Raw genomic sequence first — 56,435 nt, forward strand, 5'->3', positions numbered from 1 at the left:
TCACCGGACGGCGGCGCCGCTGCCGGTGGTGCGCCCCAACCCTCCGAGGGGGGCGGCGCCGGCGACGCGGCGGGGACGCCCCAGCCGCTGGCGGGTGCCGAGTCCCAGCCGCTGCCGGGCACGGGCGGCGATGCCCAGCCCGACGGCGTCGCCTCGGGCGGTGGCGGGGGCGGCGGGGCGACGCCGGCGCTCGCTTCCCACCCGCCCCAATCGCCGTCCCGCCTGGCAGCGCTCGCCGCGTCGCCGCGCTCGATCGAGGCGGTGGCCTCGTCGCTTAGGCTGACGACGACCTCGTATTGGCCGATCTGGATGACGTCGCCGGGGCGGAGCACGCGCTGCGCGACCATCCGCTCCTGCGCGCCGTTGAGGTAGGTGCCGTTGGTCGACACGTCGGTCAGCGTGTAGCTGCCATTGTCGAAGTTGATCTCGCAGTGCCGCGACGAGATATAGTTGCGCGCGTCGGGCAGGCTCCAGTCGCAGGTCGGCGACCGGCCGATCACCGCGCCGCGCCGGTGCAGCACGAACTCGGTCGGCATGCCGTTGTCTAGTCGCGCCTGATTGCGGATCAACAGCGTCAGCGTCATTCGGTGGCAAGCCCCGCCAACCCGCGATCGGCGACCCGCTCAGCAAGTTCGAGCGCGCGCGCAATCACGCGCTCGGGCCCGCCGCTTCGATGCGCGGCCAGCCGCACGGCGGTGCCCGCCAGGCGTCCGGTGGTCTCCGGCGGCGCCAGCACGGCCGGCAATTCGGGTTGGGAGATGCTGCCACCCGAGAAGAAGGCGGCGAGCGCGATCAGGCGTTCGGGCGCGCGCTCGCCCGCTGCTTCTGCCGCCGCCTGACAGCCACGGCGCGCGGCATCGCTGGGATCGCCGAGGAAGCGCAGGACGTGATCGAGCGCCTGACGATCACGGACCGGGATCGACTCCCGCCGTGTTTCCTCGTCGAGGACGCGCGCGCCCCAGGCAAGCGCCTCCAGCCGCGGTAGCGCATGGGCGATGAAGTCGACGGCGTCGCCATGCTCGCCCGCCTCGCGCAGCGCGGCATAGGCGTCGGCAGTCGAGACCGCCTCGTCCGCCCAGGCATCGGTGGCGGACGGGTCCATCAGCGCCTGCACCTGGCGCGCCTGTGTCAGCTTTACGCTCGTCCAGCCGGTCATGGCCGCATCCTTCGCTCGCGATCCGTCAATTAATCATGATGATGCCGCCCTTGACGGTCACCATCGCACTGCCGCTGACATTGGTGATCGCGCCCTTGGCATCGAGGATCGCGGTCGCCTCGATCTTGATGATCGGGCCCTTGATCGTGATGCCCGAAGGATCGATCTTGATCGAGGAAGGGCCGGACGTCAGCGTGATCGATTGCGGCGCCTGTTCGGCGATCGTCGTGCCCGCATCGACCTTGAGCGACGTGCCGACCGTCAACTGGTCGGAGCTGCCGACCTTCGTCGATCGCTTGGCACCAACGGTCTCGGTCTGATTGCTGCCGACGTCCAGCGTCTCGTCGACACCGACGGACTGCTTGCGGTTCTTGGCGATCGTGTCGGTCTGGTGACGTCCGATCTGGACCACCTCGTCCCGCCCGACATATTCGGTGCGATCGAAGCCGATCATCACTTCCTGATTGTGGCCGACATGGATCGATTCGTCGAAGCGGATACGCGAGTTCATGTCGCGCTCGGCATGGACGAAGATCTCTTCGTGTCCGCCCTTGTCCTCGAACCGGATCTCGTTGGCGCCGGGTTCGCCAGTGTCGAGCGCCTTGGTATCGGGATAGCGGCCGGTGTCGCCATAGCGCTTCGTTCGCCAAAGCGCGCGCGTCTTGTGCTCGGGCAGCTTGTAGAGCGGCATGTGCTGGCGGTTGAACACGCGGCCGACGACGATCGGCCGATCGGGGTCGCCGTCGAGGAAGTCGACCAACACCTCGTGCCCCACGCGCGGCAGGATGACGTTGCCCAGGCCGCCCGTCTGCGACACGCGGATCCAGCAGCTGGTCTTCTCGTGCTGCGCCTCGCCCCGATCCCAGTGGAAGCGGACCTTCACGCGCCCGAACTCGTCGGTGTAGATTTCCTCGCCCTGCGGCCCAGTGACGAACGCGGATTCGAGGCCGTGCGTGCGCGGGCGCGGCATGACGCGCGGCGACTGGAAGCGGGTGTCGGCGGGGATCGCCTCGAACCGGACATTGTACGGCTGCTCCTGGCCACGCTGGCCCGAGCGATAGCTTTCGGCGGCGATGCTGTGTTCGGCGCGGGTGACGAGATAGCTCGCGTTGAAGCGACCGACAGGATGGCGCGCGATCTTGACGATGTCGCCGACCGAGACGCCCGTCGCCTGCGACGTCCCGGTGAACACGCGGCGATCGGCGCGCAGCGCCTCCAGCGCCGCCTGGGCCTTGTCGCGGCCGAACCCCTTAGCCTTGGCGTGATCGAGGTAGTCGTGCTGGTAGCGGCCGGGATAGTCGAACCGCTCGCTTTCGTCGGAGGGATGCTTCCCCTCGGCCACGAACTCGGCATCGAGCGGCCGGCCGGGCTCGGTGAAGTCGAAATCGCGCAGGATCACGCTGCTCGTCGCGACCGTCGACACTCGTTCCGACCAGCTTTGCAGGAAGTGACCGCCATCCTCGTCGAAACGCACGCCCGAATCGACGTTGAAGACGGACACCGAGTTCGGATTATAGGTCAGCGCTTCCGGATTGCCCGGCCGATGGGCCTGCGGACTTTCGCACAGCACCAGCCGGTGACCACTCGCGTGGTGCCGATAGAAGAAGTAGATGCCCTCTTCTTCCATCAGCCGGCGGACAAAGGCGAAGTCGCTCTCGCGATACTGGACGGTGTAGATGCGTTTGTCCCGCGGACGGGAAAGCGCCGTGTAGTCGACCCGTTCCTCATAAGGGAGCAGCACCTCCCGGATGATCTCGATCGCGGTCTTGTCCTGAAAGATCGCCATCTGTCGGTTCTGGTCGATGAAATAGGTCCATGGCATCAACGTCAGGCGGTAATGATGACCGTCCGTTTCTTCGCGCTCGTGAGTCGCCGCGACGAGTAGCCCGTCGAAATGGCGGACGAGCTCGTCATCCTCGCGAACCCGCAGATGACATGGCTTGCCGAGGTGCGGTCCCAAGTCGATCTCGAGCGGCGAGATGATGTCGGCGGCGATGAGGAAGTCTTCGCTCAAGGCCTCGACCGACTCGATACGTTCGAGCACCACCTGCTCGTCGCCAAGGTCGATCGCCATGTCGGTCTGCCTGGCCTGTGGCATCGATCCGCATCCCCCCAAAACCGGCGCCATCACCAACACCGGCGACCCGATCATAGCGACGAGCCGTTGCATGCTTGCGACCATCGGCCACCTGCACTATACCGTCTTTATTACGGGGGGAGGCGTGGCATGCGCCAGTCATTTTATCATATTCCGCTACTTGGCCTGATCGCGGCGACTTCGACGCCTGTGCTTGCGCAGCAGAGCGAGCCATCGGTCGAAAGCTATCTTTGCACCTTCGCCGGCAAGTGCGGCGACCAGGCAGCGGAGCCGGAGGCCGAGACGCGCGCCGCGCCGGAAACGCGCGGGTTCCGCATCGCCCGTCCGGGCGCGCGGCAGGAGACGACGGCGGCACCCGAGACGCGCGGCTTCCGCGTCGCACGCCCGGGTGTGCGCCAGACGACCCCGGCGCCGGAGACCAAGGGCTTCCGCGTCGCCAATCCGGTTGCGGCCCGGCCCGTGGCGGCGCCGGTCGGTACGCGCCGATCGGTCGCAGTCGCACGGCCCGCGTCGCGGCCGATGGCACCACGCGCCGTTGCCGCGCCCGCGGCGAACAGCGGCCGCGCCGACCTGTCGATCGGGTTCGAGCTCGGCTCGGATCGGATGACTTCGGCGGGTGTCGCCAAGGCACGCATTTTCGCCCAGTCGCTGATGCTGCCCGAGCTTTCGAGCAAGCGCTTCGCGATCGAGGGGCATACCGACAGCTCGGGCGACCAAGCGGCGAACGTCGCGTTGTCGTCGCGGCGTGCGCAGGCGGTCGCCGACTATCTTGTCGGGCAGGGCGTCGATCGCGGCCGGCTTGAGGTGAAGGGCGTCGGACCGGCCTCGCCGCTGCCCGGCCACCGCGCCAGCGATCCGGCCAATCGCCGGGTAGAGGCGGCGCTGATTTCCTGACCCGTTCGGGTTCCGGCCGGGGAGGGGCGGGTGGACGTCGAGCAGCTATTGGCACCCGTCTCGGCCGACGACCGCGTCGGCCCCGACCTTGCCTATGACAATGATCGCCAGCTGATCGAGGCGGCGTTCGACCAGGCCGCCGAAGGGGGCGACGCGGCCGAGGGCGTCGACTGGCGCGATACGCTGCGCCGGTCGGAGGCGCAGCTTGCGCGGACCAAGGACCTCTGGCTCGCCAGCTATATCGTTCGCGCGGGCGCTCGGCTGGGCGATCTGAACGCGGTGCGTGACGGCACCCGCGTGATGGCAGGACTGTTCGAGGGCTATTGGGACGACGTCCATCCGCAACTCGACGAGTACGGCTTCCCGGGTCGCAAGGCGCCCTGCGAGTCGCTGACGCGGATCGGCGAGTTCCTGGGCCCGCTTCGCCGCACGGTGCTGATCGAGCATCCGCGCCTCGGCCGCTATACCGGCGAGGATATCGAGCGCTTCGCGGTCGAGGGGGACGCGGCGGAAGGCTATGGCATGTTCCGCCGCGCCGTCGAGGAACTCGATACCGCGGTGATTGCCGAGGCAGTCGACGCGCTCGATCAGATCCGCGAGTCGATCCGCGCCGCCGATCGCGTGCTGACCGAGCATGCGGGCAGCGACGACACCGGCACCAACTTCCAGCCGACCTACGACGCGATCGAGGCGCTGCGGCGCGCGATCCTGCCCTATGCGGGCGTGCTCGCCGATCCTGTCGCGGCGAGCGAGGAAAGCGCCGACTGGTATGCGGACATCGGCGACGACTGGAGCACGCCGACGCCGAGCGCCGCCGAGCCATCGGGGGGCGGCAAGGCGGGCGGGCGGGTCGACAATCGCGACGACGTGATCCGATCGATCGACGCGATCATCGACTATTACAGCCGCCGCGAGTCCAGCAGCCCGATCCCCGTCGCGCTTCGCCGCATCCGCGCCTGGGTGCCGATGGATTTCCTGGAGTTGATGAAGGACATCGCGCCGTCCGGCGAAAGTGAGGCTTCGATTGTCCTGAAACAGCGCGAAGATAGCGGCTGGGGCTAAACAGGTTGCGTCGCTGAATAACTAGCGTAAGGTCGACGCGGCGGGAGTAGAGGGGCAGTCGAACGATTCGTTCGACCTGTCGACGAGGGGGTGACATGGCGAGCAAGAGCGGACAGCGGTTCATTCGTGAGAACCGGGCGCCTCGCGTCCACATTGAGTATGAGGTCGAGACCTATGGCGCGCGCCAGAAGGTCGAGTTGCCGTTCGTCATGGGCGTGCTGTCCGACTTGTCGGGCAAGAGCCATGTCGAGAAGAAGGAAGTCGGCAAGCGAGACTTCGTCGAGTTCGACATGGACAATTTCGACCAGCGCATGGCCGCGATTGCACCGCGCGCCGCCTTCAACGTCGACAACTCGTTGTCTGACGACGGCGGCAAGATGTCGGTCGATCTGACCTTCAAGTCGATGAACGACTTTTCGCCGGGCGAGATTGCCAAGAACGTGCCCGCGCTGGCCAAGCTGCTCGAGGCGCGGCAGCAGCTCAATGACCTGCTCCTCTACATGGACGGCAAGGACGGCGCGCAGGAGCTGCTCGACAAGGTGCTCAAGGATCCGGCGCTCTTGTCGGCCCTGTCGGCGGCCAAGCCGCAGGACGACAAGGTCGAGGTGACGATCCCCGACCAGTCCCAGGGTTGAGCCGCGCGACCGGCGCTTCGCCGGCGCGAGCTTTGAACGACAGCGCGTAAGGCCCCGTCGGGGCGGAGACAGACCAATGGCGCAGGAAGCCTTTCAGACGACGCAGCCGCAGACCGAGACGGTCGCGCTCGACGATTTCGCCTCGCTCCTCCAGAAGGAGTTCAAGCCTGCCGACGAGAGCAAGAAGGGTCGCATCGAAGTCGCGGTCGCCACGCTCGCGCAGCAGGCGCTCGCCGATGCCGCGACGATCGGCCATGACGTATTCTCGACCATCGACGCGATGCGGGCGGCGATCGACCGCAAGCTTTCCGAGCAGGTCAACCTCATCATCCACCATCCCGAGTATCAGCAGCTCGAAAGTGCGTGGCGCGGCCTGTCCTATCTCGTCTTCAACACGTCGACGGGTAAGGACATGAAGATCCGGGTGATGAACATCGGCAAGGACGAGTGCCGTAAGATGTTCCGCCAGTTCCGCGACGCGGCCTGGGACCAGAGCCCGCTGTTCAAGAAGATTTATGAAAGCGAGTTCGGGCAGTTGGGAGGGCAGCCCTATGGCGCGTTCACCTGCGATTATTTCTTCGATCATTCGGGCCCCGACCTGGAGGTCATGAAGGGCTTGGCCAAGATCGGCGCGGCGGCGCACGCGCCGTTCATCGCGGGTGCCGCGCCCAGCCTGTTCGGGATGCAGAGCTGGACCGAGCTGTCCAACCCGCGCGACCTGGGCAAGCTGTTCGACGCGACCGACTATGCCGCGTGGCGGACGTTCCGCGCGAGCGACGATGCGCGCTATCTCGCGCTCACCATGCCCCGCTTCCTTGGCCGTCCTGTCTATGGCGCCAAGTCCGATCCGGTCGACGAGTTCGACTTCGAGGAGGATGTCGCCGGCGATCACGACAAGCATCTGTGGGTCAATGCCAGCTATGCGATGGCGACCCGCATCACCGATGCGTTCAGCTCCTATGGCTGGTGCACGCGCATCCGCGGCGTGGAATCGGGTGGTACGGTCGAGGGGCTGCCGACGGCGATGTTTCCGACCGACGATGGCGGCGTCGATCTGAAGTGCCCGACCGAGATCGCGATCAGCGACCGCCGCGAGGCAGAGCTGTCGTCGTCGGGTCTGCTGGCGCTCATCCATCGCAAGAACACCGATCAGGCGACCTTCATCGGTGCGCAGACGGTTCACAAGCCCAAGGTGTTCGACAATCCCGATGCGACCGCGAACGCGAACCTGTCGGCCCGGCTGCCCTACATCTTCGCCAGCTGCCGCTTTGCGCATTACCTGAAGTGCATGGTGCGTGACTGGGTCGGCGGCAATCGCGAGGCGGATCAGCTTCAGCGCGACCTGCAGAACTGGGTCCTCCAATATGTCGACGGTTCGCCCAGCACGTCGAGTGAGGAGACGAAGGCGTCGATGCCGCTCAAGGACGCCAAGATCGAGGTGATCCCCGACGAGGAGAACCCCGGTTACTACAAGGGCAAGTTCATGTTCGTGCCGCATTACCAGCTTGAGGGCATGGACATCGCGCTGAGCATGGTGTCGCGCCTGCCGAAGGCGGCAGGCTAAAAAAGAGCCGCGCGTTCCGAAATGTTCGACTGCCCCGTCGTGTCCGGCGGGCCGGTCCCTGTGTCTGCGTACCTAGCGATCAACACATTCAAACGGTTCGAGGAGACGGAACATGGCAGTCGATCTTTTCCTGAAAATTGACGGTATCGATGGCGAGTCGCAGAAGGACGGCCACAAGGGCGAGATCGACATCGACTCGTTCTCGTTCGGCGCGGTGCAGCACGGCTCGTTCCACACCGGGGGCGGCGGCGGCGGTTCGGGCAAGGCCGAAATCACCGACATCTCGATCAGCAAGCAGGTCGATAAGGCGTCGGCGACGCTCTACAAGTTCTGCGCCTCGGGCAAGCACATCCCCAAGGTCGTGCTTTACTCGCAGAAGGCCGGCGACGGCGAAAAGCCGCTGACCTATTACACGATCACGCTCGACGACGTCATCGTGTCGAACATCCAGAATTCGGGTTCGAACCACGGCGACTCGATCCTGGAGTCGGTGAGCTTCAACACCGCCAAGCTGACGTTCGAATATCAGGCGCAGGGCAAGGACGGCGCCAAGGACGGCGGCGTGGTCAAGGCGTCGTACGATATTCGCGAGAACAAGGTCGCGTAAGCGGACCGGTCGGCGGGAGGGCCGGACATCATGTCGCTGGAAACCGCCGACCAACTCGTCCGATCGGGAGACCTCGACGGCGCGCGTGCCGCGCTGGTCGAGGTCGTCCGCGCGCAGCCGTCCGACCAGGGCGCGCGCATGTTCCTGTTCCAACTGCTGGCGATCGCCGGCGAATGGGACAAGGCGAGGAAGCAGCTCGACCTGCTCGCGCAATTGTCGGGTGAGGCGCAGATGCTCGCGGTCGCCTACAACCAGGCAATCGCTGCCGAGGCCGAGCGCGCAGCGGTGTTCGCCGGGACCGCGCGGACGCGGCAGCATGTCGCGTCGGACTGGGCCGAGGGCGTCGTCGAGGCGATCGAGCGTTCGGCCAACGGCGACGCCGAGGGTGCGGATGCCGCACGCGATGCTGCGTTCGATGCAGCACCGGACACGCCCGGCCGCCTCAACGACGCGCGCTTCGAGTGGATCGCCGACGCCGATGCGCGCTTCGGCCCCTGTTTCGAGGCGATCATCGCCGGCAAGTACGGCATCCAGCCCTTCGATCAGGTTGAGCGGATCGAGAGCGAGGGTCCGCGCGATCTTCGCGACCTGATCTGGTATCCCGTCCAGATCGCCTTCAAGAACGGCCAGTCGGTCGCGGCGATGCTGCCCGCGCGCTATCCGGGTAGCGAGGGCGCGGGCGATGCGGCGCTGCGCATGGCGCGGTCGACCGAATGGACGGTCACACCGGGCGGCGAGGCGGGGGTCGGCCAGCACTTGATCGGCCTGTCGGATGGCAGCGAGCACGGGCTGCTGAGCCTTCGAACGCTCGTCTTCGATTGAGCCGGGCATGAGCGTCCAGCAGCGCCTGACCCCGACGCTCTTCGACAAGCTGGTGGGCGACCTGGAGATTTCAGGGCTTCGCGACACGGAGGCCGAGACGCCGGAAATCGCACGCGAGGATTTCCGCCACTATGCTGTTCCGAAGCTCGACCGCTTCAACGAAGCGGCGCTGCGCGCGACAATCCGCCGCGAGCTGGCCTGGCTGCTGAACACCACGAACCTGGAGGCGCTGGTCGACCTGGAACCCTATCCGCACGTCCAGTCGAGCGTCCTCAACTATGGGCTGTCCGACCTGTCGGGGAAGTCGATGGGGCGGCGCAGCGTGCTCCAGCGCGCCCGGGAGATCCGCAAGGCGATCCGCGCGTTCGAACCCCGGCTCGATCGCGACAGCCTGACCGTCGAGCCCGCCGAGGATGCGTCGAACGTCACCGGCGTCACCTACATGATCCAGGGCGACATCACCGCCGCCACGCGGGCGATGCCGGTCAAGTTCCGCACCGAGGTGGAGGCAGAGACCGCCGCGGTCAGCGTGCGCGAGTAGCCGCGCCGTGGACCCCCGCCTCCTGCGCTTCTACAATGACGAGCTCGCCTATCTGCGCGAGAGCGCGCGCGAGTTCGGCGAGGAGCATGAGACCGTTGCCGCGCGACTGGGGCTCAAGACTCCGACCGATCCCGACCCCTATGTCGAGCGGCTGCTAGAAGGCGTCGCGTTCCTGGGCGCGCGGGTTCAGCTCAAGCTGGCGGACCAGTATCCCGAGTTCACCCAGCATCTGCTCCACGCGATCCAGCCGCATTACCTGGCGCCGACGCCGTCGATGTGCGTGCTGGGTTTCGAGCCGCGCGACGGCGACCAGGTGCTCGCCAAGGGGCACCCGGTCCCCGCCGGGACGGAGCTGACCGCCACCGCGACCGAGCAGAACAACGCCGCCGTCACCTTGCGCACCGCGCACGAAGTGACGCTGTGGCCGCTCCAGATCACCGAGGTCGAGTATCTGGCGAGCCGCGCCGCAGTCGCCCCCTATGCCAGCGGGGCGATAGGGCGCCCCGAGGCGGGGTTGCGGCTGCGGTTCGAGGCGACGGCGGGCGCCACCCTGGCGGAGCTGCCGGTCGATCGACTGCCGATGTATCTCGCCGGATCGGAAGCGGTGCCGGGCGAACTCTATCGCCAGCTGATCGGCGAGTGTGTCGGCGTGCTGGCACGATCGGCGGACGGCGCGGCGGGTGCGGGCGGGTGGATCAAGCTGCCGCCGCCGGAGCAGGTGGGCTTCGAGCATGACGAGGCGCTGCTGCCGCCGGATCTCCGCTCGTTCCGCGGCTATCGCCTGCTCGCCGAGTATTTCGCCTGTCCGGAGCGGTTCCTGTTCGCGGCGCTGAAGGGGTTGGGCAAGGCGTTTGCCGAGAGCCCGCGCGCCTGCGACGTCGTGCTCCTGTTCTCGCGATCGTCGCCGGCGCTGCACGGCGCGCTGGAACCCGCCAATTTCAAGCTGTTCGCGACGCCTGCGATCAACCTGTTCGAAAAGCAGCTCGGCCGCGTGCAGGTTACGCCGTACGGCCATGAATTCCATGTCGTGCCCGATCGCACGCGGCCGATCGATTACGAGATCTTTCGGCTAACGCAGGTCCAGGCCTACGCCCGCGACAATGTCGATCCGCGGACAGTGGCGCCGCTCTATTCGTTCGGGGCGCTGCTCTACGACTGGCGAGAGGCGCTGTTCTATACGACGCAGCTTCGGCCGCGCCGGTTGTCGACGCGCGAGCAAAGGCTAAGGCGGCGCGGTGAATATGTCGGGACGGAGACGTGGATCAGCCTGACCGCGCCGGGCAACGCCGCGCGGCTCGACGACGTGCATGAGCTCGCCGTCAAGGCGCTGGTCACCAATCGCGAGCTGCCCGAGCTGCTGACGTTCCGCGGCGACCGCCATTTCCAGTTCACCGGCATCCCCGCGCGCGCCGCGGTGATCCTGCGCGCGCCCACGCGACCGCGGCCGCCGATGGGGATGGGTGATGCGGCCTGGCGCGTGATCGGTCACCTGACGCCTAATTATGTGAGCCTGGCGCCCGAGGATCATGACGATCCGCAGGTGCTGCGCGATCACTTGGCGCTTTATGGCCGACAGGACGATGCGGCGCTGCGGCGGCAGATCGATGGGACGCTGTCGATCCGTTCGAGTCGGGTGACGCGGCGGGTGCCGGGGCTCGACCGGATCGCGATGGCACGCGGGCATCGCATTCGCGTGCGGCTGGATGACGGCGCGTTCGACCGGTCGCACATGTTCCTGTTCTCGGCGGTGCTCGAGCGGTTCCTGGCCGAGTTTGCGACGATCAACAGCTTTACCGAGACGAGTTTCGACAGTCCGCTGGAAGGGGAGTTCGCGCGATGGCCGCCGCGGATGGGCCGCCAGCACAACATCTGAGCTTCCTCGCCCGCGCGGGCGCCGCCGCACGCCGCCACGGCCTGTTCGAGGTGCTGCGCGGGGCGGAGGCGCGCGCGCTGCGCCTGCCGCGGATCGGCCGCGCGCGGCGACCGGCGCAGAGCGTCGCCGACCTGGCACAGGCGCCGGATCTCCGCTTCCCCGCGCCGACGATCGAGGGGATCGAGATCCGCGGCGGCCGCGGAACGGTGACGGGGCACTGGCTGGGTCTGCTCGGGCCGATGGGTCCGCTGCCCACGCACCTGACCGAGTTCGCGCATTACGAGCGCCGCTATGCCAGGTCACGGCCGTTCGCGGGCTTTCTCGACCTCCTGTCCAACCGGATGCTCCAGCTCTTCTATCGGGCATGGGGCGACTCGCAGCCGGCGGTGCATGCCGACCGCCCCGACGACGACCGCTTCGCGCGCTATCTGGCGGCGCTGACCGGCGCGACCGAGGGCGCGCGGGCGGCGAGTGCGTTCCCGCCGGCGGCGCGGGTGCATTATGCCGCGCTGTTCGCCTCTCGCCGAAGCGCGGTGGCGATCGAGGATGCGCTGACCGACCTGCTCGGCACGCGCGTGCGGGTGAGCGAATTCGCGCAGCGCTGGCGCGAGGTCGAGGCGGACGACCGGACACGGCTGGGCCGCGACTTCGCGCTGCTCGGCCGCGACGCCATGGCGGGGCGGCGTGTGAAGAGCGCGAGCGATGCGTTCCGCGTGACCGTCCATGCACAGACGCTGGCGGAGGCCGAGGCGCTGCTGCCGAGCGGGCGGACCTTCGCGATCCTGGCCGACGCGATCACCGCCTTTGCGCCGGGGCATCTCGAATGGGATCTGGTGGTCGAGCTGCCCGAGGCACAGGCGCGCGCCGCGCGGCTCGACGGGCGCAGCCGCTTGGGCTGGACCGGCTGGCTGTCGCCCGACGCCGCCGCCACCGCCAACCGATCCGACATACGCCTGCGCCGGACCGCGATCCGGGCAGCGCGCCGATTTTCTGGGGGGAGATGACCATGACCGAGATCAGCCGCGGTGCCCTGTTCGGGCGCCTCAATCCGACGGCGCTCAAGGCGATCGAGACCGCGACCGGCTTCTGCAAGATGCGCGGCAACCCCTATGTCGAGATGGTCCACTGGCTGCACATCCTGATGCAGGATCCGCGCGGCGACGTGGCGGCGATCCGGCAGGCGTTCGGGCTGGATGACACGGCGCTGGCGCGCGACACGGTGGCGGCGCTCGATGCGCTGCCGCGCGGGGCAACGGCGATCAGCGACTTCTCGCCGCAGATCGAGGAGACAATCGAGAAGGGCTGGCTCTATGCCTCGCTCCAGTTCGGCGCGGGACGTGTGCGGACGGGGCACCTCGTCTATGGCATGCTCAAGACGCCGACGCTGCGCAACGCGCTGTTCGGCATCTCCGGCGAGTGGCGCAAGGTGCAGGCCGAGCGGCTGGGCGCCGACTTCGAGGGGGCGACCGCGTCCTCGGCGGAGAGCACGCAGGTCGAGGCGGCACCGGTCGCCGCGACCGATGCGGGCGGCGCACCGGTGGCGGCTGGTGAGGGCGAGGCGCTGGCCAAATACTCGATCGACCTGACCGCCAAGGCCAAGTCGGGCGAGATCGACCGCATCGTCGGCCGCGACGCGGAGATCCGCCAGTGCGTCGACATCCTGCTGCGTCGCCGCCAGAACAACCCGATCCTGGTCGGCGAGGCGGGTGTCGGCAAGACCGCGGTGGTCGAGGGCTTTGCCCGCCGCATCGCCGATGGCGACGTGCCGCCGGCGCTTCAGGGCGTCACGCTGCGCAGCCTCGACATCGGGCTGATGCAAGCGGGCGCGAGCATGAAGGGCGAGTTCGAGAAGCGCCTGCGCGCGGTGATCGACGAGGTGGAGGCGTCGCCGAAGCCGATCATCCTCTTCATCGACGAGGCGCACACGCTGATCGGTGCGGGCGGACAGGCGGGGACGGGCGATGCCGCCAATCTCCTCAAGCCCGCGCTCGCCCGCGGGCGGCTGCGCACGATCGCGGCCACAACGTATGCCGAGTATCGCCAGTATTTCGAGAAGGACCCCGCGCTCACCCGCCGCTTCCAGACGGTCGATGTGGGCGAGCCCGAGACGCCCAAGGCGATCGCGATGATTCGGTCGGTCGCGCCGATGATGGAGGCGCATCACAACGTCGTCGTGTTGGACGAGGCGGTGGCATCGTCGGTGGTGCTGTCGCAGCGTTATGTCCCCGCGCGGCAGTTGCCCGACAAGGCGGTGAGCCTGCTCGACACCGCGTGCGCGCGCGTCGCGGTGTCGCAGCACGCGACGCCCGCGCAGGTCGAGGACCGCCGCCGCCGCGTCGAGCTGCTCGAGGTCGAGCGCGAGATCGTCGAGCGCGAGAAGGCGGGCCATTATCGCCGCGACGACCGGCTCGAGAAGATCGACGAGGAACTGCTCGAGGCGCGCGCCGGGCTCGAGGCGATCGAGGGCAAGTGGGCGGCCGAGAAGGCGGCGTTCGAGGCGCTGAAGGCCGCGCGAGATGCTTTGCGCGCCGAGGAAGCTGGTCCAGACGCGTCGCTCGCACTGGATGCCGCGCTCGACGCGATGCGCGACGCGCAAGGCGATTCACCGATGGTGTTCGGCGTGGTCGATCAGGACGCGGTCGCCGCGGTCGTGGGCGACTGGACCGGCATCCCGATCGGGCGGATGGTCAAGGACGAGATCCAGTCGGTGCTGACCATCGCCGACAAGCTGAAGTCGCGCGTCGTCGGCCAGGATCACGCGATGGACGCGCTCGCCAAGCGCATCCAGACCAGCCGTGCCAAGCTCGACAACCCGAACAAGCCCGTCGGCGTTTTCATGCTGTGCGGTCCCTCCGGCGTCGGCAAGACGGAGACGGCGCACGCGCTTTCCGAGCTGCTGTTCAGCGGCGACGAGTCGATGATCGTCATCAACATGAGCGAGTTCCAGGAGGCGCACACCGTCTCGACGCTGAAGGGCGCGCCGGCGGGCTATGTCGGCTACGGCCAGGGCGGCGTGCTGACCGAGGCGGTGCGGCGGCGGCCCTATTCGGTGGTCCTGCTCGACGAGGTCGAGAAGGCGCACCCGGACGTCCACGAGATGTTCTTCCAGGTGTTCGACAAGGGGTTCATGAACGACAGCGAGGGCCGTCACATCGACTTCAAGAACACCGTCATCCTGCTCACCTCCAACGTCGGCACTGACCTCGTCATGTCGATGAGCGAGGACGAGGAGATGAAGCCGGAGCCCGAAGCGCTGGCGACGGCGCTGCGGCCCGAACTGCTCAAGGTCTTCCCGCCGGCGCTGCTCGGCCGCCTGCTCGTCCTCCCCTACTATCCGCTCAGCCCCACGATGCTGGGCGGTATCGTCCGGCTCCAGCTCGACCGCATCCGCAAGCGGATCGCGGAGAACCATAAGATTGCGTTCAGCTATGGCGACGACGTCGTCGACCTGATCGTTTCGCGCTGTAAAGAGGTGGCATCGGGCGGGCGCATGATCGACGCAATCCTGACCAACACGATGCTCCCCGAAATGTCGATCGCCCTGCTCGAACGGCAGATGGCGGGCGCCGAAGTCGCGGCGATCGACGTCTCGGTCGAGGGGCAGGGCTTCCGCTACGACTTCCGCGGGAAGGATGCGGCGCCGGAGGCGGTGGAGATGCTGATCGCCGAACCGGCGGCGGAGTAGGCGGTGCACGCCCCCACTTCCTACGACGAAGTCGCCTATGTCACGGCGATCTTTCAGCAGGCGACGGCCGAGCGGGCGGCGGTGATCGCGCGGGCGGCGGGGTTCGATGCGGCGCCGGTTGAGACCGCGCGGGTGCTGGAGGTGGGGTGCGGCGATGCGCTCAACCTGTTGGCGATGGCGGCGGCGGCGCCGGCGGGTGACTATGTCGGCTTCGATCTGGCGCCGACGGCGATCGCCAGGGGGCAGGCGTTAGCGGCGGCGGCGGGGCTGGGCCAGGTCCGGCTGGAGGTGCTCGACATCCTCGATGCCGCCGACGCGCTCGAGGGCGAGTTCGACTATATCGTCGCGCATGGCGTGCATGCGTGGGTGCCGCCGCACGTCCGCGCGGCGCTGGTGGCGCTGGTCGGGGCGAAGCTGTCGGCGCGAGGCGTCGCGTTCCTGAGCTACAATGCGCTTCCCGGCGGGCACTTTCGCCGGGCCGTCCGCGACCGCTTGCTCCACGCGCTCGAAGGCGTAGAGGGACGGCAGGCGCAAGCCGAGCGCGCGGCGGCGTTGCTGGACGCGATCGTCGCGGAGCAGTCGGCGAGCGACAACCCGTACCGCGCGGCGATGCGCGAGGCGGCGGCGGGCATGCGCGCGAAGCCGTGGAACGTCCTCGCGCATGACGAGCTTGGCGGCGAGTGGCACCCGCAGGCGCTGTCCGACGTGGTGGCGGAGGCAGCCGCGAACGGGCTCGCCTATCTGGGCGATGCGGGCGCAGGGCAGTTCGACGACGCGTTCCTGCCCGACGATGTCGCACCGGAGCCGGACACGGACGCGCAGCTCGTCCGCTTGCTTCAGGCGGGCGACGATGCGCGACCCTGCTTCTTTCGCAACTCGCTGTTCGTGCGCACCGGGGCGAAGCTATCTCGGCGCATCGACCATGAGGCGGTGCGCGGCCTCTATGCCTCGACCCGCGCCGAGCGGATCGGCGAGACGAGCTTTCGCAACGATCGCGATGCGTTCGAGATCAAGGATGCGGCGCTGGTCGCCATCCTGACGCGGCTGGTCGAGGCGCGGCCGGCGCGGATCGCGGTGCGCGAACTGGTCAGCGACGACCTTCGCACGCTGGCGCTGTTCGAGATGGCGAGCGCGGGGTTGATCTCGCTGCACACGCTGCCGGGTGAGGCGCCGTCCAGCCTGCCCGAGCGACCCCGCGCCGGCCCGCTGGTGGCCGCTTTGCTCGCGGAAGGCATGACGCGGCTGGTCACGCCCGACCACCAGATGATCGAAGTCGCCGAGGAGGCGCCGCGGCGGCTGCTGATGGCGCTCGACGGGCTGCGCGGGCCGGAGGCGCTGGCGCGCGACCTGGCGCTGGACGCGGCTGAGGTCGGCGAGATGCTCGCGGCGCTGCATCGCTTCGGCTTGGTCGTCTGAAGCGTTGAAGCGGGCAGGGGCGCTGTGGCAATCGAGCGTTCGATGATCGCCGCCACCGATGCCGCGCAGCTGCGCGACCGCCCGTTCCGCTATTTCGACTTCGTCATGGCGGCGTTCGTCGTCGTGCTGGTCCTGTCGAACGTCATTGGCGCGGCGAAGCTGTCGTCGGTCGGCGGCTTCGTATTCGGGGCGGGCATCCTGTTCTTTCCGATCAGCTATGTCATCGGCGACGTGCTGACCGAGGTCTACGGCTATGCCCGCGCGCGGCGCTGCATCTGGGCGGGCTTCGGAGCGCTCCTGTTCCTGGCGCTGATGAGCTGGGTGGTCGTCAGCCTGCCACCGGCGGACGGCTGGTCCGGGCAGTCGGCGTACGAGGCGGTGTTCGGCCAGGTGTGGCGCATCGTCATCGCCTCGATCGCGGCCTTTTGGGCGGGCGAGTTCGTCAACAGCTTCGTGCTGGCCCGGCTCAAGATCCTGACCGCGGGCAAGCATCTCTGGTCGCGGACGATCGGGTCGACGGTGGTGGGGCAGGCGGTCGACAGCCTGATCTTCTATCCCGTCGCGTTCCTGGGCGTGTGGACGACCGAGCAGGTGCTGACGGTGATGGTCACCAACTGGGCGATGAAGGTGGCGTGGGAAGTGATTCTGACGCCCGCGACCTATTGGATCGTCGGCACGCTGAAGCGCGCGGAGGGGGTGGACGTGTTCGACCGGGGGACCGCGTTCACGCCGTTCCGGACGCGGGTTTGACCCTCTCCAGCGTTCGTTTCGAGCGCAGTCGAGAAACAGAGGTCTCGCGCTGAGTCAGCGTTTCTCGACTTCGCTCGAAACGAACGCTGGTTGGGCTTAGGCGACCGCCTTCACCAGCCCCTCGAACAACCGCCGTCCATCCGTGCCGCCATGCGCGGTCTCGATCCGCCGCTCGGGGTGGGGCATCAGGCCGAGCACGTTTCCGCGATCGTTGAGCAGGCCGGCGATGCCGCGGGCGGAACCGTTGACGTCCTCGACGTAACGGAACGCCACGCGGCCTTCGCCTTCGAGCCGGTCGAGCGTCGCATCGTCGGCGAAGTAATTGCCGTCATGGTGCGCGACCGGGACGCGGATCGTCTCGCCGCTCTCATAGCCGCGAGTGAAGTCAGACTGGTCGTTGCCGACGATCAGGTCGACGTCGCGGCAGACGAAGTCGAGCCGCTTGTTGCGCATCAGCGCACCGGGCAGCAGGCCGATCTCGGTCAGGATCTGGAAGCCGTTGCAGATGCCGATCACCGGCACCCCGCGCTCGGCTGCGGTCACGACGCTGCGCACCACCGGCGATCGCGCGGCGATCGCGCCGCAGCGGAGATAATCGCCATAGGAGAAGCCGCCGGGCAGCGCGATCAGGTCGGTGCCCGCGGGCAGGTCGCTGTCGCCATGCCAGACCATCGCAGGCGCCTGGCCGGTCACCTGATCGAGCGCGACCGCGACGTCGCGGTCGCAGTTGGAGCCCGGAAAGACGATGACCGCCGACTTCATGCCGCGCGCTCGACCCGGTAATTCTCGATCACGGTGTTGGCGAGCAGCTTCTCGCACATCTCGCCGATCGCCGCGTCGCTGGTGCCCTCGGCCACGTCGAGCTCGAAGATCTTGCCCGCGCGCACGTCGGCGACGCCGTCGAAGCCAAGCGAGCCCAGCGCGTGCTGGATCGCCTTGCCCTGCGGATCGAGCACGCCGGGCTTGAGGGTCACGACGACGCGGAGTTTCATGTGCGGCATTCCATGGCAGCGGTCTGGGATGCCGTCGCTATGGCGCGTGGGGCGCTTGGCTGCAACCCGCGCGCGTCAGAAGTAGCGAGCGAGCGCGAAGGTGAAGCGGCTGCGCTTGTTGTCGTAGATGCTGACCGGCGTCGCAATCCGGGTATAGGCGTAGCTGACCTGCGGCGAGAAGCCGAGGAAGCGCAGCTTGCGATAGCCGAGCGTCGCGCGGCCGACGAGGCGCCAGTCGCGGCGCGGCTCGGCCGAGAAGAACTGGATCGGCGCATCGAACAATGCTCGCGAAACGGTGCCGGAGACGCCGAAGTTGATGCCGAGTGGCAACTCGCCGCCAAGGCCCAGCGTGCCGCCAAGCTCGCGGTTCGACCACGCGCGGTCCCCCAGCCAGTCGCGGCGCGCGAACAGACCGCCCGAGGCGACGAGCGTGCGCGAAATGCCGCGCTCGTAGGTCGCGTAGAGCCCGCCCTGCCAGCCGCTGAACGCGTCGTCGAAGCGCGCATCGGTGCGTCGCATGTCGAGCTGAAGGCCGAGGCGTGCGCGCGGTCCCGCCTGGGTCTGTGCGCCGACGCGAAGGCCGCCCTGGCGGGTCAGCAGGTCGCCGCCGAACCAGCGCTGGGCGCCGATCGCCTGGAGCGAGACGCTGGCGATCTGGCCGAGGCGAATTTCGGGGCCGACTGCCAGTTGCGCGGAATAATCGTCGTAATCACTGCCGGCATAGTTGGTGCCCGCGGTATCGACATCGACGAGCATCGACATCTGCCGCGCAATCGGCAGGCGGAGGCCGGCGGAGACGGTGGCAGTCTGGCCGGTGCCCGACTTGGCCTTGGCCTCTTCGTTCAGCTCCAGCGGGATCTCGACGTCGCCGAAGCGGGCGATGATCGTGTCGACGCTGGTCGCGTTGTTGATGTTGGTATCGGGCGCCAGGCCGAATGAGAAGTCGAACCGCCAAGCGCGCTGCTGGCGGATGACGTCGCGGACGGTGCGGATCGTGCGCGCGACATCGGGGGTGAGGTCGCCCGACTGTTCGGCCATGCGGAACTGGCGGTCGGCGGCCTGCCGCTCACCGAGCTGGAACATCGTCGAGGCGAGTTCGAGCCGCACGCGGGTCTGCGCCGGATCGTTGGCGAGGATCGCCTTGTACTGCTCCGCGGCACCGCGCAGGTCGCCGGTCTGCTGCGCGACATAGGCCGAGAGAAAGCGGGTCTGGAAGTCGTAGCCGGGCGCCTGGCGAAGCGCCTCGATCAGCGGGCGCGCTTCGTCGAACTTCTTGGCGGACACCAGCCGCTCGACATGACCGAGAAGCTGCGATGCGGTCAGCTTCACCTCGCAGCGGCCGGCCGCGCACTCCGGCGTTCCGCTGGGCGCCGCGACCGGCGGCGGAGCGATGTCGTCGCTCGCGGCGGCAGGCAGGCTGGTGCCCGCCGCGACGAGCGCGACGATCAGGGACAGGATGGCGCGCATCGGCCTGAAAGTCCGGTGGATCGGTAGATTACTTCTTCGCGCCGGTGAAGGCGCCGAGGATGTCGACGCGCTGGTCCGGAACGCCGCCGACGATGCGGAAGCTGCCGCCGACATTGACCGCGTTCGGGCCATAGAAGCCGCCGTCGATCGAGTTGGCACCGGCGGTCGAGTTGCCGGCGTTGACGGGGGCGAAGATCGGCACGGGCTGGCCCGACGTCGAGCGCGAGAAGGACGCGCTCGCAAAGGCGCCGGTGAAACCGCCGGTGCGCGTCAGATCGATCTTGCCCGAGCCCTCTGCCGTGAAAGTGGCGCCGGAGGGCACGCCGACGAAGCTGTCACCGATGATCTGGCCGCCGTAATTGGCTGCGGAAACGGTGCCGTTGAGCAGGATCGACATGGTCGACGCGGTGAAGTCGAACTTCAGCTCGCTCGTGCCCGTGATCCACTGGAAGTAGGTGGGAAAGCGCGCACTGTCGAGCGAGGTGTTCGACACCATCGTCGCAAGCATGCCGCCGGTGAAGGTCGCCTGACCCGACAGCGGGATCTGCGTGCGGCCCGTCGCCTCACCGAACACGAACGCGCCGCGCTCAAAAATCGATTCCGACTGGGCGGTGTTCGCGAGCGGGTTTGACGTGGGGCTGAACGCGTTCCGGACATAGCCGGCGAGCGATACGTACTTGGTCTGCGAACCCGGCCGCTGGTAGAAGAAGGTGACGGCGTCGACACGCTCGGTCGAAGAGGCGGGGCCGACGCCCTCCAGATAGTTGAAGTCGGTCAGGTTGGTCGGCGTGCCCCATTGCGGATTGGCGACGCCGCCATAGTCGGTGCGGTGCGCCGGATCCTGGAAACGATAATCAGTGAGGTTCACGTTGGCGGCGCTGTCCGCCAGCGTGATCGTGAAAATTCCGTCGCGGGGATTGTAGCTGACTTGGCCTGAAGGCGCGCGAACGGTCGCCGAGTTGCCGGCGTAGAGCACGGGACCCTCGACGCCTTCGACACCGCTTTCGGTGACGTTGAGCGCATGGAGGCCGCCGAGCGCCTGGAAGCTGGTGGTCGCGCCCACGTCGAGGAAGTTCGCTGCGGTGGGCGTCGGGGTGGGGGCGGTACTCGTGCCGCCGCCGACGCCGCCGCCATTGCCGCCCGTCCCGCCACCGGTCGAGCCGGTGCCGCCGGTCGAGCCGGTCGGCGGTGCGATGCTGCCGGCCGTTTGCGCATCGGTGCCGCCGCCGCCGCACGCGGCAAGCGCCAAGAGCGGCAGCGCCGCGAACCACTTACGCATCGAATTCTCCCCGGTCCCCTGAAGGTCGAGAAGCGCGATAAAGAGAGAAGGTTAAAACCCGCTAAAGACGAGGCCGCTTCGTCCGCGCCCGGCGACAGGTTACGATCCGGCCGAACTCATGATTCGCCGGAGAGATCAACGCCATGACCGACCTTCGCCGACGCGCCATCGATCTTTACGACGACTTCACGCACGAGCATCGCGACCGGCGGCGACTGCTTGCCGAGATGACCGCGTTGGCGGGGAGTGTCGCGGCGGCCGAAGCGCTGATCGCGGTGGTCGCGGCGTCGCCTGCGGCGGCGCAGCAGATCGATCCGGCCGACAAGCGGCTGAGCACCACACGAGCGCCCGTTCCGACCGGCACGGGGGCGCCGCTCAACGCCTATTTCGCGGCCCCTCGATCCATGAAGGGCGTGCGCGGGGCGGTGATGGTGATCCACGAGAATCGCGGGCTGAACGCGCATATCGAGGATGTCGCGCGGCGCGTGGCGCTCGCCGGCTACATCGCGGTGGCGCCCGACTTCCTGACCCCGGCTGGCGGCACGCCCGCCGATCCCGATCAGGCACGCGAACTGATCGGCAAGCTGGACCTCGCCCAGACCGTCGCCGCCGCCACCGGCGCAGTAAAGGCGATGCGCGAGCGTGACGGGCGGCGGATGAAGGTGGGGATCGTCGGCTTCTGCTGGGGCGGGGCGATGGTCAACCGCGTCGCGGTGGGGGCAGGATCGGCGCTCGACGCGGCGGTGAGCTACTACGGACCTGCGCCCGACCCGGCCGAAGCGCCGAAGGTCGGCGCGTCGATCATCCTCCAGCTTGCCGGCAATGACGCGCGGGTCAACGGGACTGCGAAGCCGTGGGGCGCGGCGCTGAAGGCGGCGGGCAAGGACGTGGCCGTGTACGAGTATCCGGGCGTCGAGCACGCGTTCAACAACGACACTTCGGTCGAGCGCTACAATGCCGAGGCCGCGAAGCTCGCCTGGTCTCGAACAATGGCGTTGTTCAAGCGGAAGCTGGCTTGACGCCGTTCTGAGTTCGTGTTTCGTTCTCACCGAAACGGGAGGAAGACATGGCTGCCGATCTGACGCTCTACACCAACCCGATGTCGCGCGGGCAGATCGGGCGGTGGATGGTCCATGAGACCGGTCTGTCGCACGACGTGGTCCTGCTCGACTATGGCACGACGATGAAGGCGTCCGACTATCTGGCGATCAACCCGATGGGGAAAGTGCCGGCGATCGTCCACAAGGGCCAGGTCGTGACCGAGGCCGCGGCGATCTGCGCCTATCTCGCCGAGGTGGTGCCGGAGCGTGAGCTCGCGCCGCATCTGGGCGAGCGCGGCGATTATTATCGCTGGATGTTCTTTGCCGCGGGGCCGCTGGAGCAGGCGGTGATCACGCGGTCGCTGGGCTTCGAGGTCGCCGCGGACAAGCAGGCGATGGTCGGTTTCGGCAGCTATGACCAGACGGTCGCGGCGCTGGAGGGATGGCTCAAGACCCACGACTATGTCGCCGCCAGACGCTTCACCGCGGCCGACGTCCATGTCGGATCGCACGTTATGTGGGGCCTCGGCTTCGGCACGCTGCCCAAGCTGCCGGCATTCGAGGCCTATGCCGCGCGGCTGGCGGGGCGGCCGGCGGCGCAGTCGGCCAAGGCCGCGGACGATGCCCTGATCGCCGAGATGCGCGGGGCCGCCGACGCCTCGTAAAGAAGCCGCAACGCACCGCTTGCGCCGGGCGAAGAGCCTGCTATACGGCGCGCCTCGCCAGCGGGGTTCGCCCCCGATGGCGCCGGTCGGGGAATAGCTCAGCCTGGTAGAGCACTGTCTTCGGGAGGCAGGGGCCGGAGGTTCGAATCCTCTTTCCCCGACCAATTTCTTCCCGCGCTTCGTCCCGTGAAGCGCGACTTTCCAAATCAGTTCGTAAGCGCCAGGCCGTCGGCGCCGCTGCCCGCCTTCAGCCGGCGCAGCACTTGGCCGCTGGAGAAGTCGACCTCGGCGACGTGGTCGTGCCCCGTCTCGGCGACATAGAGCCGCTTGCCGTCGGGCGCGAACAGGATCGCGCCGATCCGGCTGTCGACATCGCCGACCGTGAGCGTCCGCACCGTCCGGCGCAGGCGCGTGTCGATCACCGTCAGCGTGCCGTTGCCGGCATTGGCGACGACCGCATGGTCGCCATCCGGGCTGACCGCAACGCGGATCGGCGCGGGGCCGACCGGGACGGTGCCCATCGGGCGCATCGTCCGCGTATCGAACACCAGCACCTCCGCAGTCGCACGATCGGCGATCCAGAGCCTCGATCCATCGGGTGACAGTGCAACCCCCTCGGGCTCGCGCCCGACGGGGGTGTCGTCCAGCTTGGTGGAGCGGCGAAGGTCGACGCGTGTGACGCTGGCCGAGCCGCGATTGACCACATAAGCGGTCGCGCGATCGGCCGCGACGACGACCATGTGTGCGCCGCGCGTCCCGAGCGGCACGGATCGGACGCGCGGCCCGTCGCCGTCGGCCGAGACCCGAACGATCGCGAGTGAGCCAGACCCCTCCGCTGCGGCGACGAGCCGGTCGTCGTCGATCCAGGCGATGCCATGCGGCGCGCGATTGGGGAACAGTTCGACGCGCTCGATCAACCGACCGGAGGCGAGTTCGATCAAGTCGATCGCAGAGCCCCCATACGCCGCAACCGCCGCGATCCGGCCGTCGGGCGACACCGCGACCTCATGCGGACGAGGCCCGGTCGGCACGCGCGCGCGCGCCCGGCCGGTGCTGAGATCGATGATCTCGACGCTGTCCGCCTCCTTGTTGCCGACGACCAGCGTGTCGGCGGCGGCAGCCGTGGCAAGCGCAAGCGTCATGGCAGTCAGCATCCATCGAGCGATCCGCCGGCGATGGGCGCCGGCTGGATCGGCTTCAATGCAAAAATAACCGATCACCAAGCGGGCGCCAGATGCCGGAGGAAGATGTCCTCGACCGCGGTCAGGTTGCGCACCACTGCCGCCCGATAGGCGGTCGTATCGGGCGTCGCGGTGAAATTGTGACGCTGGTTGATCGCGGCGCTGCCGCCGCCCAGCGCCGCGCCCGCGAACATCGCACGGCTGGCGATGTTGCCGGCGGTCGTGCCGGCATTGTTGGACAGCGCAAGCCGATCCTTCAGCAGGTCCTCGGAAAAGACGAGGTCCTTGGGCACCATGATCTCGGCGCGACGATTGGCGGCCGGCGTCGCGATCGTCACCTCCGATGCGTCGCCCATGACGACCAGCCGAGGCTTGCCGTCATAAGAGCCGGCGCCGCGGAACAGCCCGAAGCCGCGCGATGCCATATCGATGTCGCGGAGCCCGACGACGAGCCGGACCGTCATCACCGCGGCGTTCGCCTGCTTGGCGAGCGCGTTCTCCGCCTCGGCGTAGTTCCAGGCGCCGCGGAAATTGCCGAGTCCCGACCCGATCTTGCCGAGCCCGCGAGCGAGCCCGAACATGCCGCCGATCCGGCCGCCGACCTTCTGCGCGACCGCCGCCCCGGTGTCTGCGGCACCCGCGGCGGCGTTGCTCTGCCTAGCCTCGCCAAGCGCAGTGCGCGGCATCAGATATCCCGCGCCGCCGGCCGAGTAGATCAGATTGTCGCCGGTGCTCCGCCGAATGGCCGCCGGAGACGGCTTGGCCGCAGCAGCAAGTTTCGACGCTGGCGCCATCGCCAGCGCCTCGGCCGGCCCGACGACGGTCAGGCCCTGTGCCCTCAGTCCGTCGGCCCACCGCGCATAGAGTTGGTCGGCGATCGCCTGCTGCTCGGCCGCTGGCATCGGCGCGATACGATAGTCGATATAGACATAATCCTGCCGCTTCTCCTCACGGCTGCTGAGCCCGTCGCTATGCTCGACGAACTCGACGGTGAACTGCGGGATGATGACGGTCTTGAGACCCTTCAGCGCGGCCAATCCCTTTGCTTCGACGGCGGTTGCGCTTTCGGTGGCGGCATCGCCGCGAAATTCGGTCCGCGCGGTCGACTGCGCCGCCGCGCCCTCCACGCACACGAGCCCCATCGCCGCCGCCAGCAGCGCCGCACGCAGTCCGGTCATGACATCCCCCCATCGAGTTATCGGCGGGCGATGCCCCCATCGCTCCGCCGGCTGAGCCGCTACGCAGACGCCACGATACTCGAACGCGCAGGGCTAGCACGGCGCCCGCGGCTGGGCTAGTCGCGCGCGTCATGAGCACGCCGCAGTCCAAGATCCGCAACTTCTCGATCATCGCCCATATCGACCATGGCAAGTCGACGCTTGCCGACCGCCTGATCCAGCGCACCGGCGGGCTCGCCGAGCGCGAGATGTCCGAGCAGGTGCTCGACAACATGGACATCGAGAAGGAGCGCGGGATCACTATCAAGGCGCAGACGGTGCGTCTGAACTGGAAGGGGCCGGACGGCGAGGATTACGTCCTCAACCTGATGGACACGCCGGGCCATGTCGACTTCGCGTACGAGGTCAGCCGCAGCCTGGCGGCGTGCGAGGGCGCGCTGCTGGTCGTCGACGCTGCGCAGGGCGTCGAGGCGCAGACGCTCGCCAACGTCTATCAGTCGATCGAGCACGACCATGAGATCGTGCCCGTCATCAACAAGATCGACTTGCCGAGCGCCGAGCCCGAGAAGGTCAAGAACGAGATCGAGGAGATCATCGGCCTCGACGCGTCGAACGCCGTGCTGGCGAGCGCCAAGGCGGGGATCGGCATCGACGAGATCCTGAACGCCGTTTGCGAGCGCATCCCGCCGCCCAAGGGCGATGCAGATGCGCCGCTCAAGGCGATGCTCGTCGACAGCTGGTACGACCCGTATCTGGGCGTCGTCATCCTGGTGCGCGTGATGGACGGCGTGCTGAGGAAGGGTCAGCAGGTCAAGTTCATGCAGTCGGGCACCACGCACCTGGTCGACCGCGTCGGCTGCTTCCGGCCCAAGATCGAGCAGCTCGCCGACCTTGGTCCCGGCGAGATCGGCTTCATCACCGCACAGATCAAGGAAGTGGCGCAGGCGCGCGTCGGCGACACGCTGACCGATGCCAAGAAGCCGGCGGCGCAGGCGCTGGAAGGCTTCAAGGAAGTGCAGCCGGTCGTGTTCTGCGGCCTGTTCCCGACCGATGCCAACGACTTCGAGAAGCTGCGCGAATCGATCAGCAAGCTGCGCCTCAACGACGCGAGCTTCAGCTTCGAGATGGAGACGTCGGCGGCGCTGGGCTTCGGCTTTCGCTGCGGGTTCCTGGGCCTCCTTCACCTCGAGATCATCCAGGAAAGGTTGAGCCGCGAATACGACCTCGACCTCATCACCACCGCGCCGTCGGTGGTGTACCAGATCGAGCTGACGCATGGCGGTGGGCACCTAGAGCTCCACAACCCGGCCGACATGCCCGATCCCAACAAGATCGAGACGATCGCCGAGCCGTGGATCGAGGCGACGATCTATGTCCCCGACGAGTATCTCGGCCCCATCCTGAAGCTGTGCCAGGACCGCCGCGGCATCCAGAAGGACCTTACCTATGTCGGTGGCCGTGCGCAGGTGAAGTACGAGCTGCCGCTCAACGAAGTGGTGTTCGACTTCTATGATCGGCTGAAGTCGATCAGCCGCGGCTATGCCAGCTTCGACTATGAGCAGGTCGGGTATCGCGAGGGCGACCTCGTCAAGATGAGCATCCTCGTCAACAACGAGCCCGTCGACGCGCTGTCGATGATCGTCCACCGCTCGACCGCGGAGAGCCGCGGGCGCGGCATGTGCGAGCGGCTCAAGGAGCTGATCCCGCGCCACCTGTTCAAGATCCCGATCCAGGCGGCGATCGGCGGCAAGGTCGTGGCGCGTGAGACGATTGCGGCGCTACGCAAGGACGTTACCGCCAAATGCTATGGCGGCGACATCACTCGCAAGAAGAAGCTGTTGGAAAAGCAGAAGGAAGGCAAGAAGCGGATGCGCGAGTACGGCTCGGTCAGCATCCCGCAGGAAGCCTTTATCGCGGCGCTTCGCATGGGCGAGGAATAAGCGCGGACACGGCCGGAACCTTGATCCAGGTGACGCGTCGGGGTGCGACGCACGAGACGGTGCGCGCATCCCGGGAGCGACTTTCATGGCGAAGAATCCGAACGAGGCGATGGACCAGGCGGCGGGTGCCGCCCGCGAGGGCATGAACGCGGCGCAGGATGGTGCGCGGGAAGCCACCGATCAATTCCAGGCCGCGGGCGAGCGGATGCGCGCGGCGGGCGAGACGATGACCGACACCGGCTCGCAGCTCGGCCTCAAGATGCTCGACCAGGCCGAAACCAACACGCGCGAGGCGTTCCAGGCGATGCGGTCGGCCGCGCAGGCGAGCGACCTGACCGAGGTGATGCGCATTCAGTCCGACTTCCTGCGCGAGCAGGGCAGCCGCTCGGTCGCCCAGGCACGCGAGATCGGCGAGATCATCGCCGAGTTCGGCCGCAATGCGATGGGCCAGATGACGGGTCGCCGATGAGCGGAGCGGCGATGGCGCGGCGGCTGTTCGTCGCCGCGCTGATGCTCATCCTGACGGCAACGCCCGCGCTCGCGCAGCGCGGGCCGCTCGTGCTGGCGGCGGCGAGCATGCAGGAAGCGATGGAGGCGGCAGCGACCGCCTACGCGCGCGGCGGGCGGGCAAAGCCGGTCCTGTCGTTCGCGGCATCGTCGGCGCTCGCGCGGCAGATCGCGGCAGGCGCGCCCGCCGACCTGTTCGTGTCAGCCGACGAGCCCTGGATGGACGATGTCGAACGCCGCGGGCTGATCGCGGCGGGCACGCGCGCCAATGTGGCGGGCAATCGGCTCGTCCTGATCGCGCCGGCGACCAGCCGGGTTCGGTTGGCGCTGCGGCCCGGCGTCGATCTGTCACGCGCGCTCGGCGGCGGGCGAATGGCGATGGCCGACCCCGATGCGGTGCCGGCGGGCAAATATGGCCGCGCGGCGCTGGAGCGGCTGGGTGCATGGCGGGGCGTCGAATCGCGTGTCGCTCGCGCGGAGAATGTGCGGGCGGCACTTGCACTGGTCGAACGCGGCGCGGCGCCGCTCGGCATCGTCTATGCGACCGATGCGAGCGCGTCCAAAGGCGTACGCGTCGTCGGCGTCTTTCCGGCGACCAGCCACCCGCCGATCCGATACCCCGTGGCGCGGTTGAAGCGGTCGCGCGATCCGGGGGCGGAGGCATTCCGCCGCTTCCTGGTCGGACGGCAGGGGCAGGCGATCCTCCGCCGCTTCGGGTTCACGGCGCCATAAAGCCCCATATCAAGCCGCTTAGCGGCGAAAGTTCAGGTCTTTTCTGAGGTAAAGGACCGTGCGCCATCCGCTCCGAGGCGTCGTCCAGACGCGGCGATAGTCGCGGCGCATTGCCTGCTTCACCGCTGCCAGGCTTTGCGGATTCCAGATCGTCAGCGCGCGGGTCGAAGTGACGATCACCGGCGGTCGATGCGCGAGGATACGGCCGACCTCGGCGCCTTCGTCGATCCCGGTCGCCCCCTGTTCGGTGTTGTAGGCGAGCAGGTTGGGAAAGGCGTAGGCGGTCGGCAGGCAGGTGCCCGACAGGTGATAGGTGATCGTGTCGCCGATGAAGACGTAGGGACACTCGCCGCGTGCGTTGAGGCGGACGAGGCGTGCGGTCTCCCTCGCGCCGGGCGCGTCGTCGGCGATGAATGCGCGCTCGGCGAGGAACAGGAGCAGGCCCAGGCCCATCGCGCCGACCGCAGCCCGCGGACGCCGCCCAAACGTCGGTGCCGAGAGCAGCGCGAGCGGCGCGACGAGCGGCAGCGCATAATGGTCGAAGAAGGTGCCGATCGCCGCGAAGCCGAGGATCGCCGCGATCATCCAGCCATAAGCAAGCGCAAGCGGCCCCGGCGTCGGCCGCGCCCTCAACCGCCAGCCGAGCAGCGCGCAGGCGATCAGCGGCGACAGCTGCGCGACGATGCCTAGGAGCCGCATCGCGAGCTCCTCGATCGGGTAGGGCGGGCGCAGAAAGATCGAGCTGAAATTGGCGAACCAGAAGGCGTCGAGCGCCGACCGCCCCAGCGCCGCATACCAGCCGAGCGCCACCAGCGTCGGCGCAAGCCCCGCCATCGCTAAGACCAGCGAGGCCACCGCGACCGTGCCGGGCCGGGCGCCCGCGCGACGCAGCCACCAGAGCGTGGCGAGACCGATGAACGCGCCCTCGACCGCGGCAGTGTACTTCACCTGGATGGCGAGGCCCGCCAGGAAACAGGCGGCGGCGCCCGCCAGGACGATCGCGCGTTCGCGGCGCGCGGCGGCAAGAGCGGGCAGACCGAGTACGATCAGCACCGCGCCCGCGACCAGCAGATTGTAGAAGACCGGCGCCTGACCGCCGCGCCCGCCGAGCATCGGCAGCCACAAGAGGTACGCGACGCCGCCAAGCAACGCCCCGCTCTGCCGCGCGCCGATCGCGAGCGCCGCGCGGTGGACGACGAACGCGGTGCCGATCGCCGCCGCGGTCGCCATCAACTGATAGGCAAGGATGCCGTCTCCAGGGAACGCAGCGGCGATCGCGTAGATCAGGAACAGCCCGATCGGCTTGCGGTCCCAGATGTCGACGAACGGCAGCGCGCCGTCCCACATCCGGCCACCGACCAGCAGATAGAATTGCTCGTCGACATGGATGCCGGGGTTGCCGAAGTCCCAGACGCGCAGCGCGAGCGCGGCGGCGACGAGGATCAGCGGCGCGGCGAGCCGCGTCCAGGCAGCCGGCGCGCTCACGCTCAGTAGAATTGCTTGAGCGTCAGCCGACGTTCGGTGCCGTCGCACATGCCGAAACCGACAACGCGCCCGGGGGCGCCGGCCGACCAGCCGGTGTCGACGCTACCCCCCGATGGCGGCGGCACCGCGGTACCGTCGACGGTGCAGATCTGGTCGCGCACCTTCCACCCCGCAGTCGCCGCCGGGCTGCCGCGCATGACGTGGAGAACGCTGAGCCGCCCGCTGTCATAGCCGACGAGCAGTCCGCTGGTCGACTTGAGCGGCGCCTGCGCGGAGCCCGGGGTGGGCGCGAAGACGATGTGACCGGCGCGAGCGTCCATCAGCACGCGATAACGCTGGAACAGTCCGTTGCCGAGCCGGCCGGCGGTGCCCGTCTGGTCCGAAAACCCGCCGCTCGGCTCGATCCGTGTCTCGACCGGAACGGGGCCCAGCGTGCCGAACCGGACGGCGGGGAGAACCGCCATCTCGGTCTCGATCGCGCCGCCCAGGCCAAAGGCGACCGCGCTGGTGATCGCGCGAGGCTTGGTGCGAAGCGCGGTCCATCCCGTGCGGGACAGGGTGAGCGCGGCGCCGTCGCCGGTGTCGACGATCAGCGGTCGCACCTGTCGCCCCCCGATCAGCGCGCTGGTCGAGAAGACGCCGCTGCGCGGCAGCCGGGTGAGCGGCGCGCGTGCGCCGGTGAACGGCATCCGCCCGCTCGGCAACAGGCGGAAACGGCGCGCGGCATAGTCGATGTCGAGCGCGCAGCAGGCGAGGAGATCGCTGCCGATCAGCATGTCGACGGGCTCGGTCCCGCCAGTGGCGACCGCCGAGAGGTCAACGACGGCGAAACGCGCTTTCGCCTGAGTGAGGCCGCCGATCGCGACGCGGTCGACGCGTGCCCAGCCGAGCGGGACCGCCCCGCCGATCGCATCGGCGCGCTCGCCGCGCGAAGTCTCGGTGCGCAGGCCCGCGCGGGTGGCGAACAGGCGAGAGGCGACGCTGGTGCTGACGCCGGTGTCGAGGATGGCGCTGGCGCGCTGGCCCGCCACCTCCATCTGGAACCGGACCTGATTGCCGGGTGTCAGGTCGAAGTCGATCCAGCGCGCCTCTGCATCGCGCGCGAGCACGGGAGAAGCCTCCTCGGGCATTGCCGGAACGGCGGAAGTGGATAGGGCCGCAGCCGCCAAAAGGATCGGGTTCCAACGCACGGTCGCACGCCTAGCGCGCTTCATCGCAGCTTGCGAGAGGCGCGAGCCTCAGCTTGCCGCGATTAGATCTGTGATGCGCTGGAGCAACGCTGCCGCGCGCACGTCGGTAGCGTCGTCGTATCGGACGATCGGGATTGCGAAGGCGAACGCGCCGATCGTCTCACCGTCGACGGTCGCGGGCCGGGCGATGCCGCGGATGCCGGGGGTGTGCTCCTCCCGCGTGTGCGCGAACCCGGTCGAGCGGATCGCGTAGATCTCGGCGCGGAGGCCGGCTTCGGAGCAGATGGTGGTGGGAGTGAAGCGGACGCGCTCGGTCTCGGCGAAATAGCGCTCGAGTTCCTCGTCCTCCAGCGACGCCATCAGCGCCTTGCCGGCGGCAAAGCCGTGGAGGGGGACGCGGCGGCCGGTCTGGACGGCGTAGCGGAGCGCGTGGTCGCTGCTCTCGGTCACCAGCGCCTCGCACTCCCAGCCGCGTCGGACGAAGAAGGACGCGGTTTCGTTGAGCTGGACGCGAAGCGCGCGGACCAGCGGCGCGGCGCGCTCGGCGAGCGAGAAGGCGGGGGCGCGGGCGTGCAGCCGCTCGAGCCGGGGGCCGGCCGAGTAGCGGCGGCCGTCACGCGCGAGATAGCCACGCTCGACCAGCGTCGTCAGGAGATAGGAAAGGCTGGAGACAGGGATCAGCAGCGCCCCGGCAATCTCCTGCGCCACCAGCGGCCGGCCATGGGCGACGACATATTCGAGGATGTCGAGCGTGCGCATTGCCGACTTGACGGTGGCGGGGGCGGGGGGCGAGTCGGGCATCGAACCGTTATACCGCGCGTCAGTCGGGCGCGAAGGTGAGCGACCCGCGCCGCTCGGCAAAGCGCCAACCCTCGGGCGTGCGGACGAAGCGGTCGTCGAAATTGCCGACGAGCGGCGCGCCATAGCCCGTGAACAGCAGCATCACGCTCGACCCTGCGGCGTGGTTCGCGTTCTCCACGTCGATGACGATGTTCGAGCAGACATGCCGCGTCGTGCGCGGGGGGCGTGCGGTAAAGGCGGCGAGGATGGCGTCGCGCCCGACGATCGGCGCATCGGGCGCGGTCGGCCGGGCCATCACGCCATCCTCGGCATAGAGCGCGGCGACTTCCAGCCACCGCGCCTCATCGTTCAGCTTGGCATAGAGGCTGACCAGCCGCGTACAGTCCAATTCGATCGCGCGGCGTTCATCGTCGGTCAGCCCCATGCCCCGTCTCCCTTAGAAGTTGTAGCCGAGCGCGATGCCATAGGTGCGCGGCGGCAGATAGGTGACGCCGATCAGCCGCCCCGTCGCCAGCGCGAAGGTGGACGACGGACGGAAGGTGTCGAACGCGTTCTTGACGAACAGGTCGACCTTCAGCTTGCGATCCATCGTCAGGTAGCTGAGCGAGCCGTCCACCATCGTGAATGCGCGCGAGCTTTCGATATCGCGCTCGAACTCGCTGAAATAGATGCGGCTTTTGTACGAAACGTCCGCGGCGGCGGTCAGCTTGCCGTTCAGATACTCCTCGCCGCCCGGCACGTCCCATTCGCCATGGACGTTCCAGGCCCATTCGGGCGTGTTGCGCGTGCGATTGCCGGCAAGCTGGATGTTGCCGCTGCCCGGCGCGCCGAACGCGATCGGATTGGGATTGGTAACGGCGTTGTAGGCCGGCGCCCCCGGGGTCGCGACGTTCGCCGGGTTGAGCGGATCGAGCGTCAAGTAATCCTCGAACTTGGCATCGGTGTAGGAGACGGCGCCCGAGAAGCGCAGGTTCGGGGTGGGACGGATGAACGCCTCGGCCTCGATGCCCTTCGCCTCGGTGCTCGCCGCATTCTCGAAGATCGTCGTGTAACCCGTTGGTCCGCCAGCGATCGTCTTGTTGAGCTGAAGGCCGTCGAGCGTGTAGGTATAGGCCGCGAGGTTGAGCGTATAGCCGGGTGCCAGCGTCGCCTTGATCCCCGCCTCGTGGTTCTGAATCGTCTCGGGATCGACGATCGTGCGCGAGCCCGACGCGTTCTCGCCCGAACCCGCCTTGAAGCCCTCCGAATAGGTGTAATAGGCGAGCAGGTCGGGGTTGATCTTCCACTCGAGCCCGAGCTCAGGCGTGAAGTCGCGGAAGGTGCGCTGACGCCGCGTCTGGTCGGCGGTGTAGCGGAGCACCGGGCCCAGGCCGTTGCGGGTGATGACGATCGACGGGTTCTCCGACGACGCCGTCTCCGCGCTGTAGCGGCCGCCGATCTTGAGCGCCAAGCCGTCGAGCCCGTCGCCGAACAGCCCGCCCAGCGCGATGTTGGCCTGACCGAACACGGCAAAGGCGCGGGTGCCGAGGTTCGACCGGGTGCAGACCCGCTTCGGCGCGATCAGCCCGCCGTTGGCGAGCGTGCCGGGGCCATAGCCGCAAAGCCCGAACGCCTCGTCGAGGCTGATGCCCGCCGCCTGGAGCACGGCGATGTTGCTGAGCTGTCCGTTGCGGGGCGCCAGGCCGACGTTGTCGATCGGCCGCTGCCGCTCATGAAAATAGAAGGCGCCGAGAACGAGGCTGCCGAGATCGCCGGTATAGTTGAGCTGAAGCTCGTTGCTGAACTGCTTCGAATCGATCCGGCGTTCCTGGTTGGTCGTCGCCTGGCCGTTGGTGGCCAGGCTGTTGATGACCGCCGACAGGTCGAGATCCTGGAACAGCGAGCTCCTGAACCGGCGATAATTGGTGATGTTGGTGATGCCGATCTCGTCGGTCAGGTCCCAGCGGAACGTGCCGGTGACCGCCCACGTCTCGGTATCGGTGCCGACCTGGCTCTCGCTCGCAAGATCGCGGGGGCGGACCGCATAGCCGCCGACGCCGAGCGGCGCGAGGCGGGCGACGCCGGGGAACGAGGCGCGAAGATAGTGGATCGCGCCCGACGAATCGTCCTGGCGGAAATACTCGCCCGACAGCAGGAAGCTTGCCTGGCTGCCCAAGTCGAAGTCGAACTGCGCGCGCGCCATGCGACGCTTGAGGTCGTCGACATCCCGGCCGGTGACCGGGTTCTCGCCGAAGCCGTCGCGGTTCTCGGTGCGGACGGCGACGCGGGCGCGCAGCCAGTCGGTGATCGGTCCGCTGACCGCGGTCTCGGCAAAGATCTGGTTGTAGTTGCCGTAGGTGAGCCGCGCATAGCCCGAGAAGGTCGAGGTCGGCTTGGCGGTGATGAGGTTGACCGAGCCGCCGACCGCGTTGCGGCCGTACAGCGTGCCCTGCGGCCCGCGCAGCACCTCGACGCGCTCCAGGTCGAACAGCGAGGTGAGCTGTGCCTCGGCACGCGCGATATAGACGCCGTCGACGTGGAGCGCGACGCCGGTCGAGCTGCCCGTGGTCGAGGTGTTGGCGCCGACGCCGCGGATGAAGATCTTGGCCTGGTTGAAGTCGCTGCCGAAATTCACCGACGGGACGATCGTCTGCAGATCCTGGAGGCTCGCGACCTGGGCGGTGGCGAGGCGGTCGGCGCCGACCGCGGTGACCGCGGCGCTGACGTCCTGAAGGCTCTGCTCGCGCTTCTGCGCGGTGACGATGATGTCGCCGGGATCGGCCTGTGCGGCGGGATCGGCGACGGGCGTCTGCTGCGCGGGATCGCCGGTGCCATCGCCGGTGGGCGAGGTCTGGGCATAGGCGCTGGTCGACGCGAGCAGCGCGACGAGCGCGGTGGTGAGTAGCTTCATGATTTCCCCTCTGTTTGCGCGGCCTCTTGTTGGACCGCGTCGGTTTGGCAAGTGACGATTATTTCCAGGAGGCGCGGACCGCGGGCGGCGAACAGCGCGCGGATGGCGTCGTCGAGGTGGCCCGGATCGGCGACCCGCGTCGCGGGCATGCCCTGCGCCTCGGCCAGCTTGACGAAGTCGATGCCGGGTAGCTTCGACCCCACCACCTCGATCCCGAACAGCGCGCCGAACTGGTCGAGCGCGGCGTAGCCGCCGTTGTTGACGATGACGAAGGCGATGTCGGCGCCGGCCTGCGCCGCGGACCACAGCCCCTGGATCGCGTACATCGCCGACCCGTCGCCGAGCAGGCAAAGGATGGGCACGTCGGGTCGTGCAAGCGCCACCCCGACCGCGGCGGGAAGGCCGTGGCCCAGGCCGCCGCTGGCGCAGGTGTGGAACTCGTCCTCCGCGCGGATGGGAAAGAAGTCGTGCAGCGGCCCGCGCGTGCTCGGCGCCTCCTCGACGATGGCGAGGCGATCGGGGCGAAGCGCAGCGAGGCGGCTCATCAGCAGCGCGTCGGTCAGCGTGTCAGGGGACGGCGATGGCGCTGTCGCTGACGTCATGACGCTTGCCGGACGAGGGCGAAGCCGCTGGGTCAGGGCGGGCAGAGCGAGGCAGAGATCGCCGACGATGCCGAGCCCGGCGGGCAGCCGCGCGGCCTGATCGGGATCGTTGCCGATCTGGATGAGCTGCGCGCCTTCGGGCACGAACGGCCCAGCGCCCTCGACATGCTGGACGAAAACCGGGGCGCCGAGCACGAGCACCGCGTCATGGCCGGCGAGCGCCGCGACGATCGCCTCGCGCGAGGCGGGGAGGAAGCCGCGGAAGCGCGCGTGGTCCTCGGGGAACGGGTTGCGCGCCGCCATCGGGGCGATCCACACGCCGGCGTCGACCCGGTCGGCGAGCGTCAGCAGCGCCGAGCGGGCATCGTCATGCGCGACGCCGGCGCCAGCAACGATCGCGATCCGGTCGGCGCGGTCGAGCAGCGTGGCGGCAGTTTCGAGCGCGTCGGGATCGGGGGCGACGCGGTTGCTGGTGCGCGCGATCGCGATCGGCCGGCAGGGACGCTCCCAATCGTCGATCGGGATCGAGACGAAGGTGGGGCCACGCGGCGCCTGCATCGCGACGTTCCAGGCGCGCAGGATCGCGGCGGGCACGTCCTCCGCCCGCGCCGGCTCGCACGCCCATTTGACGAACGGGCGGGGCAGTTCGGTCGCGCGCTCGGCATAGAGGAAGGGGTCGTTTGGCAGGATCGATCGCGCCTGCTGGCCGGCGGTCACGACCAGCGGCGTCTGGTTGCGATAGGCGGTGAAGAGGTTGCCCATCGCGTGGCCGACCCCGGCCGAGCTGTGCAGGTTGACGAGCGCCGCGCGCCGCGTCGCCTGCGCAAAGCCGTCGGCCATGGCGAGGACGATCGATTCCTGGAGGCCGAGTTCGTAGCGGAAGTCGGCGGGTAGATCGCGGAACATGGGCAGCTCGGTCGAGCCAGGATTGCCGAAGATCGTCGTGAGGCCGAGTTCACGGAGCAGCGCCGTCACGGCATTGCGGACCGTCGGCCCGGCGGCATCGGCCAAGCGCGCGACGTGCAGTCCGGCAGCAGTCATGCCTGCTCGATTCGACGTGCGCCCTGACGCATCATCCACTCCCCGATAATCTTCTTGTATGCGAATGTTTCGCTATTCTGAACGCATGATTGCGCGAGCAATGTGGGCTTGGCAAGCATTCGCTGCCGCTTGTCGGGCGAAAGCAGGTACCCGTCGCCAAAATGTCTCAGCGCCATCGGCGGCGTGATTGACACTGCTGCACTGCCGCGACACCGTTTGCGCGTCGCTGCCGGTTTGACCGGCGAAACCGCGCGGGAGAGTGCGGGCCGTAAGGCTCGCCACCGAAGGAGCAACCGCCCCGGAATCTCTCAGGTGCCAAGGACCGCGCGGGTCGTGCGATGCTCTGGAAAGCGGCGGCGGGTTCGTGCCCGGCGCCCACCGAAGGGGTAACTCCGGCCACGCTCGGAGGAAAGCTCTCAGGTTCCCGTGACAGAGGGGGCGATGCCGCGTTCGACCGTTGGGTGGACCTGCATCGTTGCCAACCCGTCGCTTGCGGAGCCGCCTGTTGACCGAAACGCTTGCCGAAGACGAGCTCGAGCCCATCGAGACGCTGTCGCTCCCGCTCGATGCCTGGCATCGGGCCAACGGTGCGCGGATGGTCGAGTTCGCCGGCTATCACATGCCGATCCAGTACGAAGGCATCATGGCCGAGCACCTGTGGGTGCGCGAGGCTGCGGGGCTGTTCGACGTCAGCCATATGGGCCAGCTGCGCATCGCAGGGCCGAACGTCGTCGAGGCGCTGGAAGCACTCCTGCCGGCCGACGTCGCGGGGCTGGGCGAAGGGCGGCAGCGTTACTCGCTGCTGCTCGCCGACGATGGCGGCATCCTGGACGACCTGATGCTCGCGCGCCTGCCCGCCGGCGATCCGCTGGGGGAGGGTGAGGGCGCCTTCTACATGGTCGTCAACGGCGCGACCAAGTGGGACGACATGGCCCATCTGCGCGAGCGGCTGGACGACGCGATCACGCTAAACCTGCTCGACGAGCGCGCGCTGCTGGCGTTGCAGGGACCGAAGGCGGTCGAGGTGCTGGACCGGCTGGTGCCCGGCGTCGCCGCGCTCGGCTTCATGCAAGCGGGTGCGTTCGACTGGAACGGCGCCGCGCTCTGGATCAGCCGCTCCGGCTATACCGGCGAGGACGGTTTCGAGATTTCGGTGCCTGAGGATGCCGTCGAGGCGCTGGCCGACGCACTGGTCGCCGAGCCCGAGGTCAAGCCGATCGGCCTGGGCGCGCGCGATTCGCTGCGGCTCGAGGCCGGGCTGCCGCTCTATGGCCATGACCTGACGCCCGAGACGACGCCGGTTGAGGCCGATCTCGGCTTCGCGCTGTCGAAGCGGCGGCGCGATGCCGGCGGCTTTCCGGGCGCCGAGCGTGTACTTGGCGAACATGCCGGTGGCAGCGCGATGAAGCGCGTCGGCGTGATCGTCGAGGGGCGCCAGCCGGTGCGCGAGGGCGCGCTCGTCGTCGATGGCGAGGGCGCGCCGATCGGCCGCGTCACCTCCGGCGGATTCGCGCCGAGCGTCGGCCAGCCGATCGCGATCGCCTTCGTCCCCGCCGCGCTCGCCGTGCCGGGCACCGACCTTACCCTTCTTCAGCGGGGCAAGCCGCACGCCGCACGCGTCGTGCCGATGCCCTTCGTCCCCCACCGCTATGTCCGCAAGGGAGCGCCCAAGTGACGCGATATTTCACCGACGAGCATGAATGGATCGAGGTCGAGGGCGATACCGCGACCGTGGGCATCACCGACTATGCACAGGCGCAGCTCGGCGACATCGTCTTCGTCGAAGTGCCCGAGCAGGGCCGCGACGTCGCCAAGGGCGGCGAGGCGGCGGTGGTCGAGAGCGTCAAGGCCGCAAGCGACGTCTATGCCCCCGTCACCGGCACGGTGGTCGAGGGCAATGCCGCGCTGACCGACGATCCGTCGCTGGTGAACAGCGATCCGGAAGGCGCTGGCTGGTTCTTCAAGCTGACGCTGGGCGACCGCGGCGAGCTCGACGGGCTGATGGATGAAGCGGCGTACAAGGCATTCGTCGCAACGCTTTGAAGCCAAATAGCCTCTCCCCTTCAGGGGAGGGGTTGGGGTGGGGCGTAGCCGCGGGCGCTGGTCTCGGTGAGACGCTCCCCACCCCCTGCCCCTCCCCTGAAGGGGAGGGGGGAGGACATTGAATGCGCTACCTACCTCTCACCGACGCCGATCGCACCGACATGCTCCGCGTAATCGGCGCGCCTTCGATCGATACGTTGTTCGCCGACGTGCCCGAAGCTGCGCGGCTCGACGGTCCGATCGAAGGCCTGCCGCTCCATGCCAGCGAGCTTTCGGTCGAGCGGCACATGGCCGCGCTCGCGCGCCAGAACCTCGTCGCCGGCGAGGTGCCGTTCTTCCTCGGCTGCGGCGCGTATCGGCACCATGTGCCCGCCAGCGTCGATCACCTGATCCAGCGCGGTGAGTTCCTGACCGCCTACACGCCCTATCAGCCCGAGATCGCGCAGGGCACGCTGCAGATGCTGTTCGAGTTCCAGACGCAGGTCGCGCGCCTGCTCGGGACCGACGTCGCCAATGCATCGATGTACGACGGCTCGACCGCGTGCTGGGAAGCGATCGTGATGGCGCGGCGGGTGACGCGGCGGGCCAAGGCGATCCTGTCGAACGGGCTGCACCCGCATTACGTCTCGGTCGCGACGACGATGGCGAAGTTCACCGGCGACGACGTGCATGCGTCGCTGCCCGAGTTGGCGCCCGAAGGCGACATCGACGCGCTGATCGCCGCGATCGACGACGAAACCTCCTGCGTCGTCGTCCAGTATCCCGACATCCTCGGCCGCATCGCCGACCTGTCGGCGCTTGCCGCCGCATGCCAGGCCAAGAAGGCGCTGCTCGTCGCGGTCGTGACCGAGCCGGTGGCGCTGGGCGTGATCCGGTCGCCGGGCGAGATGGGCGCCGACATCGTCGTTGGCGAGGGGCAGTCGTTAGGCGTCGGGCTCCAGTTCGGCGGACCTTATGTCGGCCTGTTCGGCTGCAAGGAGAAATATGTCCGCCAGATGCCGGGCCGGCTGTGCGGCGAGACCGTCGATGCGCAGGGCAAGCGCGGCTTCGTGCTAACGCTCTCCACGCGCGAGCAGCATATCCGGCGTGAGAAGGCGACGTCGAATATCTGCACCAATTCAGGGCTTTGTGCGCTGGCCTTCTCGATCCACATGACCTTGCTGGGCGAGGCGGGGCTGCGCGGGCTGGCGGAGGCCAACCACCTTGCCGCGAGCGCTGCGACCGACCGGCTGGCGCAGGTGCCGGGGGTCGAGCTGGTGACGCCGACCTTCTTCAACGAGTTCACGCTCAAGCTGTCGAAGGAGGCGCGACCGATCGTCCGCGAACTCGCCGATCGCCGCATCCTGGCGGGTGTGTCGCTCGGCCGGCTCTATCCGGGCGTGCAGGCGCTGGAGCGCGGCCTGGTCGTGGCGGTGACCGAGACGGCGACCGGGGACGATGTCGAACAGCTTGCCGCTGCGCTCGAGGAGGTGCTGGCATGAACGCGATCAACCAGAGCGGGTGGAAGCCCGAGATGAACGCGGTGGACGGCGATGCGCCCGTCACGACGACGGGCAACCGCGCGCTGATGCTGGAAGAGCCGCTGATCTTCCAGATCGGGACGAGCGAGACCACGGGCGTCGACCTGCCGGAAGTGCCGAAGGGGGCCAGCCGGCTTGGGTCGCTCGCGCGCGCCAAGCCGATTGGGCTGCCGGGCCTGTCGGAGCCGGAGACGGTACGGCACTATACGCGCCTCAGTCGCCAGAATTACGCGATCGACCTGGGGCTGTTCCCGCTCGGTTCCTGCACGATGAAGCACAATCCGCGGCTCAACGAGCGCGTGGCGCGGATGCCGGGCTTTGCCGACATCCATCCGCTCCAGCCCGTCGACACGGTGCAGGGCGCGCTCGGCGTCATCAACGAACTCGCCTTCTGGCTGATCGACCTGACCGGCATGCATGGCGTCGCGATGAGCCCCAAGGCGGGCGCGCATGGCGAACTGTGCGGCATCCTGTGCATCAAGGCGGCGCTGGAGGCACGCGGGGAGGGGCATCGCAAGATCATCCTCGTCCCCGAAAGCGCGCACGGGACCAACCCCGCAACCGCGGCGTTCGCCGGCTTCACGGTCGAGAATATCCCCGCGACCGACGAGGGGCGCGTCGATACCGAGGCGCTGAAGAGCCGGCTGGGCCCCGACGTCGCGGGCGTGATGATCACCAATCCGAACACCTGCGGCCTGTTCGAACGCGATCTGAAGATCATCTCGGATGCCGTTCATGAAGCTGGCGGTTATGTCTATTGCGACGGCGCCAACTTCAACGCGATCGTCGGGCGGGTGCGACCGGGCGACCTGGGCGTCGATGCCATGCACATCAACCTCCACAAGACCTTCTCGACCCCCCATGGCGGCGGCGGGCCGGGGTCGGGGCCGGTGGTGCTGTCGGAGGCGCTGTCGCCCTATGGCCCGCTGCCGTTCACCGAGCGCTATGGCGATGGCCATATCACCTTGGTCGAGGAGGAGACGGTCGGGGATCGCCACCCCGACAGCTTCGGCCGGATGACCGCATTTCATGGCCAGATGGGCATGTTCACGCGGGCGCTGACCTATATCCTCAGCCACGGCGCCGACGGCCTGCGCCAGGTGTCGGGCGATGCGGTGCTCAACGCCAATTACGTGCTGCGCAGGCTGGAGGGCGCGCTCGCCGCGCCTTTCGCCAAGAGCGGGCCGTGCATGCACGAGGCGCTTTTCAGCGACGACGGCTTCCCGGCGGGCTTCTCGACGCTCGACGTTGCCAAGGGACTGATCGACGAGGGCTTCCACCCGATGACGGTCTATTTCCCGCTGGTCGTTCACGGCGCGATGCTGGTGGAGCCGACCGAAACCGAGTCGAAGGCGGCGCTCGACCAGTTCATCGATGCGTTGGGAAGCGTGGCGGAGCGGGCGAAGGCGGGCGATGCCTCGCTCAAGGCCGCGCCGCATTATGCGCCGCGACGCCGGCTCGACGAGACGCTGGCTGCGCGCAAGCCGGTGCTGGTGTGGAAGGAAGCGCCGCTGGTGCAAGCGGCGGAGTAAGGGCGAGGGGGTGGCCGAAATGGCCGCCCCCTAGCTGAACCTAGCCGAACAGCTTCGCCGCAGTCTCGGCCACGCGCTTGCCCTGATAGCGGGCGCCGTCGAGCTCGACCTCGCTCGGCATGCGGCTGCCGTCGCCATTGGCGATCGTCGACGCGCCGTACGGCGTGCCGCCATTGACCGCGTCGTTCGACATCTGTGCCTGATAGCCATAGTCGAGACAGACCACCGTCATGCCGAAGTGCAAGAGGTTGGTGATGATCGAGAACAACGTCGTCTCCTGACCGCCATGCTGCGTCGCGGTCGAGGTGAAGGCAGCGCCGACCTTGCCGTTCAGCGCGCCGCGGAACCACAGCCCGCCTGCCTGGTCGAGGAAGCTGGCCATCTGGCTCGACATGCGACCGAAGCGCGTCGGGCTGCCGATGACGATCGCATCATAGTCGGCGAGCTTCTCGACATTGTCGATGACGGCGTGGGTGTGGTCCGACTTGAACCCCGCGGCCGCCGCGACCTCGGCCGGGGCGGTTTCGGGCACGCGCAGCACGTCGACCTGCGCGCCGCCGGCGCGTGCCCCATCGGCCACCGCGTCCGCCATCTGCGACATGTGCCCATAGGACGAGTAATAGAGGACCAGAACCTTTGCCATCGTCGTGTCTCCTGATGCATGGAAGAGTTGGGAGGAAGGCGGGGGTAGGGGATTTGCCTTCCTCCCGGGCGCCCGCTGGAGGGATGCGGGCGCCGAACGCTTATTCGCTGTCGACGAGGACCAGTTCGGCCTCTTCGACCGCGCGGATCGTGTAGGTCTTGCCGCCGGTCAGCGCCGCGCCGTCGCGCGCCTCGAACCGCTCGCCATCGATCTCGATCACACCGGTGGCGGAGACGAGATAGGCGTGGCGGCCATCCCCGACCGTGTGCTCGACGCTCTCGCCTGCCTTCAGCGTGGCGCCCATCACGCGCGCATCGGCACGGATCGGCAGCGCGTCGCCGTCACCTTCGAACCCGCTTGCCAGCGTGACGAACCGGCCCGAGCGCTCGCCCTTGGGGAAGGGCTTCGCGCCCCAGCTCGGCGCGCCGCCCTTGCGCTTGGGCTCGATCCAGATCTGGAACAGCGTCGTCGTCTCGCCTTCCAGATTATACTCGGCGTGGCGGACGCCGGTTCCGGCCGACATCACCTGGACGTCGCCAGCGCCGGTGCGTCCCTGGTTGCCCATCGAGTCCTGATGCGTGATCGCGCCCGATCGGACATAGGTGATGATCTCCATGTCCCGATGCGGATGCGGCGGGAAGCCGCTGTTCGCGGCGATCTCGTCGTCGTTCCAGACGCGGATCGCACCCCATCCCATGCGTGCGGGATCGTAATAGTTGGCGAACGAGAAATGATGCCGCGCGTTGAGCCAGCCATGATCGGCATGGCCGAGCGAAGCGAAAGACCGTTTGTCGATCATCGAATATCTCCTTGGTTGAGCCGGAGATAGGCGATCGGCCCTGGCGCGAAAACGGAAACCATGGAAACGGATCGTTTCACGCCGCGATGCTGACGGCGGCGCGACCGACCTGTCAGGAGCTTGTCATGCCCCGGATCCTCATCACCCGCGCGATCGCGATCGACAGCGAGGAACTGGAGGAACGCTTCACGCGTGCCGCGGGGCCAGGCGGACAGCATGTGAACACCACCGACAGCGCGGTGCAGCTGCGCTTCGACGTCGGCGCGTCCCCCAATCTGCCGGAACGCGTGAAGCTGCGTCTCGCCGAGCTGGCCGGCCATCGCATGACACAGGGCGGTGTGCTGGTGATCCGCGCCGACGGCGCCCGATCACAGGAGATGAACCGGCGCGACGCGCGCGAGCGGCTGGTGGCGCTGATCCGCGAGGCGACGATCGTGCCGAAGGCGCGGCGTGCGACCAAGCCGACGCGCGCCTCCCAGACGCGGCGCGTGGATGCCAAGGCGCGGCGCGGCGCGATCAAGAGCGGGCGGGGCCGGGTCAATCTCGACTGATGCACTTGGTGATTGCAGAAGATGCAACTGCATTGATGTTGTTCGCACTTGCAACATTTCTCGCTGCAACGCAAAAAGACCCTGCCTTTCAGGCATCCTCTCCTAAAACTTTCAGGCCGGTCCCTTCTGGGGCTGGCCTTTCTTTTTGGGTCGAAGGTCCAGTGGCGCCGGGGTCGCCGGCGGGATAGGCTGGGGCCATGATCGTTCGCCTGCTCGCACTGCTCGTTGCGCTCTTCCTCACCGCGCCCGCCGCCGCACAGCTGGCCGCGCAGCCGCGGCACATCGCGATCGAACTCGTTGCGGAAAGCGACACGCCCGCGCCGGGAAGCGAGGTCACGCTGGCGCTCGCGTCGAAGCCCGATCCCGGCTGGCATGGCTATTGGAAGAACCCTGGCGATGCCGGGATCGAGACGACGCTGAACTGGACGCTCCCCGCCGGCCTGACCGCGGGGGCGCTCGAATATCCGGTGCCGCACCGGCTCGTGATCGGCGGGCTGATGAATTACGTCTACGAAGGCCCATTCGCGCAGTTCGTGCGGCTCAAGCTCCCGACTGGTCTGGCCCCGGGCACGAAGCTGCCGATCGCGGTCAAGGCGGATTACCTCGTCTGCACCAACGAGATCTGCGTGCCCGAAACTGCGCAGCTCTCTACCATGCTCACCGTCGGCGATGGCGCGATTCGGCCCGAGCGGCGCGCGCAGTTCGATGCGTGGCGCACGGCGATGCCCAAGCCTCTCGGCAGCCCCGCGGTGTTCCAGGTCGAGAATGGCCGCACGCGCATCGCGGTGCCCTGGCCCGCCGATCAGACTGCGCCCGACCCTTACTTCTTCCCGCTGACCGACGGCGCCGTCGCCTATGCCGCGCCGCAGAGCGTCGGCCGGGACGGCGATCGGCTCGTGATCGACACACAGGCGGGCGGCAAGACGCCGGGTGAGATCGCGGGTGTGCTCGCGCTGGGGGACGGTCGCGGCTTCGCCGTGCGGGCGGCGCCGGGCACGGTGGCGCCGGTGCGACCGGAGGCGGCGTTCAGCTGGGCAACCGCGCTCGCCGCATTCGGCGGCGCGATCCTGGGCGGGCTGATCCTCAACGTCATGCCGTGCGTCTTCCCGATCCTCAGCCTCAAGGCATTGAGCCTCGCAAGGGCCGGCGGCGGCGAACGCGGCGCGCGCGCCGAGGCGCTTGCCTATTCGGCGGGCGTGATCCTCGTCTGCCTGGCGCTGGGCGGCGCGATCCTGGCGCTAAGGGCTGGCGGCGCGAGCGTCGGCTGGGCATTTCAGCTTCAGGACCCGCGCGTCATCCTCGTGCTCCTGCTGCTCGTCACGGGCATCGCGCTCAACCTGGCCGGGCTGTTCGAACTGTCGGCGCCGGGTGCGATCAACCGGCTGGCGGCGGGGGGCAAGGGCGGTGCGTTCCTGACCGGTGCGCTGGCTGCTTTCGTGGCGACGCCATGCACCGGGCCATTCATGGGGGCGGCGCTGGGTGCGGCGCTGATCCTGCCGACCGCCGCGGCGCTGGCGGTGTTCGCGGGGCTAGGACTGGGGCTGGCGCTGCCGTTCCTGGCGATCGGGTTCGTGCCGGCGCTGCGGCGGCGGCTGCCGAAGCCCGGGCCGTGGATGGCAACGCTGCGCCGCGTGCTGTCGGTGCCGATGTTCCTGACGTCGCTCGCGCTCGGCTGGGTGCTGTGGCGGCAGGCGGGCGGACAGGGGCTGGTCGTCGGTGCGCTTGCGGTGCTGCTGATGGCCTTTGCGCTGCTCGCGGTCGGGACGCGCCAGCGCAAGGGCGCGCCCGTTCCCTGGGGGTTGTCGATCCCGCTGCTGGCGATTTCGCTCGGCGCCGCGCTGCTGCTGCGGCCCGAGGCCGTGCGACCCGCCGCCGATTACGGCCAGCCGTTCAGCGAGGCGCGGCTCGCCGCGCTGCGTCAGGCGAACAAGCCCGTCTTCGCCTATTTCACCGCGGACTGGTGCGTGACGTGCAAGGTCAACGAGAAGGTGGCGATCGAGACCGACACCGTCGCCGACGCGTTCGAGAAGGGCGGGGTCGAGGTGCTGGTCGGCGACTGGACCGATGGCGATCCGGCGCTCGGCCGCTTCATCGAGGCGCATAACCGTGCGGGCGTGCCGCTCTACCTGTGGTACGCTCCGGGAGCGGCGCAGCCGCGCGTGCTGCCGCAGGTGCTGACCCCCGCGATGCTGGCCGACCTGCCGGCCAAGGCGGGGATCGGGTCATGAGGGAGAGCGAACGATGAAGGCGATGATGCTTGGCCTAGCAGTCGCGGCGCTGACGGCGCCCGGGATCGCGCAGCAGACGACCGGCGCCGCGGCGGGCAATTTCCGGCTGACCGACATGGCCGGCCGCAACGTCGCGCTGTCCGACTACAAGGGCAAGACCGTCGTGCTCGAGTGGCACAATCCCGGCTGTCCCTTCGTGCGCAAGCATTACGACAGCGGCAACATGCAGCGCACGCAGGCGGCCGCGACCGCGGGCGGCGCGGTCTGGCTGACGATCAACTCCGGCGCGCCGGGCAAGCAGGGGAACATGACCCCGGCCGAGGCGCAGGCGCAGTTCGCCAAGGACGGGTCGAAGGCGACGCGCTACCTGCTCGATCCGCGCGGCGTGGTGGGCAAGGGTTATGGCGCCAAGACGACGCCGCACCTCTACATCATCGATCCGGCGGGCAAGCTCGTCTATCAGGGCGGGATTGACGACAAGCCCACCGCGAACGCCGGCGACATCGCGGGCGCGCGCAACCACGTCACCGCGGCGCTGGCTGAGATGAAGGCGGGCGAGCCGGTCTCGGTCGCGGAGAGCCGGCCCTACGGGTGCTCGGTGAAATATCCCGAGAGTTGACGTATCTTGTACCCCGGCGAAGGCCGGGGTCCAGGGCTACGAACGTCGAGTTGCTTGGCTCTGGACCCCGGCCTCCGCCGGGGTAGGTGGCGTGGTGGCGGGCGCATGTTTACTACCGTTCGTCCTGAGCTTGTCGAAGGACGTGTAGCGGAGCGCAGCGCTGGAGGCACGTGCTTCGACAAGCTCAGCACGAACGGGTTGGGAGCTGGCTAAAGCTCCGGCCTAAAGCCGCCAGTCCCACCCTAGCGGATCGCCGTCCATCACCTCGACACCCGCCGCGATCAGCTCATCGCGCAGGACGTCCGACCTCATGAAGTCCTTAGCCGCCCGCGCCTCGCGCCGGTCGGCGAGCTTCGCCTCGATGCCCGCCTCGTCGATCGAGGCATCCACCGGCCGCACGCGCAGGTCGGCGCGGGTGATCGTCGTAAGCTCCAGCCCCAACACCGCGTCGAACTCGGCTGCCAGCGCCAGACGATCGGCCGGCGACAGCGCCTTGTCCGCCAGCGCCTCGTCCACGATCGGAAGCGCGCGCGCGGTGTTGAGGTCGTCGCTGATCGCCGCGTCGAACGCCTCGCGATAACGATCGGGCGTCCCGCGCGACGGCTTGTCGGGGGGGGCGCGCAGCTTCTCCACCGCCTGTACCAGCCGCTTGAGCCGGGTCTGCGCCGCCAGCGCGCTTTCCCAGGTGAATTCGAGCTCACTTCGATAATGCGCCGACAGGCACATCAGGCGGTAGGACAGCGGGTGAATGCCGCGATCGATCAGCGTCTGGAGCCGCAGGAACTCGCCCGCCGACTTCGACATCTTGCCGCCGCGATCGACGAGGAAATTGTTGTGCATCCACAGCTTCGCACCGGTGAAGCCGGGTTCGGCATCGGTACAGCCGCAATGCGCCTGGTTCTGGGCGATCTCGTTGGGATGATGGATCTCGCGGTGGTCGATGCCGCCGGTGTGGATGTCGAACGGCTGGCCAAGCTCGATCCGGCTCATCACCGAACATTCGAGATGCCAGCCCGGCGCGCCGCGCCCCCAGGGCGAATCCCACTCCATCTGACGCTGTTCGCCCGGCGGAGAGGTGCGCCAGATTGCGAAATCCTGTGGATTTCGCTTGCCGTCAATGGGGTCGATCCGGCTTTCGCCGACATCGGTCGCCGCGCGCGCGAGGCGGCCGTAATCGGGCACGGTCGACACGTCGAAATAAAGCCCGCTGCCCAGCTGGTAGCAATGCGCGTCGGCGATCGTTTTCGCGAACTCGATCATCGGCTCGATATAGTCGGTGGCGACCGTCCATTTGGCGGGCGGGGTGATGTTGAGCCGCGCGACGTCGACCTTGAACGCGTCGGTGTAATGCGCCGCGATCTCCCAGATCGACTTCGCCTCCCGCGCGGCCGCAGCCTCCATCTTGTCGGCGCCGGCGTCGGCGTCGCTGGTCAGGTGGCCGACATCGGTGATGTTGATGATGTGGCGCAGGCCATAGCCCTTCCAGCGCATCGTCCGGCCGAGCGTGTCGGCGAACAGGAAGGCGCGCATGTTGCCGATGTGCTGGTAGTTATAGACCGTCGGCCCACAGGTGTAGATGCGCACCTCCGCCGGATCGATCGGGCGGAAGTCCTCGATCGCGCGCGTGAGCGAATTGTAGAGCCGAAGGGGTGCGTTCATCGCGTCCGCCTAGCGCAGGCGAAGGCGGGCCGCCAAGCCCCGGTCGGCGAGGATCGCGCGCGCGGCGTTGTGGCCGGGCGCGCCGGTGACGCCGCCGCCCGGATGCGCGCCGGCGCCGCAGAGATAGAGGCCGGCGATCGGCATCCGATAGCGGCCATGCCCCAGCACTGGCCGCGCCGCCCAGAGCTGATCGAGCGACATCCGGCCGTGGAAGATGTCGCCGCCCGCCAGCCCGAACTTGCGTTCGAGGTCGAGCGGCGAGTGGATCTGGCGCGCGATCACGCTGGCGCGAAAGCCGGGCGCGTAGCCTTCGATGGTATCGAGGATGGTGTCGGCCGCGGCTTCGCGGGCGTCGTCCCAGCTTCGGCCATCGGGGAGGACAGGGTTGAACTGCTGGCAGAACAGGCTGGCGACGTGCCCGCCGGGCGGGGCGAGGCTGTCGTCCAGCGTCGAGGGGATCAGCATCTCGACGATCGGCGCGCGCGACCAACCAAACGCCTTCGAGTCGGCGAAGGCGCGCTCCATATAGCCTAGGCTGGGCGCCATGATGATGCCGGCGGAGAGATGCGGGCCGGACTCTGGCATGGCGGTGAAACGCGGCAGCTCGCTGAGCGCGACGTTCATACGAAAGCTGCCCGAGCCGACCGCATAGCCGGCGACGCGCGCGCGAAAATCCGCGTCGAGGTCGGAGGGGTCGACCAGCCGCTCGAATAGCGGCTTGGGGCCGAGATTGGCGACGACGCGGGTCGCGGCGATGTCCCGGCCGTCGGCCAGGCGGACACCGGCGGCGCGGCCCTTGTCGGTCAGCACGCGGGCGACCGGCGCCTCCAGCTCGATGCTCACGCCGGCATCGCGGCAGGCGGTCGCCATCGCTTCCGTGATCGCACCCATGCCGCCGATCGCATGGCCCCAAGCGCCGCGCGTGCCGTTCACCTCGCCAAAGACATGATGGAGGAGGACATAGGCGCTGCCCGGCGTGTCGGGGCCGGCATGGTTGCCGACGACCGCATCGAATCCGAACGCGGCCTGCACCGGGTCGCTCTCGAACCAGCCGTCCAGGAACTCGCGCGCGCTTCGGGTGAACAGCGCAAGCGCGTCGCGCTGGGCGGCGGCATCCAGGCGGCGGGCGCGCATCGCCAGCGACAGCGCCTCGCCGATCGAGCGGGCGCCCGGCGGCGGGCGGAGCGCCAGGTCGCGGAGCAGGTCGGCGACACGCTCGACCGCCTCGTAATAAGCGGGTAGCCGCTCGGCATCGCGGACCGAGAATTTGGCGAACTCGGCCTGGGTCGCGGCCATGCCGCCACCGATGCTGAGGCTGCGGCCATCGGGCAGGGGGAGGAAGTTGGCGAGCGGCCGCTCGACGATGCGAAGGCCGCGATCGTGGAGCCGCATGTCGGCGATGATGCGCGGCTGCAGCAGGCTGACGGTGTAGCTTGCGGTCGAGTTGCGGAAGCCGGGGTGGAAGCTTTCGGTGACGGCGGCGCCGCCGATGACGCCCCGCGCCTCGACGATCTTCACGCTCAGCCCGGCGCGCGCGAGATAGAAGGCGCAGACGAGGCCGTTATGTCCCGCGCCGATCACCAGCGCGTCGTAGCGTTCCATGCCACCGGTGGTGCCCCGGCGGCGAGGGGGCGTCAATCAGGCGGCGAGGGGGACGAAGGCCGGCCGCCCCTGCGATCGGAACAGTCCGGTGCCGGTGGTCTGCCCCGTGCGGATCGGCAGCGCGGTCGCGCAATAGGCGCATTCGGCGGTCAGCCGCCCGACCAGCCAGTGCGACCGGCCACAGCCCGGGCAGTGGTTCGCCTCGTGCAGGTGATAGGCGATCCGATACCCCGCGCCCGCGGGACTGAAGGGCAGACTTCCCAGCTGCATCTTCCGTGCTCCCATGATGTCCTGAAACCGTAACACGGTAGAATCGTGGTTTGTTCCGGGAGCGGAGCGATTGGAGCGGTTTGGCGCGTGCCGTGGCGCGGCGGCAACACATCGACAGTGTAGAACGCTTCGTCGCAACCTGGATCAGCAACGCTGGAGGCCCGAGCCGGAATCGAACCGGCGTGCAAGGATTTGCAGTCCTCTGCGTAACCACTCCGCCATCGGGCCTCGGCGTGGTGAGGGACGGGCTGATGGAGTGGTGCGGGGGTAAAGTCAACGGGGCAAGATCCTCCCCCGGAGGGGGAGGTGGCAGCCGAAGGCTGACGGAGGGGTAGTTGCCTCGGACGTCCCGCTTGCGGCCATACCCCTCCACCACCGCTTCGCGGCGGTCCCCCTCCCCTTGCAGGGGAGGATTGCTAGGCGCGCTTCTTGGACAGCGTCCGCATCGCCTCGTCGATGCCGCCGAGCGTCAGCGGGTACATCCGGTCGCCCAGCGCGCGGCGGATCAGACCGATCGACTGGGTGTGGCCCCAATAGGCTTCCGGCACCGGGTTGAGCCATGCGGCCGAGACCCAGGTCTCGGTCATGCGCTGGAGCCAGACGAGCCCCGCTTCCTCGTTGAAATGCTCAACCGATCCGCCGGGCTGGGACAGCTCGTACGGGCTCATCGACGCGTCGCCGACGAAGATCAGGCGATAGTCGGGGCCAAAGCGGTTGAGGATCTCGCGCGTCGGCGTGCGCTCGGCGTGGCGGCGGCGATTGTCCTTCCACACGCCCTCGTACACGCAATTGTGGAAGTAGAAGAATTCGAGATGCCGGAACTCCGCGGTGGCGGCGGAGAACAGCTCCTCGACCAGGCGGATGAACGGGTCCATCGACCCGCCGACGTCGAGGAAGAGGAGCAGCTTGACCGCATTGTGTCGCTCCGGCCGCATCCGGACGTCGAGCCAGCCCTGGCGTGCGGTGCCGGCGATCGTGGCGTCTAGGTCGAGCTCGTCGGCTGCCCCCTCGCGCGCGAAGCGGCGCAGGCGGCGGAGCGCCAGCTTGATGTTGCGCGTGCCGAGCTCACGCGTGTTGTCGAGATTGACGAACTCGCGCTTGTCCCAGACCTTGATCGCGCGGCCCTGACGACCCTCGCCGCCGATCCGCACGCCCTCCGGGTTATAGCCGCCATTGCCGAAGGGGCTGGTGCCGCCGATGCCGATCCACTTGCTGCCGCCCTGGTGCCGGCCCTCCTGCTCCTCCAATCGCTGGCGCAGCGTGTCCATGATCTCGTCCCAGGAGCCGAGCGCCTGAACGCGCGCCATCTCCTCGGGCGAAAGATACTTCTCGGCGACGGCGCGCAGCCATTCCTCGGGGATGGCCTTGCGCTCGTCGGCGGGGGCGGACAGACCGCGGAAGACATGGGCAAAGACGCGATCGAAACGGTCGACCAGCCCCTCGTCCTTCACGAACACGGCGCGGGCGAGATAGTAGAATTGCTCGGAATCGCGGTCGATCACCTCGGCATCGAGCGCCTCGAGCAGCAGGAGATGCTCCTTGAGGCTGGCGGGGATGCCCGCGGCGCGGAGCGCCTCGACGAAGCCGATGAACATGGCCGCGGGTGTGGCGAAGGCTCAGCGTGCGCGCAAGTAGAGGCGCCAGTGATTGCCGGACAGGCCGGTGGTGTCGGCGCCGGCGACCATGCGATAGTCGCCGCCGCACCGCGCCGGTCGGTCGGGGAAAGGCGCCGATCCGTCACGCGCGACGAAGAGGAAATCGGCGGCGGGGCAAAGCGATTCGATGAGCCGCGCGGGATAGCGGGCCTGGGCAGCGGCGACGTCGATCACCGCGGCGTCGCGCTCGGCCTCGACGGCGTAGGTCCCGCCTTGCGGATGCGTCTGCTTCATCGCCCGGATCGCGGCGGCGGGGTTGCCGCGCTGGTTGCGGATCAGGTCCAGGTCGCCGAGCACGCTGCCCGCCAGCACGACGATCGCGATCGGCAGCGCGGCGGCGCGGGGCGCGTCGGCGATGGCGAGGAGCAGGACGGCGGCAGCGATCAGGTAATAGCGCGCCAGGCCGCTGTTGCCGACGCCGAGCATGGCAACGGCGAGCGGGAAGGCGATGACGGCCAGCGCGATCAGGACGGCACGATGGTCGGCGGCGCGGGCGATGACGAGCGCGAAGATGCCGATGGCGGTCACGATCGGCAGCAGCGGCTTGGGCAGCCAGCCGATCGCCAGCGTGTAGCGGACGAGCTCGCCCAGCGCGTCGAACCACGCGTCGACGGTAAAGGGCGAATAGCTCCCGATCGTCATCCCACCGGCCAGCGTCGCCGCCGCGGCCGCGCCGGCCGCGAGCAGGCCGGGGCCGAGTAGCCGAAACGTTGCAGCCGGCGATCGGCGCGCCCACAGCACCCAGCCGAGTAGTGCCGGCAGTGCGAACAGCATCGTCAGCTGCGCGAGCGTGCCGATGCCGAACGCCAGCGCGATGCCGATCGTCGGTACAGGCCGCGACGGCGCGTCGAGGCTGCGCCCGATCATCAGGATCGCGGAGAGCAGGGCCAGCAGCATCGGCGCATAGCCGCGCGCTTCCGAGCCATAGGTGATGAGGATCGGCGACAGCGCGAACAGCCACGCGGCAAGCGCGGCGCCGAGCGGGCTGCGCCGCGCCGCGATCGCCGCGGCGACCGGGACGGCGGCGGTCCCACTCACGATCGACAGCGCGCGCATCGCGAGCGGCGACGCTGGCCAGCCGACGAGCTGGATCCACCAGCTGTTCAGGACGTGGTTGTTGTCGTGGCCGATCCGCAGCACGCCGATCGCCGTGCCCGCGTCGCGCGCGAACACCGCCGACCACGCCTCGTCCAGCCAGAGCCCGCCCTGCGCCGCGCCGATCCGCACGCCGAGCGCTGCCAGCGCCGCGGCAAGGATCGCGATCTGCGTGGAGCGGGGCAGGGCCATCGCGCGTACGTGTGCGCCAACGATGGTTAAGTCCGCGTTAGTTCGCGGTCCTCACGATCGGGAGGTCATCGCGCATAGGCGTCGATCAGCGAGCCGACATAATCGGGCGCCGAGCTGCTCAGTTCGGGCATCGCCCGCGTGCCGCCGCCCGTTGCGGGATAGATGAAGCCGTAGGTGGCATAGGTGCTGCCGCCCAGCCCGCCATTGTCGCGGTACCAGACGCGAACCTTGCTCCAGTCGCCCCGGTCGGACACGTCGAACAGCGTCACGTCCTGCTCGGCGCGCCCACGCTTGCCGCCGAAGCGCGACCAGTTCGCGTGGGTGAGCATGAGGACGCGGTCCTCGACGATGCGGCTGACGACCGCGACATGGCCCAAGCGCAGCTGATCGGTCTGCGCGAAGACCAGGACCGAGCCCACCTTGGGCTTGCGGCCGCGATCATAGCGACCCTTGGCCTGGTCCCACCAGGTCCAGGCATCGCCCCAAATCTGGATGCCGGAAACCGAGCGCGCGAACGGCACGCACTGGCCATTATATTGTTCGATGATGTTCGCCTTGGACTGAACCGCAGCAAACATCGCCGCCAGAACACAGACGACAAACGCGAGGATACGCATCGCTATCAGGCCCCCAACACCACAACATGCAGTTTACGCAAGCGCCGTGGCGGATTAGTTGAGGGCGTCGGTTAAAGCCGCGTAAACGTTGCTCGGCTTCTTTTTCTCTGCTGTTAGGGAACTTTGGCGGCGTTCGTGCAACCCCGCAGAATTCAGCCGCGCCGCGCCATGAAGGCGAGCCGTTCGAACAGCATCACATCGGCTTCGTTCTTGATGAGCGCACCCGCAAGCGGCGGGATCGCCTGGCGCGAGTCGCGTGATTGCAGCACCTCCAACGGCATGTCCTCGGCCAGCAATAGCTTGAGCCAGTCGATCAGTTCGCTGGTCGACGGCTTCTTCTTGAGCCCGGGTACGTCGCGCAACTCATAGAAGATATCGAGCGCGCGGTTGACGAGCAGCGTCTGGATGCCGGGAAAGTGGACGTCGAGGATCGCCTGCATCGTCCCGCGATCGGGAAAGCGGATATAGTGGAAGAAGCAGCGGCGCAGGAACGCGTCGGGCAGCTCCTTCTCGTTGTTCGACGTAATGACGACGATCGGCCGCTCGGCGGCGGTGACGCGCTCGCCCGTCTCATAGACGTCGAAGCTCATTCGATCGAGCTCCTGGAGCAGGTCGTTGGGGAACTCGATATCGGCCTTGTCGATCTCGTCGATCAGGAGGACGGGAAGCTGCGGGCTGGTAAAGGCCTCCCACAATTTGCCGCGGCGAATATAGTTGGCGATCTCGTGGACCCGCGGGTCGCCGAGCTGTCCGTCCCGCAGCCGCGCCACCGCGTCATATTCGTAGAGGCCCTGCTGCGCCTTGGTCGTCGACTTGATGTGCCACTCAATCAGCGGCGCGCCGACCGCGCGGGCGATCTCGTGCGCGAGGACGGTTTTGCCGGTCCCGGGCTCACCCTTGACGAGGAGCGGCCGGCGCAGCCTGACCGCGGCGTTGACCGCGACCTTCAGATCATCGGTGGCGACATAGTCGCTGGTACCCTCAAACCGCATCGCCATCCTTTCGCGCCTTGTGCGCTCAGCGATTATGGCGGCGACGGGGTGCCCGCAAGCGCTTCCGTTCAGGCGTTGCGGGCGCTCGCGCGAGCCTCGAGCAGGTCCCACAGGCCGCGCTGCTGCGCGAGGAATTGCTGCGCGCCGAACAGCGCGGCGCGCTCGGCGCCCGGTGTGACGGTCACGCTGTCGAGCGCGGTGACGGTGGCGATCGGGTCGGGTAGCTGGTCGGGGGCAGGGTCGAGCCCGAGCCGCTCGGCCGCGCGATCAAGAAAGGCACGCACGGCGATCCAGTCGATCAGCATCGCCGCGGCGGCGCCGATCGCGCAGCCGACACGATCCGATTGCACCAGCGTGTCGAGCGCGTGACGCTGTGCCGACACCGCGGCCTCGCTCTCGGCTTGGCCCGGCGTGCTCGGCAGCGGCCCGGCGGCGGAAACGAGCGCGGCGATGCGGTCACGCTCCTCGGCGAAGCCGTTGGCGGCAAGCTCCAGCCAGGGGATGACCGGATCGGGCTGACCATGGGACAACGCATGGTCGAACACCCCCGGGAACCGGCCGTGGAGCATGCAGACGATATGCAGCGCATCCGACAGGTCGCGCATCGGCGCGGCGGGGCTCAGCAGCGAACGGGCGTGCGGATGCGTCGCGGTACCGTCGGCGCCCACCAGCGCCGAAACGGCGCCCGCCGCCCCGCCCGATCCGATCGCGCGTATCGTGTTTGCCGACATTGATTCCCCTTCTTGTCGATTGTCGCCGCCGGCACCCGGCACCGCATCACGCCTACGCCGCAACCCTATACCGAGAGACGTAAAGACGTGGTTGAGAAGGTATTTACGATGCATTGGGTCCGGGAACGATCGGCTCGGCGCGGATCATGACGATGATCCGCTCGACGCCGCTGCGCGATCGTTCGGCCGTCATTGCCAGGCGAATGACGCGCTGCCCGCCCTCTCGAAGCTGGAGCGGCGGCCAGTGTGCGCGGCGCGCCGTCGGCGATCACGCCCTCGATCGCCTCGCCAGCGATCGGGCGCGCGGCGGTGCCGAGCAGCGTGACGAAGCGCACCGCCTGAAGCATGGTGCGTTCGATGCCGGTGATCCGGGCAAGCGACGCACTCGCCGCCTCGACATAGCCGCGCAGGTTGAGGCGTGCCCAGGCGACGTCGCCCAACCGATCGATCGCTTCCTCGAACGCGGCGAGGCGTGTCGCCAGCGCCTCGCCCTCGTCATCGGCGCTGACATCGTCGGCGACGATCAGCGCGCCGTCGACATAAGGGACGATCACCACGCGGTAGCGCCGCTCGCGCACCGCGATCTCGGCCTGCTCGGGTGCGCCGGTCCGCCGCGTCCGTTCGGCGAGGTCGAGAAGATAGCGCGCCACTGCCTCGTTGAAGGGGCGCGACAACGGATGGCCGACGCCCGCCAGGTTGGCGCCGAAGGCGATGCGCGCCGCGCGATTGAGCTGCTCGATCCGGCCGCCGGCATCGACGACGAGCACGAGCTCGCGCATCGCATCGAGCAGCAGCGCGGCCAGCGAGGTGTCTGCCGCCGCCTCATGCGGGGCACACAGCCTGCGCATCAGGTCGAGCGAGGTGAGGACGAGGCTCGGCCGGCCGCGTCGCAGCACGAACACGGGCTGCTGGAGCGCGCGCTCCTGCCACAGTCCGAACTGGCGGACGAGCTCGGAGGCGGTGACGCACGCTTCGGGGCCGACGGCCAGACGATCGACTTCGCTCATCTCGGCGGTGCTGCCGCAAAGATGCGGGCTCCGGAACGGGTTGGATCCGGACCGGATCGAATCCTGTGCGGCTGGCGCTGTCTCTCACCGGAACGGATGCGATCGGTAGCAGGATAACGAATCGACGAGCGACCGACCCATGTCATAAATCGGTCATATCGGTGGGACAGGGCGCCGGACATGGCTACCGCCGCACTTGATCCTGCCGATCCGCTCAGTCCCGTCGGTGGAGGTCCCGATCTGGGCCGAAGCCACCATCCGATCGCTCGCATCCTGTTCCTGCTGCTGCTTGCCGGCGGGTTCGTCTACGCGTGCGCGAGTGTCCTGATCGACACGCAGGAGGTCGGTGAGGCGCTGGCGCTGGGCGTGTTCGCGTTCCTGGCGCTCGCGCTGGTGATCGCGCTCGGCTTCGAGTTCGTGAACGGGTTCCACGACACCGCCAATGCGGTGGCGACGGTGATCTACACCAACTCGATGCCCGCGCATTTCGCCGTGGTGTGGTCGGGCTTCTTCAACTTCCTGGGCGTGATGCTGTCGTCGGGCGCGGTCGCCTATGCGATCATCACGCTGCTGCCGGTCGAGCTGAT

At 68.4% G+C, this 56,435-nt stretch carries 51 protein-coding genes, 2 tRNA genes and 1 riboswitch (2 of these 54 running past the window's edge); of the genes, 26 read left to right on the plus strand and 27 right to left on the minus strand.

Annotated elements, in window-relative coordinates; all coding sequences use genetic code 11:
- The 3 genes in view from tagH to RS883_RS09470 are tightly spaced (at most 25 nt apart) and all read right to left on the minus strand, a layout consistent with a single transcriptional unit that may run on beyond the window.
- Nucleotides 1–584, minus strand: the 5' end (the start) of a protein-coding gene (gene tagH / locus RS883_RS09460; protein ID WP_315759957.1) for a type VI secretion system-associated FHA domain protein TagH. The gene continues 1,030 nt to the left of window position 1, outside the view; only the first 584 of its 1,614 coding nucleotides appear in the window; it begins with the start codon at nt 582–584; its stop codon lies beyond the left edge, outside the window.
- Nucleotides 581–1,156, minus strand: a complete 576-nt coding sequence (locus RS883_RS09465; protein WP_315759958.1) for a DUF6931 family protein — start codon at nt 1,154–1,156, stop codon at nt 581–583. The genes tagH and RS883_RS09465 overlap by 4 nt, the downstream gene beginning before the upstream one ends.
- Nucleotides 1,157–1,181: 25 nt before the next feature.
- Complete coding sequence (locus tag RS883_RS09470) at nt 1,182–3,254, minus strand: type VI secretion system Vgr family protein (RefSeq protein ID WP_315759959.1); 2,073 nt, start codon at nt 3,252–3,254, stop codon at nt 1,182–1,184.
- 129 nt (nt 3,255–3,383) lie between these two features.
- Here RS883_RS09470 and RS883_RS09475 point away from each other — a divergent pair, with 129 nt between their 5' ends.
- From RS883_RS09475 to RS883_RS09530, 12 genes are all read left to right on the plus strand, one after another.
- On the plus strand, nt 3,384–4,148 hold the full coding sequence (locus tag RS883_RS09475; protein ID WP_315759960.1) for an OmpA family protein: 765 nt from the start codon (nt 3,384–3,386) through the stop codon (nt 4,146–4,148).
- 30 nt (nt 4,149–4,178) lie between these two features.
- A complete protein-coding gene (locus tag RS883_RS09480) occupies nt 4,179–5,210 on the plus strand; it encodes an ImpA family type VI secretion system protein (protein WP_315759961.1) in 1,032 nt (343 codons plus the stop codon).
- A 95-nt stretch (nt 5,211–5,305) separates the two neighbouring features.
- Nucleotides 5,306–5,845 carry a type VI secretion system contractile sheath small subunit gene (tssB, locus tag RS883_RS09485; protein ID WP_315759962.1) on the plus strand — a complete coding sequence of 180 codons (540 nt, stop codon included), beginning with the start codon at nt 5,306–5,308 and terminating at the stop codon, nt 5,843–5,845.
- 76 nt (nt 5,846–5,921) lie between these two features.
- Nucleotides 5,922–7,409: a type VI secretion system contractile sheath large subunit gene (gene tssC, locus RS883_RS09490; RefSeq protein ID WP_315759963.1), complete on the plus strand. Its 1,488-nt coding sequence runs from the start codon at nt 5,922–5,924 to the stop codon at nt 7,407–7,409.
- A 112-nt stretch (nt 7,410–7,521) separates the two neighbouring features.
- The gene (locus RS883_RS09495; RefSeq protein WP_315759964.1) at nt 7,522–8,016 is read left to right on the plus strand and encodes a type VI secretion system tube protein Hcp; all 495 of its coding nucleotides are present in this window, start codon (nt 7,522–7,524) and stop codon (nt 8,014–8,016) included.
- 30 nt (nt 8,017–8,046) lie between these two features.
- Entirely contained in the window at nt 8,047–8,838 is a 792-nt protein-coding gene (locus RS883_RS09500) for a type VI secretion system accessory protein TagJ (protein WP_315759965.1), read from the plus strand.
- Nucleotides 8,839–8,845: 7 nt separating this feature from the next.
- Nucleotides 8,846–9,379 carry a type VI secretion system baseplate subunit TssE gene (tssE, locus tag RS883_RS09505; protein WP_315759966.1) on the plus strand — a complete coding sequence of 178 codons (534 nt, stop codon included), beginning with the start codon at nt 8,846–8,848 and terminating at the stop codon, nt 9,377–9,379.
- A 7-nt stretch (nt 9,380–9,386) separates the two neighbouring features.
- Entirely contained in the window at nt 9,387–11,252 is a 1,866-nt protein-coding gene (tssF, locus tag RS883_RS09510; RefSeq protein WP_315759967.1) for a type VI secretion system baseplate subunit TssF, read from the plus strand.
- Nucleotides 11,216–12,256: a type VI secretion system baseplate subunit TssG gene (tssG, locus tag RS883_RS09515; protein WP_315759968.1), complete on the plus strand. Its 1,041-nt coding sequence runs from the start codon at nt 11,216–11,218 to the stop codon at nt 12,254–12,256. The genes tssF and tssG overlap by 37 nt, the downstream gene beginning before the upstream one ends.
- A gap of 2 nt (nt 12,257–12,258) precedes the next feature.
- A complete protein-coding gene (tssH, locus tag RS883_RS09520; protein ID WP_315759969.1) occupies nt 12,259–14,937 on the plus strand; it encodes a type VI secretion system ATPase TssH in 2,679 nt (892 codons plus the stop codon).
- 3 nt (nt 14,938–14,940) lie between these two features.
- Entirely contained in the window at nt 14,941–16,353 is a 1,413-nt protein-coding gene (locus tag RS883_RS09525; protein WP_315759970.1) for a methyltransferase domain-containing protein, read from the plus strand.
- Nucleotides 16,354–16,395: 42 nt separating this feature from the next.
- Nucleotides 16,396–17,103, plus strand: coding sequence for a queuosine precursor transporter (locus tag RS883_RS09530; protein WP_315759971.1), 708 nt, complete (start codon nt 16,396–16,398; stop codon nt 17,101–17,103).
- Nucleotides 17,104–17,199: 96 nt separating this feature from the next.
- Here RS883_RS09530 and purQ read toward each other — a convergent pair whose 3' ends face one another.
- The 4 genes from purQ to RS883_RS09550 form a co-directional block, all read right to left on the minus strand.
- Entirely contained in the window at nt 17,200–17,865 is a 666-nt protein-coding gene (gene purQ, locus RS883_RS09535; protein WP_315759972.1) for a phosphoribosylformylglycinamidine synthase subunit PurQ, read from the minus strand.
- The gene (gene purS, locus RS883_RS09540; protein WP_315759973.1) at nt 17,862–18,095 is read right to left on the minus strand and encodes a phosphoribosylformylglycinamidine synthase subunit PurS; all 234 of its coding nucleotides are present in this window, start codon (nt 18,093–18,095) and stop codon (nt 17,862–17,864) included. The genes purQ and purS overlap by 4 nt, the downstream gene beginning before the upstream one ends.
- Before the next feature lie 75 nt (nt 18,096–18,170).
- Complete coding sequence (locus tag RS883_RS09545) at nt 18,171–19,562, minus strand: surface lipoprotein assembly modifier (RefSeq protein WP_315759974.1); 1,392 nt, start codon at nt 19,560–19,562, stop codon at nt 18,171–18,173.
- A gap of 28 nt (nt 19,563–19,590) precedes the next feature.
- Nucleotides 19,591–20,841, minus strand: coding sequence for a transferrin-binding protein-like solute binding protein (locus tag RS883_RS09550; protein ID WP_315759975.1), 1,251 nt, complete (start codon nt 20,839–20,841; stop codon nt 19,591–19,593).
- 143 nt (nt 20,842–20,984) lie between these two features.
- Here RS883_RS09550 and RS883_RS09555 point away from each other — a divergent pair, with 143 nt between their 5' ends.
- The 3 genes from RS883_RS09555 to RS883_RS09565 all read left to right on the plus strand — a co-directional run bounded on the left by RS883_RS09555 (nt 20,985) and on the right by RS883_RS09565 (nt 22,710).
- Nucleotides 20,985–21,860, plus strand: a complete 876-nt coding sequence (locus tag RS883_RS09555) for a dienelactone hydrolase family protein (RefSeq protein WP_315759976.1) — start codon at nt 20,985–20,987, stop codon at nt 21,858–21,860.
- A gap of 47 nt (nt 21,861–21,907) precedes the next feature.
- Nucleotides 21,908–22,546, plus strand: a complete 639-nt coding sequence (locus RS883_RS09560) for a glutathione S-transferase family protein (RefSeq protein ID WP_315759977.1) — start codon at nt 21,908–21,910, stop codon at nt 22,544–22,546.
- An 87-nt stretch (nt 22,547–22,633) separates the two neighbouring features.
- A tRNA-Pro gene (locus RS883_RS09565) sits at nt 22,634–22,710 on the plus strand.
- A gap of 42 nt (nt 22,711–22,752) precedes the next feature.
- Here the strand turns inward: RS883_RS09565 and RS883_RS09570 are convergent.
- Together RS883_RS09570 and RS883_RS09575 are read right to left on the minus strand one after the other, a co-directional pair.
- On the minus strand, nt 22,753–23,688 hold the full coding sequence (locus RS883_RS09570; protein WP_315759978.1) for a YncE family protein: 936 nt from the start codon (nt 23,686–23,688) through the stop codon (nt 22,753–22,755).
- 74 nt (nt 23,689–23,762) lie between these two features.
- Nucleotides 23,763–24,905: a hypothetical protein gene (locus tag RS883_RS09575; RefSeq protein ID WP_315759979.1), complete on the minus strand. Its 1,143-nt coding sequence runs from the start codon at nt 24,903–24,905 to the stop codon at nt 23,763–23,765.
- A 131-nt stretch (nt 24,906–25,036) separates the two neighbouring features.
- Here RS883_RS09575 and lepA point away from each other — a divergent pair, with 131 nt between their 5' ends.
- From lepA to modA, 3 genes are all read left to right on the plus strand, one after another.
- A complete protein-coding gene (gene lepA, locus RS883_RS09580; RefSeq protein ID WP_315759980.1) occupies nt 25,037–26,845 on the plus strand; it encodes a translation elongation factor 4 in 1,809 nt (602 codons plus the stop codon).
- An 85-nt stretch (nt 26,846–26,930) separates the two neighbouring features.
- The gene (locus tag RS883_RS09585) at nt 26,931–27,314 is read left to right on the plus strand and encodes a phasin family protein (RefSeq protein ID WP_315759981.1); all 384 of its coding nucleotides are present in this window, start codon (nt 26,931–26,933) and stop codon (nt 27,312–27,314) included.
- The gene (gene modA / locus RS883_RS09590) at nt 27,311–28,084 is read left to right on the plus strand and encodes a molybdate ABC transporter substrate-binding protein (protein WP_315759982.1); all 774 of its coding nucleotides are present in this window, start codon (nt 27,311–27,313) and stop codon (nt 28,082–28,084) included. Before RS883_RS09585 ends, modA begins: the two co-directional genes overlap by 4 nt.
- Nucleotides 28,085–28,102: 18 nt before the next feature.
- Here modA and RS883_RS09595 read toward each other — a convergent pair whose 3' ends face one another.
- From RS883_RS09595 to mdlC, 6 genes are all read right to left on the minus strand, one after another.
- Nucleotides 28,103–29,569 (minus strand): hypothetical protein, encoded by a 1,467-nt coding sequence (locus RS883_RS09595; RefSeq protein WP_315759983.1) that lies wholly within the window; start codon nt 29,567–29,569, stop codon nt 28,103–28,105.
- A 2-nt stretch (nt 29,570–29,571) separates the two neighbouring features.
- Nucleotides 29,572–30,678 carry a retropepsin-like aspartic protease gene (locus RS883_RS09600; RefSeq protein ID WP_315759984.1) on the minus strand — a complete coding sequence of 369 codons (1,107 nt, stop codon included), beginning with the start codon at nt 30,676–30,678 and terminating at the stop codon, nt 29,572–29,574.
- A 129-nt stretch (nt 30,679–30,807) separates the two neighbouring features.
- Entirely contained in the window at nt 30,808–31,560 is a 753-nt protein-coding gene (locus RS883_RS09605) for an IclR family transcriptional regulator (RefSeq protein WP_315759985.1), read from the minus strand.
- Nucleotides 31,561–31,579: 19 nt separating this feature from the next.
- On the minus strand, nt 31,580–31,984 hold the full coding sequence (locus RS883_RS09610; protein ID WP_315759986.1) for a nuclear transport factor 2 family protein: 405 nt from the start codon (nt 31,982–31,984) through the stop codon (nt 31,580–31,582).
- 12 nt (nt 31,985–31,996) lie between these two features.
- Nucleotides 31,997–34,450 (minus strand): TonB-dependent receptor, encoded by a 2,454-nt coding sequence (locus tag RS883_RS09615; protein WP_315759987.1) that lies wholly within the window; start codon nt 34,448–34,450, stop codon nt 31,997–31,999.
- Nucleotides 34,447–36,093, minus strand: a complete 1,647-nt coding sequence (mdlC, locus tag RS883_RS09620) for a benzoylformate decarboxylase (RefSeq protein WP_315759988.1) — start codon at nt 36,091–36,093, stop codon at nt 34,447–34,449. Before mdlC ends, RS883_RS09615 begins: the two co-directional genes overlap by 4 nt.
- 242 nt (nt 36,094–36,335) lie before the next feature.
- Nucleotides 36,336–36,428, plus strand: a riboswitch (glycine riboswitch).
- A gap of 170 nt (nt 36,429–36,598) precedes the next feature.
- Here mdlC and gcvT point away from each other — a divergent pair.
- The 4 genes from gcvT (at nt 36,599) to gcvPB (ending at nt 41,188) form a co-directional block, all read left to right on the plus strand.
- Entirely contained in the window at nt 36,599–37,768 is a 1,170-nt protein-coding gene (gene gcvT / locus RS883_RS09625; protein ID WP_315759989.1) for a glycine cleavage system aminomethyltransferase GcvT, read from the plus strand.
- Nucleotides 37,765–38,136 (plus strand): glycine cleavage system protein GcvH, encoded by a 372-nt coding sequence (gene gcvH, locus RS883_RS09630; RefSeq protein ID WP_315759990.1) that lies wholly within the window; start codon nt 37,765–37,767, stop codon nt 38,134–38,136. Before gcvT ends, gcvH begins: the two co-directional genes overlap by 4 nt.
- Before the next feature lie 122 nt (nt 38,137–38,258).
- Nucleotides 38,259–39,617: an aminomethyl-transferring glycine dehydrogenase subunit GcvPA gene (gene gcvPA, locus RS883_RS09635; protein WP_315759991.1), complete on the plus strand. Its 1,359-nt coding sequence runs from the start codon at nt 38,259–38,261 to the stop codon at nt 39,615–39,617.
- Entirely contained in the window at nt 39,614–41,188 is a 1,575-nt protein-coding gene (gene gcvPB, locus RS883_RS09640; protein WP_315759992.1) for an aminomethyl-transferring glycine dehydrogenase subunit GcvPB, read from the plus strand. Before gcvPA ends, gcvPB begins: the two co-directional genes overlap by 4 nt.
- 40 nt (nt 41,189–41,228) lie before the next feature.
- On the opposite strand, the gene wrbA is transcribed toward gcvPB, so the two are convergent.
- Both wrbA and RS883_RS09650 read right to left on the minus strand, forming a co-directional pair.
- Nucleotides 41,229–41,831, minus strand: a complete 603-nt coding sequence (wrbA, locus tag RS883_RS09645) for an NAD(P)H:quinone oxidoreductase (protein ID WP_315759993.1) — start codon at nt 41,829–41,831, stop codon at nt 41,229–41,231.
- A 100-nt stretch (nt 41,832–41,931) separates the two neighbouring features.
- A complete protein-coding gene (locus tag RS883_RS09650) occupies nt 41,932–42,630 on the minus strand; it encodes a pirin family protein (RefSeq protein WP_315759994.1) in 699 nt (232 codons plus the stop codon).
- Nucleotides 42,631–42,755: 125 nt separating this feature from the next.
- On the opposite strand from RS883_RS09650, the gene arfB reads away from it, so the two are divergent.
- The 3 genes from arfB (at nt 42,756) to RS883_RS09665 (ending at nt 46,028) form a co-directional block, all read left to right on the plus strand.
- Nucleotides 42,756–43,181: an alternative ribosome rescue aminoacyl-tRNA hydrolase ArfB gene (arfB, locus tag RS883_RS09655; RefSeq protein WP_315759995.1), complete on the plus strand. Its 426-nt coding sequence runs from the start codon at nt 42,756–42,758 to the stop codon at nt 43,179–43,181.
- A 197-nt stretch (nt 43,182–43,378) separates the two neighbouring features.
- Complete coding sequence (locus tag RS883_RS09660; protein ID WP_315759996.1) at nt 43,379–45,409, plus strand: protein-disulfide reductase DsbD family protein; 2,031 nt, start codon at nt 43,379–43,381, stop codon at nt 45,407–45,409.
- A 13-nt stretch (nt 45,410–45,422) separates the two neighbouring features.
- Entirely contained in the window at nt 45,423–46,028 is a 606-nt protein-coding gene (locus tag RS883_RS09665) for a redoxin domain-containing protein (RefSeq protein WP_315759997.1), read from the plus strand.
- Between the two features lie 222 nt (nt 46,029–46,250).
- On the opposite strand, the gene cysS is transcribed toward RS883_RS09665, so the two are convergent.
- The 10 genes from cysS to RS883_RS09715 all read right to left on the minus strand — a co-directional run bounded on the left by cysS (nt 46,251) and on the right by RS883_RS09715 (nt 55,848).
- Nucleotides 46,251–47,687 carry a cysteine--tRNA ligase gene (cysS, locus tag RS883_RS09670; RefSeq protein WP_315759998.1) on the minus strand — a complete coding sequence of 479 codons (1,437 nt, stop codon included), beginning with the start codon at nt 47,685–47,687 and terminating at the stop codon, nt 46,251–46,253.
- Nucleotides 47,688–47,696: 9 nt separating this feature from the next.
- Complete coding sequence (locus RS883_RS09675; protein ID WP_315759999.1) at nt 47,697–49,289, minus strand: NAD(P)/FAD-dependent oxidoreductase; 1,593 nt, start codon at nt 49,287–49,289, stop codon at nt 47,697–47,699.
- 36 nt (nt 49,290–49,325) lie between these two features.
- A complete protein-coding gene (locus RS883_RS09680; protein WP_315760000.1) occupies nt 49,326–49,559 on the minus strand; it encodes a hypothetical protein in 234 nt (77 codons plus the stop codon).
- 154 nt (nt 49,560–49,713) lie between these two features.
- A tRNA-Cys gene (locus RS883_RS09685) sits at nt 49,714–49,787 on the minus strand.
- A 188-nt stretch (nt 49,788–49,975) separates the two neighbouring features.
- Complete coding sequence (locus RS883_RS09690) at nt 49,976–51,154, minus strand: vWA domain-containing protein (RefSeq protein WP_315760001.1); 1,179 nt, start codon at nt 51,152–51,154, stop codon at nt 49,976–49,978.
- 21 nt (nt 51,155–51,175) lie between these two features.
- Nucleotides 51,176–52,501, minus strand: a complete 1,326-nt coding sequence (locus tag RS883_RS09695; protein ID WP_315760002.1) for a hypothetical protein — start codon at nt 52,499–52,501, stop codon at nt 51,176–51,178.
- A gap of 65 nt (nt 52,502–52,566) precedes the next feature.
- Complete coding sequence (locus RS883_RS09700) at nt 52,567–53,118, minus strand: CHAP domain-containing protein (protein ID WP_315760003.1); 552 nt, start codon at nt 53,116–53,118, stop codon at nt 52,567–52,569.
- A 152-nt stretch (nt 53,119–53,270) separates the two neighbouring features.
- Nucleotides 53,271–54,110, minus strand: a complete 840-nt coding sequence (locus RS883_RS09705) for a MoxR family ATPase (protein WP_315765048.1) — start codon at nt 54,108–54,110, stop codon at nt 53,271–53,273.
- 68 nt (nt 54,111–54,178) lie between these two features.
- Complete coding sequence (locus RS883_RS09710) at nt 54,179–54,841, minus strand: DUF6975 family protein (RefSeq protein ID WP_315760004.1); 663 nt, start codon at nt 54,839–54,841, stop codon at nt 54,179–54,181.
- A 65-nt stretch (nt 54,842–54,906) separates the two neighbouring features.
- A complete protein-coding gene (locus RS883_RS09715) occupies nt 54,907–55,848 on the minus strand; it encodes a hypothetical protein (RefSeq protein ID WP_315760005.1) in 942 nt (313 codons plus the stop codon).
- Between the two features lie 180 nt (nt 55,849–56,028).
- Between RS883_RS09715 and RS883_RS09720 the strand changes: the two genes are divergently transcribed.
- Nucleotides 56,029–56,435: the start of an inorganic phosphate transporter gene (locus RS883_RS09720; RefSeq protein WP_315760006.1), read on the plus strand. 1,246 nt of this gene lie beyond the right edge of the window; only the first 407 of its 1,653 coding nucleotides appear in the window; its start codon is at nt 56,029–56,031; the stop codon falls past the right edge of the window.

Origin of the sequence: Sphingomonas sp. Y38-1Y (genome assembly GCF_032391395.1) — a bacterium.
Taxonomy (GTDB): Bacteria; Pseudomonadota; Alphaproteobacteria; order Sphingomonadales; family Sphingomonadaceae; genus Sphingomonas.

Bases quoted from the DNA above. Each gene is read 5' to 3' on its own strand.
- RS883_RS09465 (WP_315759958.1), bottom strand. From the start codon at position 1,156: ATGACCGGCTGGACGAGCGTAAAGCTGACACAGGCGCGCCAGGTGCAG.
- RS883_RS09470 (WP_315759959.1), bottom strand. From the start codon at position 3,254: ATGCCACAGGCCAGGCAGACCGACATGGCGATCGACCTTGGCGACGAG.
- RS883_RS09475 (WP_315759960.1), top strand. From the start codon at position 3,384: ATGCGCCAGTCATTTTATCATATTCCGCTACTTGGCCTGATCGCGGCG.
- tssB (WP_315759962.1), top strand. From the start codon at position 5,306: ATGGCGAGCAAGAGCGGACAGCGGTTCATTCGTGAGAACCGGGCGCCT.
- tssC (WP_315759963.1), top strand. From the start codon at position 5,922: ATGGCGCAGGAAGCCTTTCAGACGACGCAGCCGCAGACCGAGACGGTC.
- RS883_RS09495 (WP_315759964.1), top strand. From the start codon at position 7,522: ATGGCAGTCGATCTTTTCCTGAAAATTGACGGTATCGATGGCGAGTCG.
- RS883_RS09500 (WP_315759965.1), top strand. From the start codon at position 8,047: ATGTCGCTGGAAACCGCCGACCAACTCGTCCGATCGGGAGACCTCGAC.
- tssE (WP_315759966.1), top strand. From the start codon at position 8,846: ATGAGCGTCCAGCAGCGCCTGACCCCGACGCTCTTCGACAAGCTGGTG.
- tssG (WP_315759968.1), top strand. From the start codon at position 11,216: ATGGCCGCCGCGGATGGGCCGCCAGCACAACATCTGAGCTTCCTCGCC.
- tssH (WP_315759969.1), top strand. From the start codon at position 12,259: ATGACCGAGATCAGCCGCGGTGCCCTGTTCGGGCGCCTCAATCCGACG.
- RS883_RS09530 (WP_315759971.1), top strand. From the start codon at position 16,396: ATGATCGCCGCCACCGATGCCGCGCAGCTGCGCGACCGCCCGTTCCGC.
- purQ (WP_315759972.1), bottom strand. From the start codon at position 17,865: ATGAAGTCGGCGGTCATCGTCTTTCCGGGCTCCAACTGCGACCGCGAC.
- purS (WP_315759973.1), bottom strand. From the start codon at position 18,095: ATGAAACTCCGCGTCGTCGTGACCCTCAAGCCCGGCGTGCTCGATCCG.
- RS883_RS09545 (WP_315759974.1), bottom strand. From the start codon at position 19,562: ATGCGCGCCATCCTGTCCCTGATCGTCGCGCTCGTCGCGGCGGGCACC.
- RS883_RS09550 (WP_315759975.1), bottom strand. From the start codon at position 20,841: ATGCGTAAGTGGTTCGCGGCGCTGCCGCTCTTGGCGCTTGCCGCGTGC.
- RS883_RS09555 (WP_315759976.1), top strand. From the start codon at position 20,985: ATGACCGACCTTCGCCGACGCGCCATCGATCTTTACGACGACTTCACG.
- RS883_RS09560 (WP_315759977.1), top strand. From the start codon at position 21,908: ATGGCTGCCGATCTGACGCTCTACACCAACCCGATGTCGCGCGGGCAG.
- RS883_RS09570 (WP_315759978.1), bottom strand. From the start codon at position 23,688: ATGACGCTTGCGCTTGCCACGGCTGCCGCCGCCGACACGCTGGTCGTC.
- RS883_RS09575 (WP_315759979.1), bottom strand. From the start codon at position 24,905: ATGACCGGACTGCGTGCGGCGCTGCTGGCGGCGGCGATGGGGCTCGTG.
- lepA (WP_315759980.1), top strand. From the start codon at position 25,037: ATGAGCACGCCGCAGTCCAAGATCCGCAACTTCTCGATCATCGCCCAT.
- RS883_RS09585 (WP_315759981.1), top strand. From the start codon at position 26,931: ATGGCGAAGAATCCGAACGAGGCGATGGACCAGGCGGCGGGTGCCGCC.
- modA (WP_315759982.1), top strand. From the start codon at position 27,311: ATGAGCGGAGCGGCGATGGCGCGGCGGCTGTTCGTCGCCGCGCTGATG.
- RS883_RS09605 (WP_315759985.1), bottom strand. From the start codon at position 31,560: ATGCCCGACTCGCCCCCCGCCCCCGCCACCGTCAAGTCGGCAATGCGC.
- RS883_RS09610 (WP_315759986.1), bottom strand. From the start codon at position 31,984: ATGGGGCTGACCGACGATGAACGCCGCGCGATCGAATTGGACTGTACG.
- RS883_RS09615 (WP_315759987.1), bottom strand. From the start codon at position 34,450: ATGAAGCTACTCACCACCGCGCTCGTCGCGCTGCTCGCGTCGACCAGC.
- mdlC (WP_315759988.1), bottom strand. From the start codon at position 36,093: ATGACTGCTGCCGGACTGCACGTCGCGCGCTTGGCCGATGCCGCCGGG.
- gcvPA (WP_315759991.1), top strand. From the start codon at position 38,259: ATGCGCTACCTACCTCTCACCGACGCCGATCGCACCGACATGCTCCGC.
- gcvPB (WP_315759992.1), top strand. From the start codon at position 39,614: ATGAACGCGATCAACCAGAGCGGGTGGAAGCCCGAGATGAACGCGGTG.
- wrbA (WP_315759993.1), bottom strand. From the start codon at position 41,831: ATGGCAAAGGTTCTGGTCCTCTATTACTCGTCCTATGGGCACATGTCG.
- RS883_RS09650 (WP_315759994.1), bottom strand. From the start codon at position 42,630: ATGATCGACAAACGGTCTTTCGCTTCGCTCGGCCATGCCGATCATGGC.
- arfB (WP_315759995.1), top strand. From the start codon at position 42,756: ATGCCCCGGATCCTCATCACCCGCGCGATCGCGATCGACAGCGAGGAA.
- RS883_RS09660 (WP_315759996.1), top strand. From the start codon at position 43,379: ATGATCGTTCGCCTGCTCGCACTGCTCGTTGCGCTCTTCCTCACCGCG.
- RS883_RS09665 (WP_315759997.1), top strand. From the start codon at position 45,423: ATGAAGGCGATGATGCTTGGCCTAGCAGTCGCGGCGCTGACGGCGCCC.
- cysS (WP_315759998.1), bottom strand. From the start codon at position 47,687: ATGAACGCACCCCTTCGGCTCTACAATTCGCTCACGCGCGCGATCGAG.
- RS883_RS09675 (WP_315759999.1), bottom strand. From the start codon at position 49,289: ATGGAACGCTACGACGCGCTGGTGATCGGCGCGGGACATAACGGCCTC.
- RS883_RS09680 (WP_315760000.1), bottom strand. From the start codon at position 49,559: ATGCAGCTGGGAAGTCTGCCCTTCAGTCCCGCGGGCGCGGGGTATCGG.
- RS883_RS09690 (WP_315760001.1), bottom strand. From the start codon at position 51,154: ATGTTCATCGGCTTCGTCGAGGCGCTCCGCGCCGCGGGCATCCCCGCC.
- RS883_RS09695 (WP_315760002.1), bottom strand. From the start codon at position 52,501: ATGGCCCTGCCCCGCTCCACGCAGATCGCGATCCTTGCCGCGGCGCTG.
- RS883_RS09700 (WP_315760003.1), bottom strand. From the start codon at position 53,118: ATGCGTATCCTCGCGTTTGTCGTCTGTGTTCTGGCGGCGATGTTTGCT.
- RS883_RS09705 (WP_315765048.1), bottom strand. From the start codon at position 54,110: ATGCGGTTTGAGGGTACCAGCGACTATGTCGCCACCGATGATCTGAAG.
- RS883_RS09710 (WP_315760004.1), bottom strand. From the start codon at position 54,841: ATGTCGGCAAACACGATACGCGCGATCGGATCGGGCGGGGCGGCGGGC.
- RS883_RS09715 (WP_315760005.1), bottom strand. From the start codon at position 55,848: ATGAGCGAAGTCGATCGTCTGGCCGTCGGCCCCGAAGCGTGCGTCACC.